The organism is Nitratidesulfovibrio sp. SRB-5 (assembly GCF_019931275.1).
GTDB lineage: Bacteria > Desulfobacterota > Desulfovibrionia > Desulfovibrionales > Desulfovibrionaceae > Cupidesulfovibrio.
Genome location: NZ_JAIOTY010000005.1, coordinates 1 through 57,671 on the forward strand (window position 1 = coordinate 1; position 57,671 = coordinate 57,671).

At 67.5% G+C, this 57,671-nt stretch carries 48 protein-coding genes and 1 tRNA gene (1 of these 49 running past the window's edge); 32 read left to right on the forward strand and 17 right to left on the reverse strand.

From position 1 onward, the window contains the following. Positions 1-89 precede the first annotated feature (89 nt). Positions 90-899: an acyl-CoA dehydratase activase gene (locus tag K6142_RS15685; RefSeq protein WP_190243687.1), complete on the reverse strand. Its 810-nt coding sequence runs from the start codon at positions 897-899 to the stop codon at positions 90-92. Positions 900-1,479: 580 nt separating this feature from the next. On the opposite strand from K6142_RS15685, the gene hcp reads away from it, so the two are divergent. From hcp to K6142_RS16690, 4 genes are all read left to right on the forward strand, one after another. After that, entirely contained in the window at positions 1,480-3,102 is a 1,623-nt protein-coding gene (gene hcp, locus K6142_RS15690; RefSeq protein WP_190243736.1) for a hydroxylamine reductase, read from the forward strand. A gap of 222 nt (positions 3,103-3,324) precedes the next feature. Beyond that, positions 3,325-4,194 (forward strand): ATP-binding protein, encoded by an 870-nt coding sequence (locus tag K6142_RS15695; protein ID WP_190243686.1) that lies wholly within the window; start codon positions 3,325-3,327, stop codon positions 4,192-4,194. A gap of 376 nt (positions 4,195-4,570) precedes the next feature. Further along, positions 4,571-5,731, forward strand: a complete 1,161-nt coding sequence (ercA, locus tag K6142_RS15700; protein WP_190243685.1) for an alcohol dehydrogenase-like regulatory protein ErcA — start codon at positions 4,571-4,573, stop codon at positions 5,729-5,731. Further along, entirely contained in the window at positions 5,715-7,529 is a 1,815-nt protein-coding gene (locus K6142_RS16690; RefSeq protein ID WP_190243684.1) for a PAS domain S-box protein, read from the forward strand. Before ercA ends, K6142_RS16690 begins: the two co-directional genes overlap by 17 nt. Before the next feature lie 89 nt (positions 7,530-7,618). On the opposite strand, the gene K6142_RS15715 is transcribed toward K6142_RS16690, so the two are convergent. Together K6142_RS15715 and K6142_RS15720 are read right to left on the reverse strand one after the other, a co-directional pair. Continuing rightward, positions 7,619-8,302 (reverse strand): hypothetical protein, encoded by a 684-nt coding sequence (locus K6142_RS15715; protein WP_190243683.1) that lies wholly within the window; start codon positions 8,300-8,302, stop codon positions 7,619-7,621. Between the two features lie 182 nt (positions 8,303-8,484). After that, positions 8,485-9,174: a Crp/Fnr family transcriptional regulator gene (locus tag K6142_RS15720; protein WP_190243682.1), complete on the reverse strand. Its 690-nt coding sequence runs from the start codon at positions 9,172-9,174 to the stop codon at positions 8,485-8,487. Between the two features lie 209 nt (positions 9,175-9,383). Between K6142_RS15720 and K6142_RS15725 the strand changes: the two genes are divergently transcribed. Next, positions 9,384-9,902, forward strand: coding sequence for a hypothetical protein (locus tag K6142_RS15725; protein ID WP_190243681.1), 519 nt, complete (start codon positions 9,384-9,386; stop codon positions 9,900-9,902). Positions 9,903-10,045: 143 nt separating this feature from the next. On the opposite strand, the gene K6142_RS15730 is transcribed toward K6142_RS15725, so the two are convergent. From K6142_RS15730 to K6142_RS15755, 6 genes are all read right to left on the reverse strand, one after another. Next, on the reverse strand, positions 10,046-11,302 hold the full coding sequence (locus tag K6142_RS15730) for an HD-GYP domain-containing protein (protein ID WP_190243680.1): 1,257 nt from the start codon (positions 11,300-11,302) through the stop codon (positions 10,046-10,048). Positions 11,303-11,779: 477 nt separating this feature from the next. Further along, the gene (gene gltX, locus K6142_RS15735) at positions 11,780-13,174 is read right to left on the reverse strand and encodes a glutamate--tRNA ligase (RefSeq protein WP_190243679.1); all 1,395 of its coding nucleotides are present in this window, start codon (positions 13,172-13,174) and stop codon (positions 11,780-11,782) included. A 308-nt stretch (positions 13,175-13,482) separates the two neighbouring features. Beyond that, positions 13,483-13,716 (reverse strand): NifU family protein, encoded by a 234-nt coding sequence (locus K6142_RS15740; RefSeq protein ID WP_012612141.1) that lies wholly within the window; start codon positions 13,714-13,716, stop codon positions 13,483-13,485. Between the two features lie 315 nt (positions 13,717-14,031). Beyond that, entirely contained in the window at positions 14,032-14,931 is a 900-nt protein-coding gene (locus K6142_RS15745) for a DUF2156 domain-containing protein (RefSeq protein WP_190243678.1), read from the reverse strand. Then, a complete protein-coding gene (locus tag K6142_RS15750; RefSeq protein WP_012612143.1) occupies positions 14,918-16,339 on the reverse strand; it encodes an MATE family efflux transporter in 1,422 nt (473 codons plus the stop codon). The genes K6142_RS15745 and K6142_RS15750 overlap by 14 nt, the downstream gene beginning before the upstream one ends. A gap of 227 nt (positions 16,340-16,566) precedes the next feature. After that, positions 16,567-17,523, reverse strand: coding sequence for a biotin--[acetyl-CoA-carboxylase] ligase (locus tag K6142_RS15755; RefSeq protein WP_223290491.1), 957 nt, complete (start codon positions 17,521-17,523; stop codon positions 16,567-16,569). 138 nt (positions 17,524-17,661) lie between these two features. Here K6142_RS15755 and bioB point away from each other — a divergent pair, with 138 nt between their 5' ends. The 9 genes from bioB (at position 17,662) to bioD (ending at position 26,171) form a co-directional block, all read left to right on the forward strand. After that, positions 17,662-18,756: a biotin synthase BioB gene (bioB, locus tag K6142_RS15760; RefSeq protein ID WP_190246048.1), complete on the forward strand. Its 1,095-nt coding sequence runs from the start codon at positions 17,662-17,664 to the stop codon at positions 18,754-18,756. Then, positions 18,753-20,246 carry an adenosylmethionine--8-amino-7-oxononanoate transaminase gene (gene bioA / locus K6142_RS15765; RefSeq protein ID WP_223290489.1) on the forward strand — a complete coding sequence of 498 codons (1,494 nt, stop codon included), beginning with the start codon at positions 18,753-18,755 and terminating at the stop codon, positions 20,244-20,246. The genes bioB and bioA overlap by 4 nt, the downstream gene beginning before the upstream one ends. Then, on the forward strand, positions 20,243-20,722 hold the full coding sequence (locus tag K6142_RS15770; protein ID WP_223380937.1) for a hypothetical protein: 480 nt from the start codon (positions 20,243-20,245) through the stop codon (positions 20,720-20,722). Before bioA ends, K6142_RS15770 begins: the two co-directional genes overlap by 4 nt. Then, positions 20,716-21,546, forward strand: coding sequence for an SDR family oxidoreductase (locus K6142_RS15775; protein ID WP_223380938.1), 831 nt, complete (start codon positions 20,716-20,718; stop codon positions 21,544-21,546). Before K6142_RS15770 ends, K6142_RS15775 begins: the two co-directional genes overlap by 7 nt. Before the next feature lie 78 nt (positions 21,547-21,624). After that, positions 21,625-22,047, forward strand: a complete 423-nt coding sequence (locus K6142_RS15780; RefSeq protein WP_190246127.1) for an acyl carrier protein — start codon at positions 21,625-21,627, stop codon at positions 22,045-22,047. A gap of 41 nt (positions 22,048-22,088) precedes the next feature. Further along, entirely contained in the window at positions 22,089-23,483 is a 1,395-nt protein-coding gene (locus K6142_RS15785; RefSeq protein WP_223380939.1) for a beta-ketoacyl-[acyl-carrier-protein] synthase family protein, read from the forward strand. Then, positions 23,480-24,019 (forward strand): hypothetical protein, encoded by a 540-nt coding sequence (locus tag K6142_RS15790; RefSeq protein ID WP_190246130.1) that lies wholly within the window; start codon positions 23,480-23,482, stop codon positions 24,017-24,019. The genes K6142_RS15785 and K6142_RS15790 overlap by 4 nt, the downstream gene beginning before the upstream one ends. After that, the gene (locus K6142_RS15795; protein WP_223380940.1) at positions 23,998-25,431 is read left to right on the forward strand and encodes an aminotransferase class I/II-fold pyridoxal phosphate-dependent enzyme; all 1,434 of its coding nucleotides are present in this window, start codon (positions 23,998-24,000) and stop codon (positions 25,429-25,431) included. The genes K6142_RS15790 and K6142_RS15795 overlap by 22 nt, the downstream gene beginning before the upstream one ends. Then, positions 25,428-26,171: a dethiobiotin synthase gene (gene bioD, locus K6142_RS15800; protein WP_223290442.1), complete on the forward strand. Its 744-nt coding sequence runs from the start codon at positions 25,428-25,430 to the stop codon at positions 26,169-26,171. The genes K6142_RS15795 and bioD overlap by 4 nt, the downstream gene beginning before the upstream one ends. A 269-nt stretch (positions 26,172-26,440) precedes the next feature. Here the strand turns inward: bioD and lysA are convergent, their stop codons facing one another. Next, a complete protein-coding gene (gene lysA / locus K6142_RS15805) occupies positions 26,441-27,706 on the reverse strand; it encodes a diaminopimelate decarboxylase (RefSeq protein WP_190245725.1) in 1,266 nt (421 codons plus the stop codon). Positions 27,707-27,767: 61 nt separating this feature from the next. Beyond that, positions 27,768-28,565, reverse strand: coding sequence for a TrmB family transcriptional regulator (locus K6142_RS15810; RefSeq protein ID WP_190245724.1), 798 nt, complete (start codon positions 28,563-28,565; stop codon positions 27,768-27,770). Between the two features lie 473 nt (positions 28,566-29,038). Here K6142_RS15810 and K6142_RS15815 point away from each other — a divergent pair, with 473 nt between their 5' ends. Both K6142_RS15815 and K6142_RS15820 read left to right on the forward strand, forming a co-directional pair. Next, positions 29,039-30,241, forward strand: coding sequence for a M20 family metallopeptidase (locus K6142_RS15815; protein WP_190245723.1), 1,203 nt, complete (start codon positions 29,039-29,041; stop codon positions 30,239-30,241). A gap of 210 nt (positions 30,242-30,451) precedes the next feature. Then, complete coding sequence (locus tag K6142_RS15820; protein WP_012612157.1) at positions 30,452-30,874, forward strand: peptidylprolyl isomerase; 423 nt, start codon at positions 30,452-30,454, stop codon at positions 30,872-30,874. A 166-nt stretch (positions 30,875-31,040) separates the two neighbouring features. Here the strand turns inward: K6142_RS15820 and K6142_RS15825 are convergent, their stop codons facing one another. The 5 genes from K6142_RS15825 to K6142_RS15845 form a co-directional block, all read right to left on the reverse strand. After that, entirely contained in the window at positions 31,041-32,699 is a 1,659-nt protein-coding gene (locus tag K6142_RS15825) for a diguanylate cyclase (RefSeq protein WP_190245722.1), read from the reverse strand. 356 nt (positions 32,700-33,055) lie between these two features. Then, entirely contained in the window at positions 33,056-35,326 is a 2,271-nt protein-coding gene (feoB, locus tag K6142_RS15830; protein WP_190245721.1) for a ferrous iron transport protein B, read from the reverse strand. A 2-nt stretch (positions 35,327-35,328) separates the two neighbouring features. Then, positions 35,329-35,586 carry a ferrous iron transport protein A gene (locus K6142_RS15835; RefSeq protein ID WP_190245720.1) on the reverse strand — a complete coding sequence of 86 codons (258 nt, stop codon included), beginning with the start codon at positions 35,584-35,586 and terminating at the stop codon, positions 35,329-35,331. 122 nt (positions 35,587-35,708) lie between these two features. Next, positions 35,709-35,933: a hypothetical protein gene (locus tag K6142_RS15840; protein ID WP_190245719.1), complete on the reverse strand. Its 225-nt coding sequence runs from the start codon at positions 35,931-35,933 to the stop codon at positions 35,709-35,711. A 37-nt stretch (positions 35,934-35,970) separates the two neighbouring features. Continuing rightward, complete coding sequence (locus K6142_RS15845) at positions 35,971-36,219, reverse strand: FeoA family protein (protein ID WP_190245718.1); 249 nt, start codon at positions 36,217-36,219, stop codon at positions 35,971-35,973. A gap of 347 nt (positions 36,220-36,566) precedes the next feature. Between K6142_RS15845 and K6142_RS15850 the strand changes: the two genes are divergently transcribed. From K6142_RS15850 to K6142_RS15860, 3 genes are all read left to right on the forward strand, one after another. Further along, on the forward strand, positions 36,567-37,802 hold the full coding sequence (locus tag K6142_RS15850; protein WP_190245717.1) for a M20 family metallopeptidase: 1,236 nt from the start codon (positions 36,567-36,569) through the stop codon (positions 37,800-37,802). 75 nt (positions 37,803-37,877) lie between these two features. Continuing rightward, positions 37,878-38,954 (forward strand): ABC transporter ATP-binding protein, encoded by a 1,077-nt coding sequence (locus K6142_RS15855; RefSeq protein ID WP_190245716.1) that lies wholly within the window; start codon positions 37,878-37,880, stop codon positions 38,952-38,954. Positions 38,955-39,278: 324 nt separating this feature from the next. Then, positions 39,279-39,929 (forward strand): response regulator, encoded by a 651-nt coding sequence (locus K6142_RS15860; RefSeq protein ID WP_012612165.1) that lies wholly within the window; start codon positions 39,279-39,281, stop codon positions 39,927-39,929. Between the two features lie 151 nt (positions 39,930-40,080). Here K6142_RS15860 and K6142_RS15865 read toward each other — a convergent pair whose 3' ends face one another. Continuing rightward, on the reverse strand, positions 40,081-41,034 hold the full coding sequence (locus tag K6142_RS15865; protein WP_223380941.1) for an Hpt domain-containing protein: 954 nt from the start codon (positions 41,032-41,034) through the stop codon (positions 40,081-40,083). 230 nt (positions 41,035-41,264) lie between these two features. Here K6142_RS15865 and K6142_RS15870 point away from each other — a divergent pair. The 13 genes from K6142_RS15870 to K6142_RS15930 form a co-directional block, all read left to right on the forward strand. Further along, positions 41,265-41,351: transfer RNA gene (locus K6142_RS15870), tRNA-Leu, on the forward strand. Positions 41,352-41,602: 251 nt separating this feature from the next. After that, a complete protein-coding gene (locus K6142_RS15875; protein ID WP_190245052.1) occupies positions 41,603-43,756 on the forward strand; it encodes a helix-turn-helix transcriptional regulator in 2,154 nt (717 codons plus the stop codon). Between the two features lie 749 nt (positions 43,757-44,505). Then, positions 44,506-46,350 carry a hypothetical protein gene (locus K6142_RS15880; protein WP_223290362.1) on the forward strand — a complete coding sequence of 615 codons (1,845 nt, stop codon included), beginning with the start codon at positions 44,506-44,508 and terminating at the stop codon, positions 46,348-46,350. Positions 46,351-46,361: 11 nt separating this feature from the next. Continuing rightward, on the forward strand, positions 46,362-46,910 hold the full coding sequence (locus tag K6142_RS15885; protein ID WP_190245054.1) for a hypothetical protein: 549 nt from the start codon (positions 46,362-46,364) through the stop codon (positions 46,908-46,910). 4 nt (positions 46,911-46,914) lie between these two features. Beyond that, positions 46,915-47,520, forward strand: a complete 606-nt coding sequence (locus tag K6142_RS15890; protein WP_190245055.1) for a hypothetical protein — start codon at positions 46,915-46,917, stop codon at positions 47,518-47,520. 26 nt (positions 47,521-47,546) lie between these two features. Further along, positions 47,547-49,205: a type IV pilus secretin PilQ gene (pilQ, locus tag K6142_RS15895; RefSeq protein WP_190245056.1), complete on the forward strand. Its 1,659-nt coding sequence runs from the start codon at positions 47,547-47,549 to the stop codon at positions 49,203-49,205. A 58-nt stretch (positions 49,206-49,263) separates the two neighbouring features. Further along, the gene (locus K6142_RS15900; protein WP_190245057.1) at positions 49,264-50,970 is read left to right on the forward strand and encodes a GspE/PulE family protein; all 1,707 of its coding nucleotides are present in this window, start codon (positions 49,264-49,266) and stop codon (positions 50,968-50,970) included. 216 nt (positions 50,971-51,186) lie between these two features. Continuing rightward, on the forward strand, positions 51,187-52,407 hold the full coding sequence (locus K6142_RS15905) for a type II secretion system F family protein (RefSeq protein ID WP_190245058.1): 1,221 nt from the start codon (positions 51,187-51,189) through the stop codon (positions 52,405-52,407). Between the two features lie 163 nt (positions 52,408-52,570). Continuing rightward, positions 52,571-52,993, forward strand: a complete 423-nt coding sequence (locus K6142_RS15910) for a type IV pilin protein (RefSeq protein WP_190245059.1) — start codon at positions 52,571-52,573, stop codon at positions 52,991-52,993. 63 nt (positions 52,994-53,056) lie between these two features. Next, a complete protein-coding gene (locus K6142_RS15915) occupies positions 53,057-54,340 on the forward strand; it encodes a type IV pilus twitching motility protein PilT (protein ID WP_190245060.1) in 1,284 nt (427 codons plus the stop codon). 154 nt (positions 54,341-54,494) lie between these two features. Next, the gene (locus tag K6142_RS15920; protein ID WP_190245061.1) at positions 54,495-55,094 is read left to right on the forward strand and encodes a Tfp pilus assembly protein FimT/FimU; all 600 of its coding nucleotides are present in this window, start codon (positions 54,495-54,497) and stop codon (positions 55,092-55,094) included. Next, positions 55,091-55,561 (forward strand): prepilin-type N-terminal cleavage/methylation domain-containing protein, encoded by a 471-nt coding sequence (locus K6142_RS15925; protein ID WP_190245062.1) that lies wholly within the window; start codon positions 55,091-55,093, stop codon positions 55,559-55,561. The genes K6142_RS15920 and K6142_RS15925 overlap by 4 nt, the downstream gene beginning before the upstream one ends. 12 nt (positions 55,562-55,573) lie before the next feature. Next, positions 55,574-57,671: the 5' portion of a type II secretion system protein J gene (locus tag K6142_RS15930; protein WP_190245063.1), read on the forward strand. Its footprint extends 1,178 nt past the window's final position; 2,098 of the gene's 3,276 nt are visible here — the first part of the coding sequence; it begins with the start codon at positions 55,574-55,576; its stop codon lies off the right edge, out of view.

Below are 57,671 nucleotides of genomic sequence, written 5' to 3' on the forward strand. Positions count from 1 at the left end.
CCCCCCCCCCCCCCCCCCCCCCCCCCCCCCCCCCCCCCCCCCCCCCCCCCCCCCCCCCCCCCCCCCCCCCCCCCCCGTAAACGTTCCCATTACACTCCCCCTCCCCCGCCAACCGTCACATCATGCGCCGCGATGAGGGCGGCGCCGAGGGCGCCTGTGGCCTGCGGCATGTCGGACACGGTGACGGCAAGGCCGAGGGTATCGGAAAAGATGCGGGCAAAGGCGGAATTGGTGGCAAGGCCGCCGGTAAAGGCGCAGCCGGGCACCAGGGGCACGCGGCCTGTCAGTGCTTTCAGGCGGCGGGCCACGGAGGCCACGATGGAGGCGGCCAGGTCGTCCTTGGAAACCCCCTGTGCGATGAGCCCGATGACTTCAGTTTCGGCAAACACGGCGCACATGCTGTTGAGGGGCATGGGACTGCCGCGCAGGGCGGCGTCGCCCAGCTCGTCCAGAGTCATGTCGAGCACGCCGGTCATGACCTGGAGAAAACGCCCGGTACCGGCGGCGCACTTGTCGTTCATGACGAAGTCGCGCACGTTGCCGCGCTCGTCCACGGCCACCACCTTGCTGTCCTGCCCGCCCACGTCGAGCACGGTGCGGGTATCGGGCGCAAGGTGATGCGCGCCGCGCGCGTGGCAGGTGATTTCGGTTACGGTGCGATGCAGGAAGGGCAGGGAGATGCGGCCATAGCCGGTGCCCACGACACGGGCCACCCGGTCGATGCCGGTTCCGGCCTCGCGCAGGGCGGCGTCCAGCACTGCCTGGCCGGTTTCGCGGGGGTTCCAGCCGGTGGGCGTGACGGCCACCCCCAGCACGGCGCGCGAGGCGGTGTCGAGCACCACGGCCTTGGCGGCGGTGGAGCCCACGTCCACTCCGGCAACCAGACGGGCAACGGGCATGGGGCCTCCTGCGGAAAAACTCGGGCCACACGCGGTGCCCTGCCACTGGATAGCCCACCTGCCAAGTTCCGGTAAAATCGATACTTTCTATCGCACATCAGGCAATGCATAGACTGTCGCGCCACTGCCTTCGCCGCGGGGCGCGGCATGTGCCATGGCGTGCCCACCCCGGACAGGCCACGCCAGAAGCAACGGTGCGTCCACTTCCTGCTCCGCCACCAATGAAAAATATACTCCTGTTTCTCGCGTTCGGTGATATCATGAAGGAGATGCCCGCTTCGTTCCGTCGGCGCGCTGCGGAATGTCGGGTCCGTATCCTCGTCCCCACGAAAAAAAACGCATTTCGCGCAAATTTCCCCGTGGTTTTGATGTCCGTCACATCGCGCGTTCGCCCCCCGGACTATTGTGCACTCAACGACGGGGCGAAAGGCCACGACGGGACGGGCGCGGAAACGTTTCCGCCCCGACGACGCCGCCCCGACGAACCACAACCACAACGGAGCGCGCCATGGTCCTTTCGAAGATTTTAGGCCTCTTCGGCCACAAGAATGAACCCCAGAAAAAGGAGAGCCCCATGTCCATGTTCTGCAACCAGTGTGAACAGACCGCCAAGGGTACCGGCTGCACCACCATCGGCGTGTGCGGCAAGCAGCCCGAAGTTTCCGCCCTTCAGGATCTGACGGTCTACGCCCTGCGCGGCCTGGCCCTGGTGGCCCTGGAAGCCCGCAAGAAGGGCATCGTCGATCCCGCCATCGACCACTACGGGGCCAAGGCCCTGTTCACCACCCTTACCAACGTCAACTTCGACCCGGCCCGCTTCCAGGCGTACATCAACGAGATCGTCAAGCACCGCACCGCCCTGGCCGCCCGCGCCGGCGTGTCCTTTGGCACCGGCAGCTCCGGCCCCGCCTCCTTCCAGCCCGCCGCCACCCTGGAAGCGCTGGGCGCCCAGGCCGACGTTGCCGCGCTGACCGCCGACAAGAGCGACCCGGACATCGTCTCGCTGAAGCAGACCCTGCTCTACGGCATGAAGGGCCTGGCCGCCTACGCCGACCACGCCGCCGTGCTGGGCCAGACCGACCCCGAAGTGTTCGCCTTCCTGTTCAAGGGCCTGGCCGCCGGGTACGACGGCGTGCAGCGAGACCTTGGCCAGTGGGTGGAGCTTGCACTCGAATGCGGCAAGACCAACCTGCGCGCCATGGAACTGCTGGACGCGGGCAACACCGGCACCTACGGCCACCCCGTGCCCACCCAGGTGCCGCTGGGCCACCGCAAGAACAAGTGCATCCTCGTTTCCGGCCACGACCTGCGCGACCTGCACGAACTGCTGAAGCAGACCGAAGGCAAGGGCATCGACATTTACACCCACGGTGAAATGCTGCCGACGCACGGCTACCCGGAACTGAAGAAGTACCCCCACTTCTATGGCCACTTCGGCACCGCCTGGCAGAACCAGCACAAGGAATTCCCGGCCTTCCCCGGCGCCATCCTGTTCACCACCAACTGCATCCAGAAGCCCCAGGATTCGTACAAGGACCGCGTGTTCACCACCGGCCTCGTGGGCTGGCCCGGCCTGGTGCACTGCGAGAACTACGACTTCTCCGCAGTGGTCAAGAAGGCGCTGGAAATGCCCGGCTTCACCGATGACGCGCCCGGCAAGAACGTGCTGGTGGGCTTTGGCCGCAACACCGTCATGAGCGTGGCCGGCCAGGTCATCGACGCGGTGAAGTCCGGCGCCATCCGCCACTTCTTCCTGGTGGGCGGCTGCGACGGCGCCAAGCCGGGCCGCAACTACTACACCGAGTTCGTGGAAAAGACCCCCAAGGACACCGTGGTGCTCACGCTGGCCTGCGGCAAGTTCCGCTTCTTCGACAAGGAACTGGGCGACATCGGCGGCATTCCGCGCCTGCTGGACGTGGGCCAGTGCAACGACGCCTACTCGGCCATCCAAATCGCCGTGGCCCTTGCCGGCGCCTTCGAGTGCGGCGTGAACGACCTGCCCCTGTCGCTGGTGCTCTCGTGGTACGAGCAGAAGGCCGTGGTCATCCTGCTCACCCTGCTGGCCCTGGGTATCAAGGACATCCGCCTCGGACCGTCACTGCCCGCGTTCATCACCCCCAACGTGCTGAACTTCCTGGTGCAGAACTACAACATCAAGCCCATCACCACTCCGGATGAAGACCTGAAGGCCATTCTGGGGTAGGACGACCACACGCTGAACGACGGGATTCGGGGGGCGGCACCGGCCGCCCCCCTCCCGCCCCGCCCGAATACGGGTTGCACACCACCGCCGACGCATCACGAGTCCATCAGCCACGGCCACCGCACCCACAGCCGCGCCACCCGACATCACCGACATCACCGATATGGCCCCCAACCGACACGGGGCCGCCCGCGCTCCAACCCGCGGGCAAGGATCACAGACATGAAGACCACCCGGAACATCCTCGAAATCGACGAAGAACGCTGCGACGGCTGCGGCGCCTGCGTGCTGGACTGCGCCGAAGGCGCCATCGCCATCGTGGACGGCAAGGCCAAGATCGTGTCCGACAGCTTTTGCGACGGCCTTGGCGCGTGCCTTGGCAGCTGCCCGCAGGGCGCGCTGCGCATCATCCAGCGCGATGCCGTGCCCTTCGACGAGGACGCGGCCATGGAACACGTGCGCAAGCGCGACGGCGCGCAGCCCCGCACCGGCGACCATCATTCAGCTCAGGGCAGGCCCGACGGACACGGCGTGCACGGCCACTACGGCCTGGCGCGTCAGGCCGGACAGGGGGCCGGACAGGGGGCCGGGCACGGGCCGGGACACGGCCACGGTGGTGGGCATGGCGGCGGCCACGGCGGCTGCCCCGGCTCCATGATCCGCAGCTTCGCCAAGTCCGAGGCTCCCATGTTCGGAGTGGCGGAAGGCCCGGTTTCCGGCCCCGGCCACTGGCCGCTGAAGATCCGCCTGGTGCCGCCCACGGCCCCCTACCTGAAGGACGCCGACGTGCTGGTGGCGGCGGACTGCGCGGCGGCGGCATCGCCCCTGTTCCACAGCCACTTCGCCCGGGGCAAGGTGGTGCTCATCGGCTGCCCCAAGTTCGACGACACCGACGCCTACGCCCAGCGGCTGGCCGAAATACTGGCCACCAGCGGCATCCGGTCCATGACCGTGCTGCGCATGGAAGTGCCCTGCTGCCGCGGCCTTACCGCCGCGCTGGCCAAGGCCCGCGAATTGTCCGGCACCAACGTGCCGCTGAACGAAATGGTCATGACGTGCCAAGGCGCGCCAGCGCCTACTCCGCTCGCCTGACGCGCCAGCGCCTACCCCGCTTGCCTGATGCGCCAGCGCCTACTCCGCTCGCCTGAAGCGCCAGCGCCTACCCCGCTTGCCTGATGCGCCAGCGCCTACTCCGCTCGCCTGACGCCCCAGCGTCTACATATCTCGCCTGACGCCCCGGCGTCTGCAACGCCCTCCCGGCACGGCCACCTGTTCCGCAAGCCAGCCTCCGCAATCACATGACGTACGGTCCGTATCCGCGGGCCGTACGTCATTCCGCATTTGGTAAACCCTGCACACAAAAAGGGTGACGAAACAGCCCCGGCTTGCATACAGTAGGGATACGGGGAAACACTCGCGGTGCTTTTTGGGAAAAAGGCGCCGCACAGGGCGGCATCAAGGGCGTTCCATGAACGACTACGAACTGCGCAAATTCGTCGCGCCGGAATTCGTCTTCGGGTACGGCGCGGCAGGTCTGGCCGGGCGGCATGCCCGCAACCTTGGCGCATCGCGCTGCCTCGTGGTGTCCGACCAGGGCGTGGCGGCGGCGGGGCACACGGATGCGGTGGCCCGCACCCTGCGCGATGAAGGCATTGCCTGCGCGACCTTTCTGGGAGTTTCGGAAAACCCCCGCGATACCGAAGTGATGCAGGGCAGCGAGGTGTTCCGCGCCGAAGGGTGCGACGCCATCGTGGCCGTGGGCGGCGGCAGCCCCATGGACTGCGCCAAGGGCATCGGCATCGTGGTGGCCAACGGCGGGCACATCCTGGACTACGAAGGGGTGGACGCCATCCCCAAGCCCATGCCGCCGCTGGTCTGCGTGCCCACCACGGCGGGCAGTTCCGCCGACGTCTCGCAGTTCGCCATCATCCGCGACACGCCGCGCAGGGTGAAGATCGCCATCGTCAGCAAGGCCAACGTGCCAGACGTGGCCCTGGTGGACCCGCTGACCACCCTGACCAAGCCGCGCGAACTCACCGCCGCCACCGGGCTGGACGCCCTGACCCACGCCGTGGAGGCCTACGCCTCCAACGCGCACTCCCCCGTCACCGACATGTTCGCCCTGGAGGCCGTCCGGGGCATCGGCTCCGCCCTGTTCGACGCGCTGGACGACCTTGGCAACCGCGATGCCAGGGCCCGCATGGCCCTTGGCAGCATGAACGCGGGGCTGGCCTTTTCCAACGCCATCCTGGGGGCGGTACACGCCCTGTCGCACAGCCTGGGCGGCCTGCTGGACCTGCCCCACGGCGAATGCAACGCCCTGCTGCTGCCCTTCGTGGTGCGCCGCAACTATGTGGCTGCGCCGCAGCGCTACCGCCGCGTGGCCGAGGCGCTGGGCGTGGCGGATGCCCTTGCCGCCCCGGACGACGAGGTGCGTGACGCCCTGTTCGCCCGTCTTGGCGCCATGCGCCGCAGGGCCGGGTTCGACAAGGGCCTTTCCCAGTACGGGGTTACCCGTGACCAGTTGGCGGAACTGGCGCGCCTGGCCCAGGAAGACCCCTGCCTTTCCACCAACCCGGTCCCGCTCGACGCGCGCGAACTGGAACAACTGTATGCCGAAGCGTTCTGACGACCTGCGGGCAAAGCTCATCGGGCTCGGGCAGGCCTCCACGCGCAAGAGCTACTACCCGGAGCTGAAAGAGCGTCTCCAGCAACTGGAACTGTTCCGCGCCCTGCTGGAAAGCGCAGGCGACGGCGTGCTGCTGCTGGCCGCGGAAACCCTGCTGGTGCTGGACGCCAACGGCGCTGCCTGCCGCTTCGCGGGGCTGCCGTGGGAAGCGCTGACCGGTCGCCCGCTGGCGACGGCGTTTCCCGAACTGGCCGGGTGGAAGCCGCATCTCGCAGGCAACGCGGAAGGCTTTGTGCCGCAAGACGGCCCGCGCACCGTCGGCTGGCACATGGCCGATGCCGCCCCCCCCGCCGGGGGCGAGGAACGCCGCCTGATCCGCCAACCCGCGCACGGGGCCGACCTGTGGCTGGAACTGGCCCTGAAGCGCCACGACATCGGCGGCATGCAGTATGTCTCGTGCATCGCGCGCGACGTGTCGGAACGGCTGCGCGCCGAAGAAGAACTGCGCGAAAGCGAGCGCAAGTACCGCGCGCTGTTCGAGGCGGCCAACGACGCCATTTTCCTGATCCGCGACGGCCTTGTGCGCGACGCCAACCGCAGGGCCTGCGAGCTGTTCGGCAGGTCCCTGGACCAGTTGACCTCCATGGCCCCGCGCGACCTTTCGCCGCCAGAGCAGCCCCGCTCCGGGGCCACCCACCTTGCCGAGGACATCCGCCTGGCCAAGGCCCAGGCCGGAGAGCCGCAGTTCTTCGAATGGACGCACCTGCGCGCGGACGGCACCCCCTTCGACTGCGAAATCTCCCTCAGCCGCTTCACCCTGCGGGGTGAGCCATGGCTCATCGCCATCATTCGCGACGTGACCGAGCAGAAGAAGCTGCGCGAAATCATGGTCCAGACGGAAAAGATGATGTCCGTGGGGGGTGTGGCCGCCGGCATGGCCCACGAGATCAACAACCCCCTCTCGGCCATCGCCCAGTCCGCCCAGAACCTGCAACGCCGCCTGGCGCCCGGCGTGCCGGACAACGAAGCCGCCGCCCTGATGTCCGAAGTGGACCTGGAACGGGTGCAGCACTACTTCGAGTTGCGCGGGCTGGCCAAGCTGGTGAGCAACATCCGCGAGGCCTGCGCCCGCGCGGCCGACATAGTGCGGCACATGCTGGACTTTGCCCGGCGCAGCGACGCAGAACGCGCCGCATGCGACCTTGCGGTACTGCTGGACCGGGCAGTGGAACTGGCGGAGAACGATTACAACCTCAAGAAGCGCCACGATTTCCGTAACATCCGCATCGTCCGCGACTACGCGCCCGGCGCTCCCATGGCGGAATGCGCTCCCACCGAAATCGAGCAGGTGTTGTTCAACCTGCTGAAAAACGCCTCGCAGGCCATTTCGCAAAAGGCCTACCCGCAGGGCGAGGCACCGTGCATCACCTTGCGCGTCGGCACGCGGTGCGGTGCGCCGGGCCTGCCCGGCGGCCTCGGCGGCGCGGACGGTGTCATGGGGATGGGGGAAACAGAAGACCTCGGCGAACCCGGGGCGGCGGACGCCGACCCGGCCAACACGGAATACGTCTGCGTCCAGGTGGAGGACAACGGCCCGGGCATGGACGAGCGCACGCGGGTGCGGGTGTTCGAGCCGTTCTACACCACCAAGCCGCCGGGCGAAGGCACGGGGCTGGGCCTTTCGGTGTCGTACTTCATCATCAGCCGCAACCATGGCGGGCACATCATGGTGGAATCGCAGCCGGGGCAGTGGTGTCGCTTCACGGTGCTGCTGCCCGCCGTACGGCGTGCGGCGTAAGGCTTCACTGCCGGGCCTTGCTCCGGACATACGCAACGCGGCTGAAAATGCCCGGGGAGGCATCGGGGGGGGGGACGTCAGAGTGACGTTCAGTCGGCCCTGCCCGGCCTCATTTCCCGCGTGCTGCGGTAGCCCGCCAACAGCAGGAACCCGACCGTGTGCACCACCACGGCGGGCGGCCCCACCACGAACGCGCCGTACGCCGCGAACTCCCAGATGAACACCGACGGCACGGCGTCCAGCCCGCCGGACATGGCCACCACCCCGCGCGCCACGGCAAACACCGCGGACATCACGTTGCTGCCTGCTATCAGCAGGGCGGGCCATGGGCTGTCCGTGCGGAACGCCCGCCAGGCCACCCGCACCAGATCGGCGTAGACCGGCAGCATGTGCAGGCTGAACACCAGCACCCGCGCGGGCACGCTGAACCGCACCCAGGTGAACCACGAGGCAAGGCAGGCCAGCGAGGCCAGCAACACGGCAACGGCGCGCCACGGCACCCGCCTGCCCAAAAACTGGCGCAAACCCGCCGCGGTCAGCACGCCGCCGCCAACGAGGCACAGGTTGGCCCCAAGGATGGAAGCGACCCAGGGCCAGGAACCTTGCGTAAGCATCAGGAAGATACCCGTGGACAGCACCCCGCCGCCAGCGGCCCAGGTGAGCATGCCCGGATACCGGCGCATGCCCAGGGCAAACACCAGCACGGCAAGGGTGCACAGCACCATCGCCACCATGAGCACCAGCGCCCAGGCGTAGGCCTGAGGGTGTTGCATCGTTCCTCCGCAACGGGTTCGCCGCGCATGGGTAGGAAAATCGCCGGACGCCCGTGTCCGTCCGTAACGTCTGCCGGGCCACCTGCCAGGACACGAACGGATGTGACAGGCGCGTACCGCGTGCCGGATCACGCGGATCGGGACATCATGCCGACCGCGTGCGGAAACACGCGGTCGGGGCATCAGAGAGTCTCGTCCCCGTCGGCCAGGGCCTGCAAGTAGTCACGATCAACGATGGTCACCTCGCGCCCCTCCACGGAAACAGCCCCGCGTTCGGCCAGCTTTCCGAGGCAGCGCGATAGCGTCTCGCGCGCGGTGCCCAGCATGCCCGCCAGCACCCCCTTGGCCATGTCCAGCCGAAAGGTGTCGGCATCGCCCTTCAGTTCGCTGGCATGCAGCAGGTAGGCGGCAAGGCGTTGCGGGGTTTCGTGCAGGGTCAGGGATTCCACCTTGGTGGTGAACACGCGCAGCTTGCGCGACAACGCGGCCAGCATGTTCATGGCCAGTGTGGGATCGCGGGTGATGCGGTCCACCAGCCCCTTGCGGGGCAGAAACAGCACGCGCGCGTTCTCCACGGCCATGGCGTGGGCGGGAAAGGTGCCGCCCTGGAACACCGCCACCTCGCCAAAGGTTTCGCCGGGGCCCATCACGTGCATCACGGCCTCGCGCCCGTCGGGCGCGGTCTTGAATATCTTCACGCGGCCCTCGGCCACCACGTAGAAGCCCTCTGCCGGAGAGGACTCGAAAAAAATCATCTGCCCCTTGTCCACGCGACGGTCCACGACGATGCCCGCCAGACCTTCCAGCTGGGGGTCGGAAAGTCCGTCGAAAAGGGGCAGCCGTTCGATGATGCGGCGATTCTGCTGGGTCACTGGCGTTCCTCTGGGTATGGCCGGGCTATGGTTGCCCTGTAGGCGACAGCATAGGGCACGTCGGCCCCGGGAGCAAGAACGGGCGGCATCCACGGCCAGCGGCCACATACGGAAAACCACCCCGCGCATCCCTGTTGCGACTGGCGGCGGGGTGCGGTAAGCGGTGGATGACCACGGGCGCCCGCGCCCCATCCACAGGAGACGAATCCATGAAATACGGCAGCAAGGTGGCGGCGCGCGTAGAGGAACTGTTGCGCGAGCAGTTGGAGGAACTGGGGGAAAACCCCAGCGCCATCGACGCCCACGAAATCGCGGCGCACATGCGTTGCGAGATATGGGCCGACGACACCATGATCTACATCTGGAAGGAAACCCCCATCCTGCGCGTGTCCTCGGAGCAGCACGACGACGGCAGCGTGACCTGGCGCATGTTCACCCGCGACGACGAAGGCGACGGCTTTGCCGCCGACCCGGCGGGCAGCCTGACCCGCGACGACGGCCCGCTGCTGGACATGGATCTGGCCTATCGCCCCGCCCGGGGGGCGGATGACGACGATGCGGACGACGAGGACGATGACGACCTCGACGAAGACATCCTGTCCGCCCTGCTGGACGACGAGGATTCCGGCAACGACGACCTCGGCGACGATGACGACGATGACGACGGGGACGACGGGGACGACGGGGGCGGGGACGACCGCCGCAACGGCGGCTACCCGGTGCAGTAGCCCACGGGCAGGAAGGACCGGAAACGGAAAGGGCCTGCCGGAATCGGAAAAACGGTCGGAATCGGAAGGCAATGAAAAGGGGACGCCACATGGCGTCCCCTTTCGCGTGCGGACTCGCGCCCCGCGTTGCGGCATGGCCGCGCTCAGCGCCGGATATGGCGCGTGAACTTGCTGTGCGCCTTGTCTTGCGCGGCGGCGGCGGTGTCGATGATCTCGTCCCGCCGCGACTCCAGCGTGGCCACCACGGCCCTGTCCAGCAGCCCGCGGCGCACCCCGTCTCGCAGCACGTCGACGATCTCGTCGCGGCGCATGCCCGCCCGGTAGGGCCGGTCTTCGGCCAGGGCGGTGCACATGTCGGCCACGGCCATGATTCGCGAGCCGATGCTGAGGCCGCCCGCACCGATGCGGAACGGGTAGCCCGAACCATCGAGCTTCTCGTGGTGAAAGGCCGCCCATTCGGCAATGCCGCCCAGCCCCTTCATGGAATTGAGCACCAGATAGGTGTGATAGGTATGCTGGCGCATGATGGCGAATTCCTCGTCGGTGAGGGGCCCCGCCTTTTCCAGAATGGCGTTGGGCACCACCATCTTGCCCAGGTCGTGCAGGTTGCCCGCGATCTCCATCAGCCTCGCCTCGGGCTCGGGCAGGCCGAAAGCCCGCGCCAGCGCCCCGGCGGACGCGGAAACCCCGGCGGAATGGGTGGCGGTGAACGGCGAACGAAAGTCGATGATCTCGCGCACCAGCAGCGACCACGTGCGCACGCCGTCCAGGTCCAGTTGCAGGCGGCGGCAGGGATTGCGCTCGCTCAGAAAGGTGAACAGGCGGGGCGAGACAAGGTTCAGCCAGAATTCGTCCCGGCCGGAAACCAGCAGAAAGGCCTCCACCACCCGGCGGTCGATGGCGCAGCCGGACATGCGGCGAATTTCCGCGGTGAGGTCGTCGTGCTGGTGCAGCACGTAGATGCGCCGGTCCATGGACCGTTCCAGGGTGTCGGCCAGCAGGACGATCTGAGCCAGCAGGCCCACGCGCGGATCGGGGCCGTGCGTGTCCAGTTCCGGCAGCGTGGCGTGGTGCAGGCGGACCACCTCCGCCGCCTCGGCCAGGCCCGGCCCCTGCGCCAGCAGACCCGCGCCCACGACGCAGTGCTCGTCCATGCTTTCCACGCGCGATGCGCGCACGTCCAGCTTGTCTTCCGGCGAAAGCGCGCCCACATCGTGCAGCAGTGACGCGATGAACAGCGTCTCCTTGTCCTTCTGCGGAAGGTCCAGCGCCTCGGCCAGTTCCCACGCCACGAAGGCGACCCGCAACTGGTGCTGTGACAGCGAAGGGCTCGCAAGGTCGAGCGCCTCCGAAATGGACAACAGCATGTCCGACAGGTCGACCGAAATCCCCGAATACATGGCCCCCCCGGCACTGTCCCGGCAACCCGGCACCACTCCGGGTCCGCATTGCGCGTCCGGCCACCGCACCACGTTCCCCGGCGGCGTCCGACAACATTGATGGTCCTACACTTTATCGACGAGCAAATGGCGGTGTCAACAAGCAAATGACGCTTTACCGGATTCCCTGTCCGCCGGAATGGGGCGCAGCCGTTGCATACCCCTTGCGTCAGCAGGGGTGGAATGCCGCGAGGCGGTTTGATGACGGTACGTTGCGGCGCACGGAACAGGCCCCGCGAACGCGCCGGAAAACGCGGACGCCCCCCGGCGGTGCAACAATGCAGAAGGCCGGAAGCAGTGCTTCCGGCCTTCGGTTCGGCGTCAATGCGTGCGCAGCACGGATACGGAGGGGATACGGAGGGGACACGGCGCGGACACGGCACGGACACGCCCTGCCATCGCCGCATCGTCACGGCGACAGTGCCGTGGATGGCGGACCTAGGCCAGGGCAGCCGCCCGGTCAAGACGGGCCAGGGTTTCGGCCCGGCCCAGCACTTCCATGATCTCGGGCAGGCCGGGGCCGCCCAGCGATCCCGCCAGGGCCACGCGCAGCGGCGGGCCAACCTGCTTGAACTTCAGGCCGCCCTGCTCCACGTAATCGTGCACCACCTTTTCCAGCGTGGCCTTGTCGAAGGGGTCGGCCTGTTCCAGCAGCCCGCGCAGGGCCGCCACATGGGCCTTGCCCTCGGCGGTCAGGGCCTTGGCCACGGCGGCGGGGTCATGCTCCAGCGCGGCGGCGTCCACCAGCATGAAGCGCATCACCTTGGCCAGGTCGGCCAGGTTCGAGGCACGCTCGCGAAACAGGGGCACCAGCGCGGCCAGCCGTTCGGGGGCCACGTCGAAGCCTTCCGCCTTCACGAAGGGCGCGGCCAGTCGGGCCAGTTCGTCCACCGGGGTTTCGCGCAGGTAATGGGCGTTCAGCCACTGCAACTTGTCCGGGTCGAAGGCGGCGGGGGCGCTGTTCAGGTTGTCGGTGGTGAACTTTTCCACCAGTTCCTGCAACGCGAAGATTTCCTGGTCGCCAAACGACCAGCCAAGGCGCACCAGATAGTTCACCAGCGCCTGGGGCAGCAGGCCGTCCTGCTCGTACTCGATGACCGCGCGGGCGCCATGGCGCTTGGACAGCTTTTTCTTGTCCGGGCCAAGGATCATGGGCACGTGGCCGAATACGGGCAGGGGCAGGCCCAGCGCCTGGTAGATCAGCACCTGCTTGGGCGTGTTGGACACGTGGTCGTCGCCGCGCAGCACGTGGGTGACGCCCATGGTGGCGTCGTCCACCACCACGGCCATGTTGTAGGTGGGCGTGCCATCGGAGCGGCGCAGCACCATGTCGTCCAGTTCTGCCGCGTCAAAGGCCAGAGTGCCCTTTACCACATCCTCGAACACCACGCGGCCGGTCAAAGGGGCCTTCAGGCGCACCACCCGACCGGGACCGGGGCCAAGGCCGCGCTCGCGGCAGCGACCGTCGTACTTGGGCTTCAGGCCGCGTTCGCGCGCCGTTTCGCGCATCTGCTCCACTTCTTCCGGCGTGCATTCGCACCAGTAGGCGTGGCCGGTTTCCAGCATGCGGTCGATGTAGCCGTTGTAGATGTCGAAACGCCTGCTCTGGTAGATGAGGTCGCCGTCCCAGTCCAGGCCCAGCCAGCGCATGGAGGCCAGGATGGAGTCGGTGTACTCTTGCAGCGAGCGTTCCTGGTCGGTGTCTTCGATGCGCAGCAGAAAGGTGCCGCCAAAGTGGCGGGCCAGCAGCCAGTTGAAGATGGCGGTGCGCGCGCCGCCGATGTGCAGGTGCCCGGTGGGGCTCGGCGCGAAGCGCGTGACGACCTTGGTCATGATGTTCTCCCCGTTCTTCGGGTGTCGGTATGGCGTGGAAAACGTGGTGGCGCCCGTCTGGATGTCTGGATCTATCCGGACCTGTCGGGCCCAGTCTGACCTGTCCGGCAGCCTGCCGGATGGTGGGCGCATGCCCCGGACAGCGTGGCCCGGACAGCGTGGCCCGGACGGCGTGGTCCGGACAGCGTGGCCCGAACGGTGTGACCCGGACTGTGTGCCGAAAGATTGCGGCGCGTACCCGGAACGCGGATGCGCCCGGCGCGGAAACGATGCGAAAAAGATGCAGTAAACGCCGCGCGGCGCGGAGGCTACACGGCCTCGACGCGCTTCACCTCGGCCACTTCCTTCAGCACCATGCGCTCCACGCCGCCCTTCAGGGTCTGCTGCGACATGGGGCAGCCCTTGCAGGCGCCGGTCAGGCGCACGCGGACCACGCCGTCGGCGGTGATTTCCACCAGTTCGACATCGCCGCCGTCGCCCTGCAAATAGGGGCGGACCTTGTCGAGGGCGGCCTGCACCCTTTCATGAATGGCATCGGACATGGAAACCTCCTGAAGTTCCCCCACCAGCAAAAGGGAGAGGGCGACGAATGGCGCGCCGGGCAATGACATGTCCGGCAGGGGCCGCGAACGCCGCGCCCTTCTACTGCCTTCGGCGGCGGGGTGTCAAACCATGGGGGGAATGGCAAAGATGCGGGGGCGCAGGGGACGGCAGCCGTTATGCGAATCTTGGAGCATTGCCCTAACCGTTAGGTGAGCGAAGCAAACCTTACGGATAGGGACCGCAAAGCGCGGATGGCGATCGCAACGCGCTACAGCCCCCTGCCCGCCGGAGGCAAGCAAAAAACCGCCCGCCCCCTACACCGGGGCCACGTCCACCGCAAACTTCTTCAAAAATCCCAATGGATTGTAGCTTTCCTTGGCCTGCCGCAGGCCCAGGTCGTCCAGATCCTGCTCGCGGTTGATGTACCGGAAGCTCATGGCGTGCTCGCGCGCGTACAGGTTGTTGATGGCCTGATACACGCCGCGATACTCCGGCTTGGCCTTCTCGAAGTGCACCACCAGCGTCTCGTCGTCCAGCCGCTCGCCCACGGTATAGGCGATCATCTTGCCGTCCACGTACAGCGACCCGCCGGAAAGCCCGGGAATCCTGTCCCAGTGCTCCAGCACCCTGCGCACGGCGGTATTCTCCGCCACCAGCGCGTGGGATTCGTCGCACTCGCGCCACTTGCACCACTCCTCCTGCATGTCCAGCACCGCCTCCATGCAGTCGGAGGTCAAGGGATGGTACTCGTGCGGGTAGGCCTTCAGAAAACCGTTCACGTGGTTCTTCTTCTTGTGGAACCTGTTGCCCTTCAGCTCCGCCAGATCCTGCGCGGCGTACAGGTAATCCCACTGGCCACGCGCCTCGGTCAGCGTCACCCGGTCGCCCAGGACCTGTTGCCAGTGCACGGCCAGCGACTCCGGCACGCGGATGAACCTTGCCCCCCCGCCCAGCAGCGCGCACTGGCGCCAGTCGGCATCCAGCCACGGCCCCACGGGCGCCCACCACACCGGTTCGGGCCGCGTCTGGCGCAGCCAGCACAGCCCGTGCGCAAAGGTCCATTCCAGACCGTAGTATTCGGCCCAGCCCCAGACGTTGGTGAAACTGAAGTCCGACGCGTGCTGCGGCGTGCGGGCGAAAAGGTCGAGATACTCGGCCATGCGGTCGAGCGAGACAGGCCGGAACTCTCCGGGGGTCAACTCACTGTCGGTCATGCGAGGCTGCTCCTTGTGGCGCGGCCTTGCGGCCATTGCGCCGGATCATGCTGAACCGGCTCCAGTCGTGCGTGTGGAACAACCACAGCATGACCAGAGACTGGAACACCTGGGAAACGAACATGGCAAGAAATATCCCCGCCGCATCGCGCCACACCACATGGCCCATGCCCCATGCCAGCGGCAGCCGCACGAACCACGTGGCCGAACCGTACACCAGAAAGGAGTACAGGGTGGCGCCCGCGCCGGTCATGACCCCGCCCAGGGTCATGCTGGCCACGGTGAAGGGAATGGAAACAAGATTGTAGCGCAGATAGCTGACCACCTGCACGGCCACGGCGGGTTCCGGGGCCAGCCAGGCGGCGATGTCCGCCGTCCACGGCCACAGCAGCACGGCAAACACGCTCATGGATGCGCAGCCGATGCCCAGCAGGCGCAGGCTTACCCGCACCGCCTCGGGCTTGCGGCCCGCGCCCAGCAGATGGCCCACCAGCACCGAGGCGGTCATGTTGAAGGCCAGCGCGGGCAGGAAGATGAACGACTCGACGCGCATGCCCGCCGTCATGCCCGCAAGGGCCGCCACGCTGTCCACGGGCAACGACGCGGTGATGGAAAACAGCACCAGATAGCCGAGGTTCCACATGATTTGCAGCCCGGCGGCAGGCGCGGCCACGCGGAACAGGTAGGGCGCGCCGCGCCGCATCCAGCGCAAGGGAGGAAACGAGGCGCGTTGCAACAGCTCGTGGTCGCGGGCCAGCATGCCAAGGTTCAGCAAGGCCCCGACGACGATGGCCACGAACGTGGCCCAGGCCACCCCGGCGTAGCCGTAGGCGGGCAGGCCCCACAACCCCAGGCCGAACCCCAGGGTGCCCCCGGCGTTGACGACGCACACCGCCACCATGGACAGCAGCGGCGCGATCATGCGCTTGCGGGCGCGGAACACCGCCCCGGTGATGGTGAACAGATAGTTGGCGGGCAGGCCCAGCAGGTACACCTTCCAGAAATACGAGGCCACCGGCATGACCGGTTCCGGCACCTGCAACAGCCGCAGGAAGGGCTCTATGGTGCCCAGCCCCAGCAGCATGATGCCCACGCCCACCGTGCAGCCCCCGGCCAGCACCATGCCCGCGTAGCGCCGGGCACGCGGCAGCAGCCCCGCGCCCAGCGCCTGGCTGATGGCCGCCACCCCGGCGTTGGCCCCGGCCACGGCAACCACCAGCAGAAAGAACAGGCACTGCGAGACAAGACCGATGGCGGCCTGCACCTCTGGCTGGATGCGGCCCGCCACCCACACGTCGGTGAACCCGATGAGGAAGTGGAAGAGCATCATCAGCATCTGGGGCCATGTCAGCCGCCAGATGCCGCGATAGGAAGCGTCGTCGCCCTGCGGGCGCGCGTGCTGCGACATCTCGTGCCGTCCGTTGGGTTCGGTGGTGGGCGTCGCACCCGCCCGCAGGCATGATCCGGCGCAGGGCACGGGGCGTCGCCGCCCGCATGTGCGGGTGGCCGCCGCGTGGCCGGGCGCGCAAAAACCCGCGGCCGTGCCGGAAACCGGCAGGGCCGAAGGAAAGGCGCGCCGCGCGCCCGGCACCGGTGGATCACACCGGCAGGGCGCGGCCCCGAAGAGATAGGTGCTTACAGCCTGCTGTCAATGACGTCGCCCGCATGCAGGCGATGTTCGCGCCCATCGGCATCCACCAGGCGCAGCAGGCCGTCGGGATCGACGTCGGCCACCAGCCCTTCCACCACGCCGTGCGGCGTGCCCACCCGCAGGGGGGTGCCGATGATGGCGGAAAGCTCCTTCCAGCGGGCGATGACCGGGCCGGGGTCGCCCTCGCGCAGGGCGGCGTACCAGTGCTCGGCCCGTTCCAGAAAGGCGCGCAGCACGTCCACCCGCGACACGGGGCGGCCCAGTTCCGCCGCCAGCGATGTGGCCTTGCCGCGCAGGTCTTCGGGCAGGTCCTCGACGCGGGTGTTCACGTTGATGCCCGCGCCGGTGACCACGTGGGACACGGCATCGGCCACCAGGGCCACCTCGGTCAGGTTGCCCGACACCTTGCGGCCATGCAGCAGCACGTCGTTGGGCCATTTGGCGCGCGGGGCAAGACCGGTGACCTCGGCCACCGCCTCGGCCACGGCCACGGCGGTCATCAGGGTGACCAGCGGCGCGGCCTGCGGGGCAAGACGAGGCCGCAGCACCAGCGAAACGTACACCCCCACCCCGGCGGGCGACGCCCAGACGCGACCGGCGCGTCCGCGTCCGGCGGTCTGCGCCGATGCCGCCACCACGGTGCCTTCGGGGGCACCGCCCAGGGCCAGCAGCGCGGCCTCGCGGTTGGTGGATTCGGTGGATTCGTGCAGGACAAAATCTCCCTGCCCGAAACAGCGGGTGCGCAGCCCCCGGCGGACCCCGTCAACGGTCAGCACGTCGGCTTCGGCCAGCATCCGGTATCCCCGGCGGGTCATGGCCTCGATCTGGTGCCCTTCGCCGCGCAGCGTCCGCACGTGCTTGGCCACGGCGGCCCGGCTTACGCCAAGCAACCGTGAAAGTTCCTCTCCCGATCGCCAGTTGCCGCCCGCTTCGCGCAACATGGCGAACACACGACCCTTCGTGGGCGTCCTGTCTGTGTCCACGGCGATTGTAAACCATCAGGCAATTGCTTGGTTGACAAAAAGGAACACGCCCGCTACTCGCCCTGAACTGCCATTCAACAGGAGCGATACCGAGACATGAACCCCCTGCTGGAACGTCTGTGCGCGCGCCTTTCGGACACCATTCCCCCCGGAACGGAAACTCCGTACGCATCGCCAAGCCACGCCCGCACGGAGGAAGCCCCCTGGTCCGGCATCACCGGAGAAGAGGCGCTCGCCGTGGCGCGGCTGCCCGCGTCCGACATCCTGGACATCCTGGCCGTGGCGCAGGCCGTGCGTTCGGCCCACAAGGGGCCGTTGGCGACCACTTGCGGCATCGTCAACGCCAAGTCGGGCCGGTGCGGCGAGGATTGCGCCTTTTGCGCCCAATCGTCGCACCACGACACGGGTGCCCCGGTGCATGCGCTGCTCGGCCCCGACGCGTTGCTGCGCCATGCGGAAGAACTGGCCCGCGCGGGGGTGCGCCGCTTCGGCATCGTGACCAGCGGCAACGCCCTTTCGGAACGGGAGTTCGACGCGGTCTGCCATGCGGCGCGCCTGCTGCGCGACCGTGTGGACATCGGCCTGTGCGCCTCCCTGGGGCAACTCGCCACCGGGTCCGCCGAGAGCGGAAACCGGGGAGAACGAGCGCGCCGCCTGAAGGACGCAGGCATCTCCAGCTACCACCACAATCTTGAAACGGCCAGAAGTTTTTTCCCGCAGGTATGTACCACACACCCTTACGACGACGACATGGCCACCGTGCGCGAGGCCGCGCGGGCGGGTCTGCGCACCTGTTGCGGCGGCATCCTGGGCCTTGGCGAAACGTGGGAACACCGCGTGGAACTGGCCCTGACCCTGCGTGAACTGGACGTGGACTCCATCCCGCTGAACTTCCTGCATCCCGTTCCGGGCACACGGCTGGGCCACCGCAGTCCGCTGCCCCCCATGGAGGCCCTGCGGGCCATTGCCGTGTTCCGGCTGCTTCACCCGCAGCGGGACATACTGGTGTGCGGCGGGCGCGAGACGACCCTTGGCCAGTGGCAGTCGTGGGTATTCGCCGCCGGGGCCAACGGGCTGATGGTGGGCAACTACCTGACCACGGCGGGCCGCGCCCTTGCCGACGACATGGAGATGCTGGCCGCGCTGGGCGTGGGCGAAATTTCCCGCAAAGGCGAGGGGGCACGGGCATGAGCGGACGGACCATGGATACCGGCATGCCCGGAGCGGCCCCCACTCCCCCCGCCGCAACGGACGCCACCCTGCGCCTGCGCGCGCTGGACAAGGCCCACGTGTGGCACCCCTTCACCCAGATGCGCGACTGGCTGGCGGCGGACCCGCTGGTCATCGCCGCCGCCGAAGGCAACCGGCTCACGGACACCGACGGCGTGTCCTATCTGGACGGAGTTTCCTCGCTGTGGACCAACGTGCACGGACATCGCCACCCCCGGCTGGACGCGGCCATCCGCGCGCAACTGGACAAGGTGGCCCACACCACCTTGCTGGGGCTGGGCAGCGAACCATCCATAGAACTGGCGGCGCGCCTTGCCGCCATCGCCCCGCAGGGGCTGACGCGGGCATTCTATTCCGACAGCGGGTCCACGTCGGTGGAGGTGGCGCTGAAGATCGCCTTCCAGTTTCACCGTCAGGCCCCGGCGCATCTGGGTGGAGACGCCCGGCGCACCCGCTTTCTCAGCCTGCGCAACGCCTACCATGGCGACACGGTGGGCGCCGTGGCCCTGGGCGGCATGGCCCTGTTCCATTCCATCTATGCGCCGCTGCTGTTCGACACGGTGAAGGCGGAAAGCCCGTACTGCTACCGCTGCCCCTTCGGGCGGCAGGCCGAGGCGTGCGAGCGGGAATGCATCACCCACATGGAAACGCTGTTCGCCCGGCACGGCCACGAACTGTGCGCCGCCGTGGTGGAACCGCTGGTGCAGGGCGCGGCGGGCATGCTGTTGCAGCCCCCCGGCTGGCTGCGTCGGGTGCGCGAACTGTGCGACGAGCACGGGGTTTTCCTGGTGGCGGACGAGGTGGCCGTGGGCTTCGGCAAGACCGGCACCCTGTTCGCCTGCGAGCAGGAAGGGGTGGCGCCCGACTTCCTGTGCCTGGCCAAGGGCATTTCCGGCGGCTACCTGCCGCTGGCCGCCACCCTGACCACCGAGCGGGTGCACGACGGCTTTCTGGCCCGCCACGAGGAACTGCGCACCTTCTTCCACGGCCACACCTACACCGGCAACCCGCTGGCCTGCGCGGCGGCCATCGCCTCGCTGGACGTGTTCGAGGAAGAGCGGGTGATGGAACGGCTGCAACCGAAGATCGCCCGGCTGGCCGCGCGGCTGGATACGCTGCGCGACCTGCCCCACGTGGGGGACATTCGCCAGCGCGGCGTGATGACCGGCATCGAGATGGTGCGGAACCGCGCAACGAAGGACCCCTACGATCTGGCCCAACGCATGGGCCACCGGGTGACCCTGGAGGCGCGGCGGCGCGGGGTGATCGTCCGACCGCTGGGCGACGTGATGGTGCTCATGCCGCCCCTGTCCATCACCGACGAGGAGATCGACCTGCTGGTGGACGCCACGGGCGAGGCCATCCGCGCGGTGACCGAGCGCGGGGCCACCGGCGGATTGGACATGCCGAACGGATTTGGCGGCCTGCCGCCCGCGCCGGGGGTGGCATGACCGCCACGGCAGACACGCACCCCACCGTACGGAGCGGGGTGTTCCGGTTCGACCCGGCCCACCCGCTGTTCGTGGATCATTTCCCCGGCGCCCCCGTGGTGCCGGGGTCGTGCATCGTGCAGGCCTTTGCGGACGAAGCGTCGCGCTGGGCCCGCGAGCACGCTCGGGGCGACGGTCCGGATGGCCGCCTGCCCGAAGAGACGCCGCACGAGGCATGCGCGGCGCCCGCACTACACCCCGTACGCCCCGTACGTGAAATGCGCGGGTTCCGCTTCCGGCGCTTCGTGACCCCGGGGGACTACGGCTTTCGCATGGAATGCACACGCGACGGCCTGCGCTGCTCGCTGCACGCGCTGCCGCACGGGCACGCCGGTGCGGCGGGGCACGGGACGAACGGGCCGGAAGCATCAGGCGGACCGGACGCCACGGCAGGCCCCGCCCTTGCCCCCCTGGTCACCGGGGTGCTGGCGTGGTAGCCGCCGCCGGATCGCCCTCCCGCCTGCGCGGCCCCGTGCTCATCGCCGGGGGCACGTGCGAACTGGGGCTGGCCCTGGGGGCGACGCTGGCCGCCGACGGCATGGGCGTGGCCCTGACCGCGCGCGATGCGGCGGGCGCGGCGCGCATCCACGCGGCCCTGCCGGAAGCGACGGTACTGCGCCTGCACGCGCGCGGGCCGGAACGGAACACCGCCGGACAGGATTTCACCACGCCGCCTGCAATCGACGGAGCGGACGCCGAAAACGACACCCCGGAAACCCTGCCCGAACGCGCCCGCGCGGCACTGGGCGAGGCGCCCCGGCTGTTCGTGGACCTGCTGCATTCGCGCTTCGAATGCCTGCTGGCCGGGGCGGACCCCGCCGACATCGACCTGTGGGCCGCGCGCGACATCGCCTTTCGCGCCCGGCTGCTGCGGGCCGTCAGCCGATCCATGCTGGCCGCGCGCGACGGGCGGTGCGTGTTCGTCTCGTCCTCCGCCGCAGAGCGGGCCGCGCCGGGGCAGGGCTACTACGCCGCCGCCAAGCTGGCCGGAGAAGCCCTGTACCGCGCCGTGGGCGTGGAACTGGCCCCGCGCGGGGTCACCGCCTGTTCGCTGCGGCTGGGCTGGCTGGATGCGGGCCGGGGCGCGCCGTTCCTGCAATCCCGTGCCGCAGACGCCCCCCTGCCGCCCACCGGGCGTACCGTGACCGTTGCCGAGGCCGTACAGACCCTGCGCTTTCTGCTGACCGCCCCGGCCACGGCCATCAACGCCACCACCCTGACCTGCGACGGCGGCTTCGGCGCGCTGAAACCGGCCAGCTGACGCCAACGCCCGCACGCCCACGCACCGGCAAGGCCCCCTTCACCCTCCCTTTGCATCAAACCCCACAGGCAGAACACCATGCCCTCACATATCCGACACCAACCGCACGACTCGCACGACATTGTAGCGGCCATAGCCGCGCTGGTGGCCCCCATCTTCGACGTGGACGCAGCCACCCTGTCGCCCGCCACCCGGCTTATGGCCGACCTGCCCTGCGAATCCATCGACCTGCTGGAAATCGGCGCGGGGCTGAACCGCCGCTTCGCCATTCCCGTGCGCGATGCCGCCGCCTTTCTCACCGACCTGCGCATCCACGTGCTGGAGGCGGAACGCACCGGCGAAGCGCCCGCAGCCCGGCTGGCGCGGGAATATCCGCACCTGTCCGCCGCCCGCGTGGCGGAGGTGCTGGCGGCGGTGCGCGTGCCCGGCGCGCCCCCGGTGCTGACCATCGGTGATGTGGCGGCGTACGTGGCGTGGTCCCTGACGCGAAACAACGGATAGCCGGTCCGGACGGCACCGCCGCGCCGAGGCCCGACAAACACATGCAGCCGCCCTCTTCTCCCTTCCATCCCCCCCGCCGCGTGGTCATCACCGGCGCGGGCGCGGTAACCCCGCTGGGGCACACCCCGCAGGACATGGCGCGCGCCATCCGCGAGGGGCGCAGCCCGTTCCGCCATGCCCCGGCCCTGCCCGGCGCGGCCTGCGCCCCGGTGCCGGACTTCGACGCCGCAACGGCCACCGGACGCTGGCGGCACCGCCGCTATCTTTCGCGCGGGGGGCAACTGGCCCTTGCCGCCGCCCTGACCGCCACCCGGCAGGCCGGATACGCCTGTGACAATGGGACCGGGGGGACCGGGGGCACAGGGGGAATCAGGGGAATGGGGAGAGCGGGCGACACCGGCTCCGCAACGGGCGACGGCGGCACGCCCCTCCTGCCCCGCCTTCCGGACGACACCGCGCTGGTGGCCGCCAGCGGCCCCAACATGGACGTGGGGGCGGACTTTCCCGCCGCGTGCGCACCGCGCACAGGGGACTACGCCGCACTATCCGGTCTGGAACACCCCGATCTGGACGCCCTGTGGATGCTGCGCTGGCTGCCCAACACCGCCGCCTCCGCCGTGGCCATGCGCTGCGGCGTCCGGGGCGAAGGGCTGGTGCTGGGCACGGCCTGCGCCGCCTCGTTGCAGGCCGTGGGCGAGGCCGCCCGGCGGGTGCGCTGGGGCCTTGCCCCGGCGGCGCTGGCCGTGGGGGGCGATTCGCGCCTGTCGGAAGGGGGATTGCTGGGCTACGCCCGCGCCGGGGCCATCCAGCGCGACATGGACCCCGCCGACGCCGACGCACCGCACCGCGCCTGCCGCCCCTTCGACGCCGCGCGGCGCGGCTTCGTGCCCGGCGAGGGAGGCGCCGCCTTCGTGCTGGAGCCGCTGGACACGGCGCTGGCCCGCAGGGCCACGCCACTGGCCGAAGTGCTGGGCATGGGGGCCACGCTGGACGGCCATGCCCTGACCGCCCCGGAACCCGACGCCCGCCGGGCCGAGGCCGCCGTGCGCGGCGCGCTGGCCGAAGCGGGGCTTGCCCCCGGCGACGTGCACTGGGTGGCGGCCCACGGCACCGGCACCGCCCTCAACGACGCGGCGGAAATCCGCCTGCTGGAACGGCTGTTCGCCGACGCGGGCCACGCCCCCGCCGTCACCGCCGTGAAGTCGTGGACCGGGCACTGCGCCTCGGCCTGCGGCGCGGTGGAACTGGCCGTCCTGCTGGCCTGCGCGGCGGACGGCTTTCTGCCGCCGGTGCGCAACCTGACCACGCCGGAGAGCGCGCGGCTGGATTTCGTGCGTCAACCACGCCCATTGCCCGCTTCCGGCAAGGGTTCCATCGGCTTGCTGCTCAATTTCGGCTTCGGCGGGCAGAACGCCGCGCTGGTGGTGCGGCTGTGACCCTTTTCCGCCACGCCCTTCCGGAGGAAACTCCGGACCGCTTCCTGCTGCTGGACCGACTGGACAGTTGCGACGAAACCGGAGCCACGGCCCGCCGCGCCTTCACCGCCGCGCCCCCGTGGCAGGGGCTGGAAGCCATGGCCCAATTGGCCGCGCTGCACGCCCGATGGACAGCCGACTTCAAGCTGCACGCCTTTCTGCTGACGGTGGAGGAATGCACCTGGCCGGACCACGTACCGGCAGCCGACATGCGCCCTGACATGCGCCCCGGCATGCCACGCCTCACACCGGGCGGCGCACTGCGCGGCACCCTGCGCATTGGGGCCTGCCTGCTGGCCGAAAGCGACCGCGCGGCCACCTACGCGACCACCATCACACCCCTGCCAGCATTCTCCGACGCGGCCCTCGCGCCTGCGCCCCCCTGCATGGCCGCCACCCTGACCATTGGCCGCACGGCCTACGACACCCGCTTCAACGGCGACACACTCACCGCCCGTTATCGAGAGACCTTCGCATGGCTGACCAGAACCGCCTGACCGACCCCCAACTGTCCGGCCCTGACTCGTCTGGCCCTGACATGTCTGCCCCTGACATGTCTGCCCCTGACATGTCCGGCGCAACGCCCGCCGCCGCGCCGCCCCCGGCGTCTCCCGGCCTGCTGGCCGCGCGCCTGGCCCTGCGGGTGGAGGAACTGCACGCAGCAGGCCTTGGCCGCAACGCGCTGCCGCTGGACGGGCTGCCCGCGCCCACGCCGCGCAGCGCCGCCGGGCAGTCTCCCTCCCCGGCGCTGGTGCGCATGGAGGGGCGTCCGCTGCTCCATTTCGCGGGCAACGATTATCTGGGCCTTGCCGCCGACGGGGAATGGCGGGCCACGGTGGCCGCCTGCTTCGCCCGCCACGCCCCCTCGGGCACGGCCTCGCGTCTGGCCGCCGGGCACACCGCCCTGACGGCAGAGGCAGAGGCGGCCTGGGCCGACTACTTCGGCTATGCCGAGTGCCTGTTCCTGCCCAGCGGGTATCAGGCCAACCTGGCCCTGTTGTGGGGGCTGCTGGGGCACGGCGATGCCGTGTTCCTGGACCGCCGGGTGCACGCCAGCATGGCCCACGCCCTGCCCCCCACCGGGGCGCGCCTGCACACCCACCGCCACGCGGACATGGACGACCTGTCGCGCCGTCTGGCCGCGTGGCGGCACAACAGCGACAACGACAGCTGCGGCAACGACGGCCCACCCGCCTGCGGGACGGCCTGCGCGCCACAGCCCGTGGTCCTGGCCGAATCGCTGTACAGCATGGACGGCACCCTGCCGGACATGGCCCGCCTGGGCGCGGTGACCCGCGAACACGGGGCCTTCGTCATCGTGGACGAGGCCCACGCCTTCGGCGCGCTGGGCGCGGGCGGACGCGGGCGGGCGCACGGCGTGGCCGACGTGGCCGTGGGCACGCTGGGCAAGGCGCTGGGGCTGTTCGGTGCCTTCCTGCTGCTGCCGCGCGGCACCCGGAACGCACTGGAAAACCTGGCCTCGCCGCTGATCCACTCCACCGCCCTGCCGGAAGCGCACGCAGCCTGCTGCCTGGCCCTGCTGGACCTGCTGCCCCGTCTGGATGACCGCCGCCACCACCTTGCCGCGCTGGGCGCGGCCCTGCGCACCGGGCTGCGCGCCGAAGGGGTGCCCGCCCGCGAGGGCGCCCACGTGGTGTGCGTGGACGTGGGCGACGAGGACCGCTGCACCCGCCTTGCGGCAAGGCTGCGCACCCCCGCGGATGGCGGCCCCGGCGTGCTGGCCCTGGCCGCGCGCCACCCCACCGTGCCGCGCGGCGCGGCAACGCTGCGCCTTGGCCTTACCGCCCTGCACCGGGTGGACGACGTGGCCCGCTGCGTGGACCTGCTGGCCCGCGCCTGGAAAGAAGAGGAAGAGAAGCGGGGCGATACGCCCGGAGATCAATCATGAACGCAATGAACCAGCCCCCCTCCCGAGCCCTGTTCGTGGTGGGCACGGACACGGGCGTGGGCAAGACGGTGGTTTCGATGCTGCTGCTGCGCGAACTGTTTGCGCGGGGGGAGCGGCCCTTCTACGCCAAGCCCATGCAGACCGGGTGCAAGACCCCGTACGACGCGGACAGCGACGCGGCCTTCGTGTACCGGCACGTTCCGGAACTGGCCGGGCGCGACCCGGCGGAAGCGGTGGGGTGGTGCTTTGCGGCGCCTAAGGCTCCGCTCCACGCCGCGCGGGACGAAATGCGCGGCGTGGAGACGGAAGACCTGGTGCGCAGTCTGGCATGTCTGCGCAGTGAACACGCCTCTCTGGTCCTCGAAGGCGCGGGCGGCCTGATGGTGCCGTTCACGCCGGAGGCCCTGTGCATCGACTGCATCCGGGCCGCCGACGCCCGTCCCGTGCTGGTGGCGCGGGCGGGACTGGGCACCGTGAACCACACGCTCCTCTCGGTGGAGGCGCTGGTCCGGAGAGGGATGGAACCGGCAGGGATCGTTTTCGTTCACACCAAGGAACGTTCCGCATCCCCGGACCTTGTGCGGGACAACATGGAGGCGGTAGCCATGCTGTCCGGTTTTCCGGTGAGCGGCGTGGTGCCGCCCATCGAAAATCTGCTGCATCCGCCCGACGCCGCCTTCGCGCCCTTGCGGCGCATGCTCGACGTGCCGGACGGGGCGGACGCAGTGGTAACCGGCTAACTCCCGAGGGGGTCAGCCTCAGAGTTCAACACCCTATCTAAATTCCCGTTGTCCCCGCTTTCTTCTTTATACGCCGCGCCGGCTTTGCGGCGCGGCTGGCTAGTGCGGGCTTGATGCAAGGAATTACGGGTTTTTTCGCCGGACAAGGAAGATTTGGATTTTTGCGCGGAGCGTACTGATGTACGTGAGCACAAAAAGACAAATCTGACGCAGTCCGGCGGAAAAATACGGATTCCGACAGCAACGAGTCCGCGCATCCCCACCAGGGCCTACGCATCCGGGAACAGCGCCATCAGATCGGCCAACTCTTCCCGGCGGCGAATCAGGCGGGGCTCACCATCAAGGCCGATGAGCACCTCGGCGGGGCGCAACCGCTGGTTGTACGTGGAGCTCATGGCGTAGCCATAGGCTCCGGCGTCCAGCACGCCCAGAATGTCGCCCTCCTGGATGGCGGGCAGTTGCCGTTCCCTGGCCATGATGTCGCCGCTCTCGCAGATGTTGCCCACCACGGTCTGGGGGTGCAGGGCCGCGTCGGGCGTTCCGTTCTTGCGGTACACCTCGATGTCGTGGTGCGCGTCGTACATCACCGGACGGGCCAGCACGTTGAAGCCAAGGTCGGTGCCCACGTAGCGGGTGGGGCCGTTGTTCTTGGTGGCGTGCACGGTGCCCAGCAGCAGGCCGCATTCGGCCACCACGTAGCGGCCCGGCTCGATGTAGAAGCGGCCCTTGTAGCCGGTGCGTTCCGACCAGCCGGAAATGAGCGCGTGCAGGCGTTCCGCCGTGGCGGCCAGATCCAGCCGGGACTGGTCCTCGTACTTGCGGTAGGGAATGCCGAAGCCGCCGCCGAAGTCGATGACCTCCACGGTGTCGAACTTTTCCGCCACGGACAGCAGGAAGTCCGCCGCCGCCACATAACCTTCCGGCTCCAGGAACAGCGAGCCGATGTGCTGGTTGATGCCCGCCAGGGTCATGTCGTGCCTGGCCAGGATGGCCCGCAACTCGGCCAGCGTGGCATCGGACGGGTCCACGCCGAACTTGGTGGCCTTGCCCGCCGTGACCACCTTCTGGTGGTGCCCCGCGCCGATGCCGGGGTTGAAGCGCACCATCACCTTGCCGCCCCGGTTCACCCTGCCCAGGGTTTCGAGCTGCGACAGCGAATCCACGCTCACCAGAAGGCCGTGCGACACGGCGTTGGCCAGTTCCGCCTCGGACACGTTGTTGCACACGTACAGGATCTGGTCCGGGGTGAACCCGGCGGCCTTGTTGACGTGGATTTCGCCGGGCGACATGGCGTCCACCACCAGCCCTTCCTCGCGCACGATGCGCAGCAGGGAAAGGTTGGTGTTGGCCTTGGCCGAATAGTTCACGAAAAAGCCGGGGTGCGACGACAACCCCTTCATGTCGCGGCAGCGCTTGCGCAGCAGGGCCTCGCTGTAGACGTACAGGGGGCTGCCGAAGGCGGCCACCAGTTCTTCGGGCGTGGTCCGGCCAAAGAAGCCGACCGCATCGGTGTACGTGGAACGAACGTTGGGCATGAAGGTCTCCGTCAAGTTTCCGTGGCGGGCCGCGTTGCGCGCGGCGTCCGTCCGGTGTGCGTCAGTTGTCAGAAACGGGGTCCGTCCCGGTGTCATTCATCGAGCCCGGCATCGAGCCTGGCATCGAGCCCGGCATCGAGCCCGGCATCGAGCCCGGCATGGCGGCCCGGATACGGATCAGCTCCATTTCATGAAGTATGGCCTCGCGCATCAGGTACACCAGGTGCTCGTTGCGCGAATACAGGCAGCGCCCGCTCACGCCCGGCTCCAGCAGGCCCGCGATGACCTCGCTGGTATCGGCTATGAGCTTCACGTGGCCGGTGCCCGCCTGATTCTTCAGAAAGGTGGCCCCGGCGATGCCCGGCTCCGCATTGGACAGCAGCACCACCTTCAGCCCCCGCGCCACGCAGTCGTCGAACTCGCGCCGGAACAGCGCCACGTTGTCCGCGTGCATGGATGCGTACACCCGCAGCCGCGCCAGGTGCAGCATGTTGCGGATCTTGTCCTCGGTGTTGCGCAGGCCCGCCACGGTCAGATAGGGCGTCTCGTCCGGCTCGGTGTCCGGCAGGTTGGCTTCAAGGAAGGCCAGCGTGCCCTCGGCATCGCGCCGCAGGTTCAGCAGCAGTTCCTCTCGCGGGACGGCCATGTAGCGACTGGTGTCGCCGCTGGCCACAACGGCCCCGCCTTTCTCCACCAGGCTCGACAGCGCCGCGTAAGCGTTGGAGCGCGAAATTCCGGCGGCCTTGGCCGCCTCGTACCCGGTCATGGGATTCTGGCCCGCATGCCGCAGCAGGGTGAGGTACATCAACGATTCCTGCTGGGTGAAACCGAACTTGCGCAAAGCCTGAATGAGTTCCATGTGCTTCCTTCCAAAGGCCCGCCGGGATGGCGAGGTACCGGTGCATGAGGGCCGGATGGCCGGATGAACGGATACCGGATGGCCGGGCTGCGGGGCTGACGACAGCTCCGCCTTGCGCTACACTGGCCACGGTGCCGTCCCGGCATCCGCCCGGGTTTCTCCGCCCCGCTCCGTGCGCCTGGCCAGTTGCTGGTCATGGCGGCACCGGGTCCCATGCGCGGCGGGAGAAACTCATGCGTGGTACTGATTGGTACTACTATCGCCGCGTCTGCGGCTTGTCAACGCCCGAAACGCGGAATCCGGCCATCCGGGGCCTTGCGCGGCTACTGGCCCATGGCCCGTTGCCGGGCAATCCGGCGGTGGCCACTGCGCCCGCGCCGTGCCCCACGAGCCACGCGCCTCCGGGGCTCCGGTCGCTGCACGCACATCGCCGCGCCCCGCCAAGGACTGTGGCCGCGCAGGCAGGAGAACCCATGGAATCCCTTTCCGACCGTGTCCGCGCCGCCGCACCGCATATCGTCGACCTGCGCCGCCGCCTGCACCGCATCCCCGAAACCGGCTTCAACGAAGTGCGCACCGCCGCCCTGGTGGCCGAAGAACTGGCCGCGCTGGGCCTGCCCGTGCGTACCGGCATCGCGGGCACCGGGGTCACCGCCCTGCTTGATTCCGGACGGCCCGGCCCCACGGTGATGCTGCGCGCCGACATGGACGCCCTGCCCATCACCGAGGCCACGGGGCTCCCCTACGCCTCGGAGCACCCCGGCTGCATGCACGCCTGCGGGCACGATATGCACATGGCCATGCTGCTGGGCGCGGCGCGGGTGCTTGCCGGGCTGGCGGAGCAGAACCCCGGCGCGCTGCGCGGGCGCATCCTGTTCCTGTTCCAGCCTGCGGAGGAAGGCCCCGGCGGGGCCGCGCCCATGATCGAGGCGGGCGTGCTGGACGACCCCGGGGTGGACGTATGCATCGGCGCGCACGTCTGGCCGGAGATTCCTGCCGGTTTCGTGGGGGTGAAGCCCGGCCCGCTCATGGCGGCCATGGACCGCTTCGAGCTGACCGTGCTGGGCAAGGGCGGCCACGCAGCCAACCCGCACCTGTGCGTGGACGCGCTGGAAACCGCCACCCAGGTGGTGGGCGCGCTGCAACGGGTGGTCAGCCGCATGACCAGCCCGCTGGAGCCGGTCATCCTGACCATAGGCGAACTGCACGCGGGCACGGCCTACAACGTCATTCCCGGCGAGGCGCGCATGGCCGGCACGGTGCGGGCCTTTGCGCCCGAGGTGCGCAACCGGTGGGAACAGCGCATCAACCAGGTGGCGGGCGGGGTATGCGCGGCCATGGGCGCCACGCATCGGCTGGATTTCCAGTGGTGCCACCCGGCGGTGATCAACGACCCGCGCGCGGCGGCCGAGGTGCGCCGGGCCGCGCTGGACGCCGTGGGTGCGGACAGGGTGATGGAGCCCGTGCCCACCATGGGCGGAGAGGACTTTTCCATGTTCCTGCAACGGGTGCCGGGGTGCTTCTTTTTCGTGGGCTGCGGCGGGCCGGGCGTGGCCCCGGTGCACAACCCGTGCTTTGCCCCGGATGAATCGTGCCTGCCCGTGGGCGCCGAGGTGCTCTGCCGGGCCGCCGTGCAGCTCTGCGCGCGGTGGGATGCGCCGCAGGCCGGGGTGTAGCCCGCAACCGGGGCACCGCCCTTTCCGTTGCCCCGGCAACACCGCCACGCGGCATGCCCTGCCCCTCATCCCCGCGCAGGGAATAATCTTTGACATTCCCCACGGGGCGGGCGATGGTCCACGGGTCCGCCCGGTCGCCGCGGCTGTTGCCGCCCCATTCATTCCGGCCGACGGGTACCCACTACAAGATTCTCCCCCAAGGAGCCCCACATGGCACTCAAGAACGGCGATACCGTCCGCGTTCACTACACCGGCACGCTGGACGATGGCACCGAATTCGATTCCTCGCGCGACCGCGAACCCCTGGAATTCACCCTGGGTGAAGGCATGCTGATTCCCGGCTTCGAAAAGGCCGTGCTGGGCCTTGGCAAGGGCCAGTCGGTGAAGATCACCATTCCCGCCGACGAAGCCTACGGCGAGCACGTGGAAGAAATGATCATCACCGTGCCCCGCGACCAGGTGCCCCCGCACATCGAGCCCGAAGTGGGCCTGATGCTGCAACTCATGACCGACGACGGCGAGCTTGACGTCACCGTCACCGACGTCACCGAAGAGCACGTCACCCTCGACGCCAACCACCCCCTGGCGGGCGAAGACCTGACGTTCGACATCGAACTGGTCGAAATCTGCTAGACGGTTTCCGGCCAGTTCTGGCCCGTTCCGGCCATCTGCCGATAGAACCGGCCAGCCAGAAGCCTTGCAGGACAGCGATGCCGCTGCCCGACCATCGATACGCCAACGGCGCCTCCCTCACGGGGGGCGCCGTTTTCACATCCGAAGGCCCATGGTCCCGCCGCCGTCAGGAACCGCTCAGCGGTCCGCGCAACCGGGCAACTCCCTGTTCCTGCCCTTCGTCGTCCGGGGTGCCCCGCTCCTCTACCCCGGCACGCTCGGCATCGTCCCACAGCACCACCCGGTTGCGGCCCGCCTGCTTGGCCCGGTACAGCGCGTGGTCGGCCCGTGCCAGAAGGTCTTCCAGCGGTCCGGCACCGTAGCGCGGCGTAACGGTCATGCCTGCCACCCCCACGCTGATGGCCACTGGCACGGGCATGTCCGCCTGGCGCAGGTCGATGCGCTCCACGTTGCGGCGCAGTCGCTCGGCCAGGGCCATGGCGTGCGTGGCATCGGTATTGGGCGCGATGATGGCGAATTCCTCGCCGCCCATGCGCACCGCGAAGTCGGACGAACGCACCGTGGTCATGATGGCGGCGGCCAGCCTGCGCAGCACCTCGTCACCGGTGGCATGCCCGTGCACGTCGTTGATGTGCTTGAAGTGGTCCAGGTCCAGCATCAGGCAGGCGCACGGTTGCCCGGCCCGGCGGCAGATGCTGACGATGCGCGCGCCCGCGTCGGCCAGCAGGCGGCGGTTGGCCAGCCCGGTCAGTTCGTCGGTGCCGGACAGGCGCTCCAGCTCGCCCACGTGGGTGCCGATGCGCTCGGCCATGCGGCAGAAATTGCGGTACAGCCGTTCCAGTTCCGGGGGCATGGCCGCCACGTCGAGACCGGGGCAGGCATTCCCGTATTCCCCGGCCATGATGCGCTCGGACATGGCCGAAATGCGCTCGATGGGTCCGGTGACCCGCCGCGCAAGGCGCAGCAGAAAGGGAGTACACACCGCAATGGTCAGGCCCGACACCGCCAGCAGGAGCAGCAGCAACCGGTGCATGTCGCCCAGTATGTCACCCACGGCGCGCTCCTGAACAAGCAGCCATTCGCCGTTCTTGAGCGGCAGCCCCACCCCCAGCACCTCGGCATCGTCACGATTGCGGTAGATGGCCGGGCCGTCGATGGGCGCGTCCAGCGAGGGCAACGGGATGGGACGGGCGTCTTCCGGGGCCAGCAGGGGGACCCCGGTGGAGGCGACCACCAGGAAGGAGGGATCCACCGGTGTGCGCCGCAGGCTGCTGACCATTTCCAGCAGTTCGTTGATGCGCACCACGCCGAAGACCAGCCCCGCAAAGTCGCCCTGCGGATTCAGCACCGGGGATGAAAAAATCACGATGGACTTGCCCGATGTGCGCCCCGTCAGCACGCGCGAAATGAACGGCTGCCCCTGCCGCCCCCGCAGGAAGTATTCGCGGTCGGAAATGTCCACGCCGCCTTCCGGCATGTCGAAGTCGAGCACGGTGCGCCCTTCGGCATTCACGTAGACCAGGGAGCGAAAGTCGCCGTGGGAGTCGAGAAAGGCATGAAAGTCGCGCGCCATGGCGGGCAGATCCACGGTGCGCACCGCATCGGTGCGCGACACGTGCACCACGTCGGCCAGGCGGTAGCCCAGCCAGCGTTCCACGTCGAAGCGGTGGTGCCGCAGTTCCGCCTGCATCTCGCCCTGGGCCTTGCGCAGCCCTTCGGTGCGCAGCACGCCGTAGAACGCCGCCAGCGACAGGGCCAGCGGCAGCAGGATGAGCAGCAACGAATGAAACCGGAGTTCCGCCTTGATGGTACGGCCAGGCCGCATGGCGTCAGTCCCCCCCAAAAAATGGCTTTCGGCCTGTCTCCGCAACCCTTCCGCCCCACCTTCAACACGGCGTCTTCCATGCACCGTGGCATGTGCGGCGTGCCCCCCGGCAGGCCGTGCATGGCATCGGCACGGACCAGTGTAAACGGCGCGAACCCCGCGCGCAAGCGGATGAAGGCTGCGGCGGGGCGGGCATCGCAGGGCCGCGAAGATGCCGGAAGCCGCGCGGATGCCGGTCCTTCGGGACGTCCCAACGGAAACGGGGCGTCCCGAAGGACGCCCCGTTGTGGTTGCGCATGTTGTGCTGATGACGCGCTGATGTTGCGCTGATGACGCGCGGGCCCTGCCCGGCGGGGTTAGCCCCCACCCAGCATGGCGGTGCCGATCTGGTAAACGGCCACGGCCAGGCCGAAGGCCATGATGGTGCTGAACACCGTGCTGAAGATGGCCCAGCGCCACGACCCCGATTCCTGCTTGATGGCCACCACGGTGACGAAGCAGGGGGCGTACAGCAGCACGAAGACCATCAGCGCGGCGGCAGCGGCGGGGGTCCAGTGCGGGTCGGCCTTGATGCGTTCGGCCAGCGACCCGGCGTCTTCGGCGTCCACCTCGCCCAGCGAGTAGGCCGTGCCCAGGGTGGAGACGATGACTTCCTTGGCCGCGAAGCCGCCCACCAGGGCGATGTTGGTGCGCCAGTCGAACCCGGCAGCGCCGGTCACCGATTCCAGGGCGATGCCCACGCGGCCCGCGATGGAGTGTTCCAGCCCGGCGGCGGCTTCCTCGGCGTCGATGGCGGCAAGCTGTTCCTCGAACGGATCGGTCTTTTCGCCTTCGGCGGCGGCTTCGGCGCCTTCCTCCGCAGCGGTGGCAGCGGTGGCTTCCGCTGCGTCGCCCTTTTCAGCGGCGGCTTCCGCCGCTTCCTTCTGGGCGGTGACGGCGGCGCGCTGCGTCTCGAACGCGGCGGTGCGGTCCTCGGGCAGTTGCGGGAAGGTCATGGCCGCCCACAGCAGGATGGAGATGGCCAGAATGACGGTACCGGCCTTCTTGATGTACTGCCAGGTGCGCTCCCAGGTATGGATGAGAATGCCGCGCAGGGTGGGCAGGCGGTACGGGGGCAGTTCCATGACGAAGGGGGTGGATTCGCCCTTGATCACCGTGGAGCGCAGGATGCGCGCGACGATGAGCGCCATGCCCCAGCCCAGCAGGGTAAGGGCGAACATGGCCTGGGCTTGCTGCTCGGCAAAGAACACGCCCACGAACAGGATGAACACCGGCAGCTTTGCGCCGCAGGTCATGAACGGCGCGGTAAGGATGGTGGCCAGCCGTTCGCGCGGGCTGCGCAGGGTGCGCGCGGCCATGACGCCGGGCACGGCGCAGCCGCCCGCGATGCCGCCGGACACGATGTAGGGCATCACCGAGCAGCCGTGCAGGCCGAACAGGCGGAATACCCGGTCCAGCATGTAGGCCACGCGGGCCATGTAGCCGGAGTCTTCAAGGAAGGCGATCATCATGAACATGAGCATGATCAGCGGCACGAAGCCCATGACCCCGCCCACGCCGTCGATGATGCCCGAAACCACCAGCGACTTCAGCAGCCCGTCGGGCAGCGCGGCCGATGCCGTTTCGTTCAGCCAGCCAAAGAAGGCTTCCACCCATCCCATGGGGTATTCACCGATGGCGAAGGTGATTTCGTAGATGCCGTACAGCACGGCCAGCATGATCACCGGGCCGAGCAGGCGGTGGGTGAGCACGCGGTCCATGCGGTCGGAGGCGGCAAGGCGCTGCGAAAGCTCGTCGTGGCGGGTCAGCACGCCCTGGCGCAGCACGCCGGAAATGTAGCCGTAGCGGTAGTCGGCGATGACGGCTTCGGGGTAGCTGTTCAGGGTGGCTTCCAGGTGGCGGGCCACTTCCGCGGCCATGGCTTCAAGCTCTGCCGCCAGCGGACCGGCGGCGCGGCCCAGGGCGCGGATGTCGTCGTCGCTTTCCAGATACTTCAGGGCCACCCAGCGGGCCGGATACTTGTCGGTAAGGAACCGTGCGGCCTCGATGCGTTCGACCATGCGGGCCAGCACGGGGTCGAGGTCGGGACCGTAGGAGATTTCCAGCGGCTTCCAGGGGGCGCCGCGCTTGGCGTCGCCGTGGGCCACGGCGGCGGACATCAGGGCCTTCAGGCCTTCGCCGGTGCGGGCCACGGTTTCCACCACGGGCAGGTCCAGCAGCTGCGACAGGCGTGCGGCGTCGATGCGCAGGCCCTGCTTGCGGGCCTCGTCGATCATGTTCAGGCCGAGGGCCACGGGAATGCCCAGTTCCATCAACTGCACGGCCAGGTACAGGTTGCGCTCCAGCGCGCCCGCGTTGATGACGTCGATGACCACGTCGGGGCGGTCTTCCACCAGCACGCGGCGGGCCACCACTTCTTCCTGGGTGTAGGCGGTAAGCGAATAGGTGCCGGGCAGGTCCACCACGCGCACTTCACGCCCGTCCACGCGGGCGATGCCTTCCTTCTTTTCCACCGTGATGCCGGGGTAGTTGCCCACGTGCTGGCGCGAACCGGTGTACTCGTTGAACGCGGTGGTCTTGCCGGAGTTGGGGTTGCCCGCAAGGGCGACGATGACGTTGGCGGACATGGCTACTCCTGCGGACGGGGCTGGGCGTCGATCTCGACGGCGATGAAGTCGGCCTCGTTGTTGCGCAACGAGAGGGTGAACCCCTTCAGGCGCAGGGCCACCGGATCCATCAGGGGCGCACGCCCCATGACCTCCACTTCCGCACCGGGGATCAGCCCCATGTCGCGGATGCGCCGCCCCAGTTCGCCATGCGCGTCAACCTTGGCGATGCGCGCCCGCTGGCCCACGGCCAGTTGCCGCAGGGGAATGGTTTTGCCCATCTTCGTGTCTCCTCCTCGCTGTGCGCGGGCTGGCTGCCCCCGCGAAATTGAAAATCTTTCTCATTGAGTCGCGTTAAAAAAAGGCACGGCCCTCGGGCCGGCCATCACCAGCGTGTCGCGTGCTACTTGCCGCAGCCGCAGGATGTGCCCGGCTTTGAGGCAATGTGCCCTCCGCCGCCGCAGCAGCCCGAGCCGCCGGAACTGCCGGAACTGCTGGAACTGGCGGAACTGGCGGAGCAGTCGCAACCGCATCCGCACCCGCCCGACTTGCGGAACAGGTACCGCCGCGCGACATACCCCGCCGCCGCCACCACGATGGCGACGACCAAGAGAGTGTCCCAAGTCATACTGCTTCTCCTTGTCGATGGCCGTGGCCGGACCCCGTCAGTCGTGCATCTGCCGACCGGAATGCACCGGCTCGCAGAAGACGCCGCAGGCCAGGGTGTCGCCCAGGACCAGCGAGGCTTCACGCACCCGGACGCAACAGGCGCCCCCCTGCGAACAGACTTCCAGCTCCGTGCCGGGCGTTATGCCCAGCGCGCACAGCCTTCCCCGCTCGCCCTGCTTGTCGCAGAGACGACGCACCCGAACCCGGCATCCGGCGGGAACATCACTCAACTTGCAACAAGGCATACGCGTCTCCTTGGTCCGGTCGACACCGACCGTCTGCCCGCCCCACCGCTGCCGCGCGGGGCGCGGGCAACAGGTGCGGGGCCGGGAATGCACGCCCGACGCCCTATCAGTGCACCTCCTGAAAATGATTGTCAAGTTCCTTCTCGACAAAAACCACCACTCCCGGTCCGGCAAGCGGCCACTCACGACATGCCGGAACATTATCGGGACATGGCCGGGAACTGGACGCGCCCGGCCCGCTGCGGTAGCCTTTCGGTCCGCCGCCGCAACCCGGTCAACGTCCCATGCGGGCAACGAACGGAGCGCCGGTCGCACCACCCACAGCTTTCGCAGGAGCCTTCGCCGCAATGCCCCAATCCACAGACACCTTCGCCCGCTTCGCGGAACAGGCCCGCGCCTGCCTGCCCTCCGGGCTGGACGAGGCTACCGCCTCGGACATCGCCGACATGGTGGCGCTGACCGCCCGTCTCATGGCCATCCGCTCCACGGCCTCGCGCCCGGAAGAACTGGCCCGCTGCGCCGACGTCATCGCCGCCTGGCTGGCCGACAACAACATTCCCTGCACCCGCATGGAGCACGAGGGAGTGCCATCCCTTGTGGCGGGCAACCCGGCTCACGCCGCGCCGCTGGCCCTGCTGGTGCACTTCGACGTGGTGGACGGCGCGGACGCCATGTTCGCCCCGCGCCTGGACCTGGCGGCGGGCGTGCTGCACGGGCGCGGCAGCATCGACGACAAGTACGCCGTGGCGCTGGCCCTGATGCTGTGCCGCCGCTGCCTGCGCGAGCTTGCGGCACGGGGCCTTGGCCCGGATGCCCTGCCCCTGGTGCTGGTGATCACCGGCGACGAGGAAACCGGCGGCCGCAATGGCGCCTTCCGCGTGCTGCCGCACATCCGGGCCGACTTCTGCGTGGCGCTGGACGGCGGTTCGCCGGGCTCGGTCATCACCAAGGAAAAGGGCGTCATCGACCTGGTGCTCACGGCGCGGGGCAAAAGCGCCCACGGCGCCCGGCCCTGGCTGGGCGAAAACGCCGTGGATGCGCTGGTGCGCGACTACGAGGCCCTGAAGCCCCTCTTTCCCGGCCTGTATCCGGAACGGGCGGGGCTGGCAGCGCCTGATGCGCCGTCCCTCTCCGCCGTGTTGCCGCAGGCGGAGGCCCACTGGCACCGCACCCTCAACCTGGGCCTGCTGCACGCGGGCACGGCGGTGAACCAGGTGCCCGGCGAAGCTGTGGCCCATCTGGACGTGCGCTACACGGAGCACGACGATCCCCACCAACTGGTGGCCGCCATGCGCGCCGCCGTGCGAGGCGAACTGGCCGTCACCCGCATGGAGCCGCTGTTCGTCACCGGCGACACCCCGTGGCTGGACAGGCTGTTGCGCCACGCCCCCGGCGCGGCCACCGGCTGCGCCCACGGGGCCAGCGATGCCCGGTTCCTGACCGATCTTTCCATGGCCGGGGTGGTCTGGGGCGCGGAAGGCGAAACCAGCCAGCACACCGACCACGAACACCTGCTGATCCCCAGCTTGGTGCCGGTGTACCAGGCCCTGCTGGCCCTGGCGCGTGACGCGGCCAACGGATAGCCCTTGCGAACAGCCTTCTTTCGGACGGCCCTCCGCCCACTGGCACCATCACCTGGAAACAACTACAGGCCAGACATGACCGACGACAACAGAACACCCCGGACGGTGACCGACGCGGCACACCTGCTGGACGTGCGCGACCTGAGCGTGGAATTTCCGGGGCGGCCCGAGGCGGACGGCACGCCGGGCGCTCCCCTGCGCGCTGTGGCGGGGATATCCTTTTCCATAGCGCCGGGGGGCACGCTGTGCCTGGTGGGCGAATCGGGCTGCGGCAAGAGCATGACCGCGCTGGCCCTGCTGCGCCTGGTGCCCGAGCCGGGACGCGTTGCCTCCGGGTCGGTGCGGCTGGAGGGGCGGGAACTGCTGACCCTGCCGGAACCGGACATGCGCGGGGTGCGCGGGCGCAGCATTTCGATGATCTTTCAGGAACCCATGACCTCGCTGAACCCGGTGTTCCGGGTGGGCGAGCAGATCGCCGAGGGGTTGCGGCTGCATCTGGGCCTTTCCCGGTCCGATGCCGCCGCGCGCGCCGTGGACCTGCTGCGACAGGTGGGCATTCCCTCGCCGGAACTGCGCGCCCGCGACTTTCCGCACCAGATGAGCGGCGGCATGCGCCAGCGGGTGATGATCGCCATGGCGCTGGCCTGCGACCCGCGCCTGCTCATCGCCGATGAACCCACCACCGCGCTGGACGTGACCATCCAGCGCCAGATACTGCGCCTGATGCGTGACCTTGCCGCCCACCGGGGGGCATCGGTGCTGCTGATCACCCACGACCTCGGCGTGGTGGCGGAAACCGCCGACCACGTGGCCGTGATGTATGCCGGCAGGATCATGGAACATGCGTCGGTGGGCGATTTTTTCGCGCGCCCGCTGCATCCCTATGCCCAGGGGCTGATGCGCTCGGTGCCGCAGGCGGTTTCCGGCCCGAGGGCCGAACGGCTGTCGGCCATTCCAGGCACGGTGCCGCCGCTATGGGCGCTGCCATCCGGCTGCACCTTCCGCGACCGTTGCCCGCACGCCTTCGCCCGGTGCGCCGAACAGGAACCGCCCCTGCTGGCCATGCCGCCGCAGGCACCCACCGCCGCTCCCACGGACAACGCGGCCCAGGAGCACGGCGTGCGCTGCTGGCTGCACGCCCCCAAGGAATGACCGGCGACAGGTGACCGGCCGGGCTTCGCCCCGTCATGCCTGCACGAAGCGCCCCGCAGTGCGCCCCCCGCATCTCCGCATCGCGCCGGAACGCACCACGCAGACGGCCCATGCTGCATGCGCAGGCACAGCGGCGCACAGGCGTACCGCATCATCGCCGCCCGCGTTGCGGCGACACGCCATGCACGCCCCCCACACCCACCCCTACGTCGCAATGGGGAATAACCCTACTACGGCGAAAGCAGGTTTACAATTCCACCGGGGGCACATATAACGTACCGTGTTATTTTCAGACCAGCCACATCATAGTCAAAGGCTGCCGACATGTCGAAAACCGTTGTGCTCGTCGAAGACCTCGATATCGTCCGGGAAGGGCTTAAGGCCCTGCTCGGGGCATATCCCGCTTTCTCCATCGTGGGAGAGGCCCCGGACGGCATCCAGGCCTTGAAAATCGTTGAAAAGCACATGCCGGATATAGTGCTCATGGACCTGACGCTGCCGCTCATGGACGGCACGGAAGCCATCCGCGAAATCAAGCGGCGCTGCGAGCGCACCAAGGTGCTGGCGCTGACCGCCCACAAGAAGGATAGCCTGATCTACCGCACTCTCAGCGCGGGGGCCGACGGCTACGTGCTGAAGAACGTTTCCAGCGACATTCTGGTGCAAGCCATGGAAACGGTGCTGTCCGGGCGCCGGTACATCAGCCCCGAAATTTCCGAACTGCTCATCGAAGACTTTCTGCGCCACGGCCGCCGCGAAAGCGGGTCGCTGCTGGATCTTTTGAGCGACCGCGAAAAGCAGGTGCTGAAGCTGGTGGCCGAAGGCCACGGCAACAAGATGATCGCCGACAAGCTGTGCATAAGCCACAAGACCGTGGAAAAGCACAAGGCCAACCTGAAGCGCAAACTGGGTGCCGACAGCACGGCGGAACTGGTCAGCTTTGCCATCGAGCACGGGCTGACCGTCACACCGTAGCCGCAAGACACCCTGCCCCGCCAGCCCCGAACGGATGCAAAACGACGGGCCGGACTCCACTGCGAGTCCGGCCCGTCGATGCATTTCACGGGGCACACAATACGGCGGAACGGCTGTTGCCGATACGGCGGTGCCGCGTGTCCGGCAGGGGCTAATCGTGCGGATCGGGCTCCGCGCCCACAGGAGACGGAACAGATTGGCCGGATTGACCGGGCAGGCCGGGCAGGCCAGACAGGTCGGGCAGGCCAGACAGGGCCGTCAGCGCGGCACGCAGCCACGCCAGGGAGTCGGAGGCGGCGTCCATGTCGGCGCAGTTGGCGGCACATTCCAGCGCCGCCGCGCAGGCGGCCCATTCCGGCATGGCGTAGTTGGCCGCCATGCCGCGCATGGTGTGGCCCACACGGGCCAGCAACACCATGTCCCGCGCATGCAGCGCATCGCCCGCCTGGCCGACGAGCGCCTCTGCAGTGCGCCACACGCCGGGCAGCAACGGGCGCAGCACCTCCGGCATGGCCGCTATCAGGGCCGCCCCGGAAAGCCGCTGGCCGGACGGCACGCCGGTGTCGGCCACCCGGCGCAGTTGGCCGCACCGGGCCAGCGCCAGCGCCACGTCGGCAAGGTCCGCATATCCGGATGCATGGGCCGGGGCGCGCTCTCCATCCACGTCGCGGGGGCGCACCTCCGCCAGTGGGGCATCCTCCCAGCCGGGGGGCACGGCGGGGGCATCCCCCGCAAGCCGCACCACCAAGAGCGGAGGCGCAGCAGGCATGGCCGAGGTGTTGCACCTGCCCCGGCACGGCGTTGCACCAGTCTCATCCTTCGGGCCTGCGGCGTGCACGCGCGCGCCAGGCTCATCTTTCGGGCTTGCGGCGTGTACGCGCGCGCCAGTCTCATCCTTCGGGCTTGCGGCATGCGCGCGCGCGCCCGGCAGCAGCAGTACCACCTGCGCCGACAGGGCCTCGCGCACCGCTGCACGCGCGCCGCTCACCAGCACGAGGAGATGCCCCGTGTCCGTTCCCGGCGCGGCTGCATCGGCATGCGCCTGGTCCGGCTGTCCTCTTCGATTCGGGGACGGCGTGGTGCCGCCTTCCCTGTCCTTGGGCATCGTGTCTCCTCTCCCCCGGTGGACGGAAGCCGCTGCGCTCCTGCCCGATGTTCGCTCCGGTGCTATCGGCAGGCATGAGCCTTTGCCTTAGCCCCGGCCCGCCACGCAAGTATTTTTCCGCGCCCGCCAACGCCATTCGGGGCGGGAAAAGGCGACACGACCAGCATTCGCAAGGTTTTTGAAAAAAACGCTTGCCAACCACTCGGCGTTTGGCTAGAAGACCCTCCTGCGCCGAAGTGGTGGAATTGGTAGACACGCTAGGTTCAGGGTCTAGTGGGGGTTCCCCCGTGGGAGTTCGACTCTCCCCTTCGGCACCATCGACGGTAAAGGTCCCGGCATTCGCCGGGACCTTTCTGCGTTTTCAGGCCCTCACGTCCCGTTGTCCCACAGTCTTTCCGCTCTCCTTCCCCGGCCAGCCCCGCCAGCCATCTTCATACCTGCCCTGCTCACTCCATATTCAACCTCACGTACGGTTCGTTTTCTCTAACATCGTTGCTGCAAACGAAAAAATCGTGCATGACTTGAGGTAATTCATTCCTGATGGTGCAGCCTTTGGGGGGGGAGTGCCATGCCGTTTCCATCGGTTCGCCAGCCATTGCGTTCCGTCGCCTGGCTGTTGCGCGGCGGCGTGGGGCTGGGGGTTTCCATAGCCTGCCTATGGTATCTCCTGCGGGCAGGCCTGCTGCGCGCGCACCTGCCGCAGGCGCTGGCCCTGCCGGAAAGCTCCGGCGAATGGGTGATGCCCATCGCCATTGTCACCATGCTGGCGTGTGCCCGCTGCGTGGCACTGCTGCCGCACGCCACGCGCCTTTCGCGCGTGCATGACGCCGCGCTGGCAGCCCTGCTGCTGCCGCTGCTGGGGCTGGTGCCGGGGGTCGACATGCACCGCGCGGCGCTGGAGGTGGTTACCGGCCCCCTGGCCGTGGCCGGTGCCGTCCTGCTTTTCCATGGCTGGGGCGTGCGGCTGGCGGCCTTGTCCGGCCTCGACATCGCGTTGTGTTTCGCCATGGCCACCTTTGTGGCGGAATCGGTGTTGGCCGTGTCCGCTTCAGGTCTTGGCGGCGAGACCGCCTGGCTTGCCCTGGGTGCGGGACTGCCCGTGCTTTCACGGTTGCTGCTCGGCAACATCACCCTGCCGGAAACCGACGACGACAAGGACCCCGCCCCCCTGCGGCCCCTGCCCGCCACGCTGCTGGCGGCGCTGTTTCTGGCCAGCGCGGCCTGCGGCCTGTTCTACCAGTTGCTGGATCAACTGCCCCCGGAAAGCGACGCCACGGTCATTGCCTCCAGTGCGGTGTTCTGCGGGGTGGCCCTGTGCGCGGCCATCCTGTTGCGCGTCTTTCCCTCCTTGGCTCCGCGCCACCTGTTCCGGCTGGCCCTGCCTCTGCTGGGGCTGGGCTTTGCCACGCTGATGCTGCTGGGCCAGCGCATGCCCCGCGTGCCCATGTTCATCCAGCTTTCGGGCAGCGCCCTGCTGGACGTGTTCATGTACTCGTCGCTGCTGCACAGCGCGGGCCTGCACGCCGGGCGCAACCGCGCCCGCATCCTGGCCCTGTACTGGGCGCTGCTGTTCGGTTCGCAGTGGGCGGGCAGCCTGCTGTTCATGGTGCTGGGCCTGCTGCTGCCGCCGGACATCGCCCACATCCAGGTGCTTTCGCTGGCGGCGGTGTGCGCCATCATATCCATCATGCTGGTGGTACGGCCCGACCCGGCCACCTACATGGGCTGGCGACTGCCGGGACACGTGCCCGATAACGACACGGACGAACCGGTCTGCGACGACGGCGACACCGAATGTGACGACGATGCCGCCCTGCGGACCATCCTGTCTGCCATGCCCGGCTGTTCCGGCCCCTTCGGCGTGTCTGGCATGTCGGGCAGCAGGGCTGACCGGGCATCGCAATGTTCACCGGACGTGGCTCTGGGCACCGCCCCAGACATCCCCCCGGACGCGGCACCATCCGTGGCAACCGCAGCCAGCCCCATTGCGCATGACGCGGCCATTGAACCAGACGCATCGCGCGGGCATGCCATGCCCTCGCCCCCTGCCGCTCCGGCTGCCCAGACATCCCCGCCGCCCCGCATGCCCACCAGCACCTGGCGTACCCCCGCCCCTATCGGCGCGGACGGCGCGGAACTGCCGGTACCCGCACATTTCAGCCTGCATGACGCTGGGGCCCCCGGCATGACGCGCACACCTGCTCCCTCTGCCCTCTCCGCCCCATCCGGCACATCCAGTACATCCCGCACATCCGGCGCACCTGATGCACCCGGCACGCCGGGCGAACCGCACGCGTCGCATGCACCCCACTCCGCGCCCCTTGCGGATCAGCCCTGCGCAGTCCCCCCGGCCGCGCCACCAGACACGATGGCGGACACCGTATCGACCGCCGCAGCAGGCAGCGCCCCCAATGCCGCCCCCGTTCCCCCTGCCCGCCCCGTCCTGCCCAGCGAAGCGGCCCCGAGCTCCTATCCGTCGGCACCGCCCGCTGCCTGCCTTGCCGATTCGCTGCGCCGCATGGGCCTCACCCGTCAGCAGGTGGCGGTCACCCTGCTGCTGGCGGACCGGCACAGCGGCCCGGAAATCTGCGACAGGCTTAACATTTCGTACAACACCCTCAAGACGCACGTGCGCAACATTTACCGGCAGCTCGGCGTGACCAACCAGCAGGAATTGCGCAACGCGGTCACCCTGTTCGATCCCGCCCGCCCGACAGCATGACAGCAAGCCCGCATGGTTGCCGTACTCTTGCAGATCATGGTGCCGCGGATTTCGCCATCCCCGTGCCGTGCATCACTTCGCCAACGTGTACGGCATGTTGCACCATGGGATGCGGGTAGCAACACCGCATCCCCGCACAAAATCACCCCAAATATCACCCGCCCCTTCGCTATAAGGTGATTGTTTTTTTTCTTTCTCCGGTTATTGTGGCGCCACCGTTGCCTTTCCTTCATGCAGCGCACCTCGGAATGCCGTGCGGCAAACCGAACAGATTTCGCTGCGAACCGTGTGTTGATGAGTGGTCTTTTTTCTAGAAAAGTTATAACACGCTTGCACGACAACAAATTATCGTTGCAAGGTCAGAGCCGCTAGAGGGGGGAAACGCCGGGCCGCAGGGGGGGGCCTTTCGACCCGGCGCATTCCATGCATCCACAACGAGCAGAACCGGACGGACACCTCACCGTCATAACCCACCGCTACCATTCTCGGTATGGCGGGTCATGGCGAGCGGCCGGGCTTGATCTCGCGGTATGCCTTCATCGTCACGGCGGTGGGCATCCGTGCGGTACGACCTGGCCTTGCGATACGGCACGACAACAACGGGTGGCCCCGGCCCCCCGCGAAACCGTAATCGGGATGGTGGTTCCATGGGTCTGCACGCCAATGCGTCCTCCACCGGGCGACTGCTCGAACTCATTCGCAAGGGCGATGCAGCGCGCCCCGCTCCCCGGCAAGAACCCGTCCAATCAATGCATACGGGCCCCGGCAAGTGGAACATCCCGCTGCTGCGCCCGCTGAAGGAACGCCGCGTGCTGGGCGTGGAGTGGCGTGGCCGCTGCCTGTACCTGGCGGAAAGCCGCCATGGCCGCACCGGCCTGCCGGTATTGCAGGGGGTGCAGGCCCTCCGCATTCCCGCCGGCATCCGGCCCGGCGACGACGCCTTTTCCTCCTTCCTGCGCCAGCAGATCCTGGACTTCTGCGGCCCCGCCCCGGACCTTGAGGTATGGGTCGCCCTGCCCGACGAACACGCCGAACACTGGCACTTCCGCATTCCCAAGGTTTCGGCCAAGGAACGCGACGACGTGGCCTTCTGGACCGCCCGCAAGGAACGCGAGTTCGACGAGCGGCAATCGGTGTTCGACTGCACCATCGGCAACGAAATCATCGAAAAGGGCGTGCCCAAGCTGCCCGTCACCGCCACGCTGGCCGTGCGCGCCGCACTTGGCGAGGTGCGCAACATCGTGCAACGCGCGGGGTTTGCCCTTGCAGGCGCGGCCACGCGGGTCATCGCCTCGCACAACCTGTTCACCACCGGATGGCTGGACCCGGCGGCGGAACAGTTCGCGGTGCTGCACATCGACGAGGAATCGACCCGCATCGACATCTATTCCTCGTCGCAGGTGGTGCTGAGCCGCATGGTCAAGACCGGCTTCGCCAGCCTGGCCCGCGCCCTGGTGGAATCCACCGCCGGTACCGCCGCCCCCCTTTCCGATGCCGAAGCCCGCACCGTGCTACTGCGCGACAGCTCCTGCACCCTGCCAGCCCCGGTCAGACAGGGCTCCACGGGGCAGGGCACTGATCGGGGCACCACCGGCCAGCCCATGCCGGTGCCCGCCGAGCCCGGCATGCCGGTATCCCCCGTGACCCTGCCCGTACCGGACATCGGCGCCAGCATCGCCCCCGCCGTCGAGCGCCTGGTGCGCCAGCTCGAACGCACCATGGACCACTTCGCCAACACCCTCGGCTACCCCGCCGTATCGCGCATGTTCCTTTCCACCCCCGGCGGCTGCCTGCAACCGCTGGTGGACGAGTTCGGGCGGCAGGTGGGCATTCCGTGCACGGCGCTGAACAGCCAGCGCGGTCCGGCCACACCCGGGGCCGAACTGGACATGGCCAAGCTGCCGACGGACTGCGCCGAGGCCCAGTGGGCCGTCGGCCTTTCGCTGTCCAGCGACGAGCGCACCCAGAACTGCGTCAACACCTTTCGCGAACGCAAGCAGGCCCGCCAGCGCGAACGCATCCGCCTGGCCGTGGCCGTGGGCAGCATGGTGGTGGTGCTGTGCACCTCCGTCTTCGCCAGCATCCAGGGTGCGGCGCTGCTGTCAGCCCGGAACGAACGCGACGGACTGCGCCAGCAGCTGACCGCCTATGGCGAAACCACCGACAAGTCCAAACTGCTGGCCGCTTCCGCCAAGGGCAGGGCCCTGCGCCTGGCCGTGCAATCCATGAGCCGCCGCCAGATGCCCGTGGCCCTGCTGTCGGAACTGGCCGCCGTCACGCCTTCGGGGGTGCGGCTTTCCGGCCTGCGCCTGACGCAGCTGGACCACGGCCAGATACCCGGCGCAAAGGATGCCAAGGCCAGGTCGGCGCAGCCGCAGGGCAAGGCCGACGCCGCCGCCGAGGCAACGGCCATGGCCGTGGTCACCGGGGTGGTCGCGGGCGACATGCTGCAACGCGAAGCCTTGCTGGCGGACTTTCTGTACCGGCTGGAACGCTCGCCCATGGTGCTTTCCGTCACGGTGGAGAAAAAGGCCCCTGAAACGGGCACCACCACGGAATCATTGCAGTTCATAGCCACCCTCAAACTGGTGTGACGGGCACAGCCATGCAAGCATCCAAAAGCACCTCGCCCTTTCTCGTTCCCGTGCTGTCCCTTGTGGCCATCGTGGGCATGACGCTGCTGCTCATCGTGCCCGCCATGCGAGAGACGGCCCGCGTGCGCGAAGAAGCGGCGCAGATTCGCGCCATGCTGCACATGCAGCAGACCTTCGCCCCGGTCATTGCCGAAATGAAGGCCGACGCCGCCCGCTTCGACACCACCCTGGCCCGGCGCACGGCGCTGGCCGCGCCCAACCCGCCCGCCCTGACCGAGGCCATCGGCACCTTGCAGGACATGGGCAACCACGCCTCGCTCAAGGGAGTGCGCTTTGTCCCCCTGGCGGAATCGGTGCTGGGCGGCAGCAACATGGTGCGGCTGGACGGGGTCATGGACGGACCGCTGGAATCGTTTCGCGCCTTTCTGATGCAGGTCACGGCACAACCGTGGCTGGACCGCGTGGAATCCATGGAAGTGACGGCAGGCACCCAGTGGCCGGGCTACAAGGTGTCCATCTGGGTGAAGGTAAACGGCAACACAACGCGCATTGGTGGGTGACGGCATGACCCGCAGGGAACAGATACTGATCGGCATGGCGGGCGTTGCGGCCATTGCGGCGGCGGTCATCCTGCTGCTGCCGTCGGGCACGCCGCGGCCCGTACCGGCGGCCAGCGCCCCTGGAGTTTCGTCCAGCCTGTCGGCACCGGCAGACGGCGGCACCGCGTCTGCCTCACCAGGCGCCCCCTCCCCTCTGGCGGGGCTGCTGCCACCCGGCGCCGATGCGACAGGCGCCCCGCAGGCCATCGTGGACCAGGCCCGCAAGACCCTGGCCGAAGCGGTCATCACCCCCAGCCAGTTGTACGTGCTGGATGCGGCGGTGCGCCAGGCCGCGCCAAACCCCTTCCACCCGGTGCCGGGCAAGGGCGACGGCACGGGCGGATCAGGCGAAAAGGACGGCAAGTCCGCCGCGCACGACATCGCCTACACAGGTTACGTGGCCATCGGCAACAGCGTGCTGGCCATTCTGGACGGGCTTGAATACCGCGTGGGTGAAACCGTGGCGGATACCGGATACGTGGTGAAGTCGATAACGCCGGGCAAGGTCGTCCTGGCATCGCCGGGTGATGTGACCGACAGGGAAATTCCCTACTCGGGCGACGACCTGTAACCTGCGAGCAGTACGGGAGAATTCTGATGCGCTCCATGAGAAGACACGTTCCCTTGGCCCTCGTCGTCCTGCTTGCGGCGGCATTCATCCTTGGCACCCTGGGCTGCGCCAAACGCAAGGAAGAAGCCGACCCGTTCTTCGACAAATGGAAGACCATGGCCACCAACTCCACGGGCTACTCCCCCTCGCGCGAAACACGCGACATCAAGCCCCGCGCCGTGCTGAAGCAGGACAAGGTGGCGGAAGAACAGGTGGAGCAGGCCCGGCCCCTGCCCAGCGTGCCGGTAACGCTGAAGCTGCACAACGTGGACGTGGGCGTGGCCCTGCGCAGCCTGGCCGCCGCCGCGGGCAAGAACATCATCCTCAGCCCCGGCGTGAAGGGCTCGGTCAACGTCAACGTCAACCGGGTGCCGTGGTCCGACGTGTTCAAGGGCATGCTGGACAGCAACGGGCTGGACTACGCGTGGCAGGGCGAACTGATCAAGGTCATGACCATGGCCGACAAGAAGGTGGAGCTTGAACGCACCACGCTGGAAAACCAGCGCATGGCCCAGAAGCTGAAGGGCCGCAAGGTGGGCCCGCTGATCACCACCGTGCTCGACGTGCGCTACGCCGAAGCTGCGGAACTGAAGAAGAACCTGGAAGGCTTTCTTTCCAAGGACGAACAGAACAAGCCCGTGGGTTCGGTGGTGGTAGACACCTTCACCAACTCGCTGATCATCCAGGCCGTGGAAGACGACCAGCACAAGCTGATGACCCTGGTTTCCAACCTCGACAAGCCCCGCGCGCAAATCCAGCTCAAGGCGCACATCGTGGAAGCCACCAAGGAAACCGCGCGTGAACTGGGCATCCAGTGGGGCGGCGTGAATCGGGTAGGCAACATGGCGGGCAGCAACGACCTGTGGGTCACCCCCGGCGGCACCGGCGGCACGGCGGGCACCAGCCCGTACAACGGCAGCTACACGCCCATCTTCGGGTCTCCCGGCATCAGCGGGCAAGGCAACGGCATCAACTTCCCCATCGACACCACGGGCAAGTCGGGCGCGGGCTCGCTGGGCCTCATGTTCGGCACCATTGGCGGCAACATGCTGGAAATGCAGCTTTCCGCCTTGCAGGAAAACAGCAAGATCAACATCCTTTCATCGCCGTCCATCTCCACGCTGGATAACCAGATGGCCTACACCGAAAACGGCGAAAAGGTGCCCTACGTCTCCACCAACGCCCAGGGCGACCGCGAAGTGAAATTTGAAGACGCCGTGCTGCGCCTTGAAATCACTCCCCATGTCATCGACGACAAGAACCTGAAGCTGAAGGTGCTGGTAAAGAAGGACGAAGTGGACCTTACCCGCACGGTGGAAGGCAACCCCTTCATCATCAAGAAGCAGACGGAAACCACCCTTATCGTGCAGGACGGCGAAACCATTGTCATTTCCGGCCTGACCAAGGACCGCAAGAGCACGGGCCGCAGCGGCGTGCCCGGCCTGCACGACGTGGAAGGGCTGGGCTGGCTGTTCGGCAGCGATTCCAAGGCCAGCAAGCTTGAAGAAGTGCTGATCTTCATCACTCCGGCGGTGCTGCCCTACCGCGAAATGGCGGAGCAGGGCGCCACGCAGCAGATCACGGTGCAGCCCGGCCAGTTGGGCCAGGCCCCCACGGTCGATCAGCAGCTGCTGCCCCGCCAGTAGCCGCACGGGCCGCAACCCATGACGCAACACCATCACCCCGAAGCAAGGTAGGACCACCGTGCGTCAGCGTGTACGATTGGGCGAACTGCTGGTGCAGGCCGGGCTGCTTACCGACGAGCAGCTGAAGGCCGCCCTGCGCGAACACAAGAAAAGCGGGCTGCGTCTTGGCCAGTACCTGACCAAGACCAACCTGTGCCGCGAAGCCGACGTGGTGGAAGTGATAAGCCGCCAGCTGAAGATAGAACGGTACACCCCGCAGCAGCACCCGCTCAGCCTGAACATGGCGGAACGCCTGCCGCTGGACGTTGCCCAGAAGTGCAGCGCGGCGCCCCTGCAACAGTACGGCCATGTGCTGGTGGTGGCCATGGTAGACCCGCTGGACATCGACGCGCTGGACACGCTGGAATTTGCCACCAACAGCGAGGTGGAACCGCTGATCTGCACGGAACAGGAGTACAACCAGCTGTTCAGTGCCATCTACGGCATGTTCACCAACCTTGACGGCGTCATCGAAAGCCTGGGCGACCTGCAAACCGCCGCCACCAGCGCCACCGACGCCGCCGAGCGCGATGTGGCCGTGGACGAACTGGCCAACCAGGCCGACCTTGCACCCGTCGTGCGGCTGGTCAACTCCATTCTGGCGCAGGCCGTGCGCGAAGGCGCCAGCGACGTGCACATCAGCCCGGAAAAGGACAGCGTGCAGGTGCGTTTTCGCATAGACGGCAAGCTGCGCGAGGCCCCGGCCCCGCCGCGCAGCGTGGCACCTGCCGTTGTTTCGCGCATCAAGATATTGGGCAACATGGACATTGCCGTCACCCGCGTGCCGCAGGATGGCCGCTTTACCATGCACCTGGACAACCGCGAGATAAACGTGCGTGTTTCCAGCATACCCACCATCTACGGCGAAAACATGGTGCTGCGCCTGCTGGACATGAGCGGGCGCGACTACACGCTGGACATGCTGGGCATGCAGCAGAGCGACCACGTGACCATCGAAGGGGCCATCCACAAGCCCTACGGCATGATCCTGTCCACCGGCCCCACGGGCAGCGGCAAGTCCACCAGCCTGTACGCCATCCTCAAAAGCATCAACAGGCCGGACATCAACATCATCACCCTGGAAGATCCGGTGGAATACCGCATCCGGGGCATCCGACAGGTACAGCTCAACCGCAAGGCGGGCATGACCTTTGCCAGCGGCCTGCGCTCCATCCTGCGGCAGGACCCGGACGTGGTGATGGTGGGTGAAATACGCGACGCGGAAACCGCCGCCATTGCCGTGCAGGCCGCCCTTACCGGCCACCTTGTGCTGTCCACCCTGCACACCAACGATGCAGCGGGCGCGGTGACACGGCTCATCGACATGGGCATAGAGCCGTTTCTTGTTTCTTCCGTGCTGCTGGTTTCGTTCGCGCAGCGGCTGGTGCGCCGGGTGTGCACCAACTGCGCGGAACCGTACGAGCCGCTGCCCGCCGCGCTGGCCGCCTTCGGCCTTGCGCCGGACACGCCGGGGGCCACCTACCTGAGGGGGCGTGGCTGCCACCACTGCGCGCACACCGGCTACCGGGGGCGCACCGGGGTATTCGAGATACTGCCCATGACGCAGATGATTCAGGATCTGGTGATACGGCGCAGTTCCACGCAGGCCATCGCGGATGCGGCCATAGAGACGAACCTGATGCGCAACCTGAAGCAGGACGCGGCCATGAAGATTCTGCGCGGCACCACTACTGTTGAGGAGGCGGCCACATCGGTCATGCTGTAGCACTCCAAAGCGTCCTTTTGCCCGTTGGCTTCGTCAACCTTCGTCCGCCGCTTCGGTCGAATACCACAAAAGTATACTCCCTCACGGTGGACTCGGTTTCCTCGCCAACGAACAAAAATCCTGCTTTGGAGAAAGGCATCCGAAGAAGCTAGAAGAGAATTTACGGCCACGGGGCACATTCACAGCTAACCGACAACGCACTTAACAGGCACGTACATGCCCACCTACGTCTACACCGCGCTGAACGAACACGGCGTGAACATGCAAGGCACCATCGACGCCGAATCTCCGGACACGGCCCGTGCCCTGCTGCTGTCGCGCGGCTACGTGCCCATGAAGGTCAAGGCGCAGGGGGCCAGTTTCGAGTTCGGCGCGCTGGGCGACATCCTGAACCCGGTGAAGCCCAAGGAACTCATCCTGTTCACCAAGCAGTTCCGCACCCTGTTCCAGGCGGGCATACCCATTACCCAGCTGTTGCAGGTGTTGCAGAACCAGACCGAGAGTCCAAAACTCAAACGCGTTGCTGCGGACATGACCCAGGCCATCATGGGCGGCAGTACCCTGTACGACGCCTTCAAGGCGCACCCCCGCGTGTTCAGTGAGTTGTACTGCTCCATGATGCGCGCCGGGGAGGCCAGCGGCGCTCTGGGCGACGTGATGGAACGGCTTGTGTACCTGCTGGAGCACGAGCACAAGATACGTTCCGACATCAAGTCCGCCATGCGCTACCCCAAGATGGTGCTGGGGGCGCTGACCATCGCCTTCTTCGTGCTGTTGAACATGGTCATTCCCAAATTCGTCACTATTTTTGCCAAAGCTCGAATTGAGTTACCCTTACCAACAAAGATTGCCATCGGCATGCACCATGCCATCACTGATTATTGGCCCTTGCTACTGGTCGTGCTGACTGCACTGATCGTAGTTTACAAATGGTGGAGTCGCACCCCCATCGGCAAATTCTGGCGGGACAATCTGCTGCTGCGTATGCCCATTACCGGGCCAGTACTCCAGAAGTCAGTCATGGCACGGTTCGCCTCCATCTTTTCCATCATGCAGTCAAGCGGCGTTTCCGTACTGGACGCTTTGGACGTGCTGACCAACACCATTGGCAACGAAGCCATAGCGCGGGAATTCCGCAAGATACAGGACAAGCTGAAGGAAGGCCGGGGCATTGCAGACCCGTTGAAATCCGCAAAATTCTTCACACCCTTGGTCATCAACATGGTAGCCATTGGTGAGGAATCGGGCAGCCTCGATTCCATGCTGAAAGACGTGGCCGCCCACTATGACGAGGAAGTGGAATACGCCGTGGCAGGTATGGCCGAAGCCATCGGGCCGGTGCTTATCGTGGTGCTGGCGGCGGTGGTGGGTTTTTTCGCCCTCGCCATCTTCATGCCCATGTGGGACCTGACCCAGATGGCAGGCAAGCGTGGATAACATCAACAAAGCCCAGGCATGCCGATACAGGGCGCGTATACCCGGGGGGGGGCAGCGCGTGCCCGCAGCGGCACCAGATAGGGAGGGGGACGGAAGGTCCGGAACCCGGATGGATTTGAGCACCGCAGTACAACGTAACACCATGCATCAGGAGGAACATCCCATGACCCAGAACAAGAAGGATCGGCAGAAGGAAGCGGGCTTCACCCTCATCGAAATCATCGCTGTGCTGGTCATCCTCGGCATTCTCGCCGCTGTAGCTGTGCCCAAATACTTTGAGTTGACTGCGAATGCGGCTAACCGTGCAACAGACGCCGCTGCTGCAGAAGTTCAGGCTCGGGTTAATCAGCTCTTCGCAGATTCGCTTCTCAATGCCAACGGCGCATGCACTGCTGCCCTCACCGCGATGGGGACGAACAACGCACAAATCTTTGACTCTGGCACTCTCATCGGTGGCTGGACTGTAACGGGTGTGCCTACAACCTTCACCTCGGCTGCAACAGCAACAATAACCCTTATCAACGACGCAGCCAACGTTCCTTCACCTGGCCAAACGCGCACGCTGCGTGTCCCGAGCTGCCAATAGCATATCTGGCGGCGGCGCACTCGCGCCGCCGCCCTCCCCTCCCTCTACGCACAGGTGCCCGCCATGAACGAAACGTTCCACCGCATCATTTCCCAGGCCGTAGCCATGGGCTGGTCTGACGTGCACCTTACCGGCGGTCATGCCGTGGTGTACCGCAAGGACGGGGACATCGGCATGCTGCGCGACACCGTGCTTTCCCCTGCCGATGTGGACGACCTGGCGCGCAGCCTGCTGAACCCGCACCGGGCAGACATTTTGCGCCGCCGCTGGTCCGTGGACTTCGCCCATTCCGTGGCAGGCATCCGGGTGCGGGTGAACATATTCAACACCACGCGGGGCCTCAGCCTGGCCGTACGGCTGCTGGCCGGGCGCATCCCCACCCTGGCCCACCTGAACCTGCACCCATCCCTGGAAGAATTCACCCGCCTGCGGGCCGGGCTGATACTGGTGTGCGGGGCCACGGGCAGCGGCAAGACCACCACCATGGCCGCCATGCTGGACGAGATAAACCGCAACCGCCCGGCGCACATCATCACCCTGGAAGACCCCATCGAATACCGCTTTGCCTCCAAAAAGGGCTTTGTGGAACAGCGGGAACTGGGGGCGCATTTTCCCAGCTTCGAGCGCGGCCTGCTGGACGTGCTGCGCGAAGACCCGGACGTGATTCTGGTGGGCGAACTGCGAGAGGCGGAAACCATCCGCCTTGCCCTTTCCGCCGCCGAATCGGGCCATCTGGTCATTGCCTCGCTGCATTCCGCCACGCCGGAAGAAGCCCTGTACCGGCTTTGCAACGCCTTTCCGCTGGAGGCGCAAGACTTGGTGCGGCACCAGTTGTCGTCCACCCTGCACGCCATCATGGTGCAGCAGTTGCGCATGCACCCCGTGGCGCGGTTCCGCGTGCCGGTGCTGTCCATGCTCATCGGCACCCACCCGGTGCGCATGCTGGTGCGCGAAGGCAAGTTTGCCCAGTTGCACAGCATCATGGAAATGGGGCGCGGCGACGGCATGTTCACCATGGACGCCTACTACGACGACTACCTGAACAGGCCACAGCGTTTTTCCGCCCCGTCCAACGTGTTTCGCCCCGCCCCGGAGGAAGAAACGTTGCCGGACCACGAATCGCCGCTGGTGGATCGCGGCCTTGGCACTACCCACTACACCCCGGAAGCAGCCCGGCATCTGGCCCGGTCGGATGCCCATCCGGCGGATGTCCCCCTTGGGAATGCCACGCGGCTTGATCTCGGCCCCTCCGGCACGGCACGGACGGACGAACACGGCGAGACGGTGTACACCCTTACCGACGAGGGCAGGCTGGAAGACGTGCTGCGGGAGTTTGCCAGCCGGTAGCGCGCGCACTTTCAGGGTGCCAATACATGGACGGCATCGTTCAGGCGGTTATATTCCGGGGGGCACGGCGGGCACGGGGGCACGCCGCAGCGGCACGGATGACCACAAATTTTCCACGCCTTACGGGCGGGCTCCAACCCGCCGGGCACGCACAATGACGACGCACACCACACAGCACCCAGCCACGCCCCCCCAAGGCGACCACGGCACCTACCGCGCTGCCGATGGCCGACACGCGGCACAACTGGCTGCCCTCTTTTCCCCTGCTCTGCTTCCTGCACACTACAAAACCGGGCAGCGCGGCTTCACCATCATCGAAGTGGTGGCCGTGCTGGTAATCATGGCCGTCATCACCGCCGTGGCCACAGAGCGTTTCTTCAACCAGACCCCCATGGAACTAGGCGGCATCGAGGCCAGCGTGCGCAGCCACCTGCGCTATGCCCGCACCCGATCCATGAACAGCGATCAGGTGTTCGGTGTGCAGATACTCTCCACCACCACCTATGCCATCTTCCGCAACGGCAATACCGGCACTCGCGTGATCCTGCCCGGTCAGCCGGCCACCGGCATCATCACCCTGGAAGACGGGGCCACCTTCACCACCGGGGCCACCACCTTCAGCTTCGACCAGTGGGGCAGGCCCTGCCCCAACGCAACGGGCACCCTGCCGAGTTCGAGTATTACCATCTCTCTGAGCTATCTTGGCCAGACCGCAAGCATCGTGGTGGTGCGCAACACGGGGTACCTGCAATGAATCCGCACACCCACCGCACGGATGCAAGGCACCCAGCACGCGCCGACCTGCGCGCAGGATTCACGCTTATCGAAATCATCATCACGGTTGTGCTGGCGGCCCTCATGGGGCTCATGATGCTGTCCGTATCCGGCACGGCCCTGCGCGGCAGCACGGAAAGTTACGGTCTAGCGGTAACGCAGGCACAACTGACCGACATCATCGAATCCATGACCGCAGACTACCGGGCGCTGTACTCCACGGAAAGCGACCCCATCGCCACCATCACGGGGCGCATCGGTACGGCGGGCAGCACACAGACCAACAATCGCTACACCACCGGCTCGTACACCGTGGTCGTGAACCGGCGCATCCGCTTTGCGGGCAGTGCCCCCAACTTCACGGAACAGTCCGACAGCAACGGCGACATGCTGCGCGTGACCATAGCGGTAGGCGACTCGACCGCCACCACCCTGTTCTCGCGCTAGGGGGGACATGCCATGAACGCCAAGGGCTTTACCCTCATTGAAATCATTGTGGTATTGATGCTTGTGGGGATGCTGGCCGCCGTGGCCGGGGTGGGCATTGCCACCGGGGCGCGCAGCTTCGTGACAGCGCGCGAGGCCAGTGACCTGGCGCAGGAAGCGCAACTGGCCATGGACCGCCTGACCCGCGAGATTGTTGAACTGGTGGACATACCGGCCAACAGTTCCTCCACGCTGCTGGTGCTGCGCAACGTGGGCGCAAGAGGCGCAGCGCAGTTCGACCGGTCCATCCAGTACGTGTCCAACGCCCGGGCGATACGCATTGCGGATGGCCGTGGTGGCGCGGCCAACGGTGACACGCTCATCGACAACGTGACCGCCTTCAGCCTGACCTACTGGCAAGAGGACGCCTCCTCCACCTCGTGGGCCGCCAACACCGATGCCCGATTGCTGTCCGCCATCGATGTCGATTTCACCCTAACCGCGCCGGGCGGCACCACGCGCCAGTTCGTCAACCGTATCGTGCCCCGCAACAACGAAAACCGGGGCGGGGCCAGCCCCAACTCCGCGCCGCCATCGCTGGCCCGGTACGACGTGTGCTTCGTTGCAACGGCGGCGGCTGGCAATGGCGACCACCCCGTGGTAGTGCAACTGCGCCAGTTCCGCGACAGGCTGCTGCTGCCATGGTCCGGTGGGCGGGCACTGGTGCGAGCTTATTACGCCGTGGGGCCGGACATGGCCCGCGTGGTTGCCGCGCACGAGCCTTTGCGTGCCGCCACCCTGGCCGCCCTGACGCCGGTTGCCGCGCTGGCGGGGCTGGCCGTACATGCGCCAGGGTGGCTGGTGGCCTGTGTGGTGCTTTCCGCCCTGCTGGTGGCGGTGGCGGGCCGTGCCCTGCGCAGAGGACGCGCCGCCGCGCAGGCGACCATCGGCGCTAGCATGGATGTTGCCCGTAACGCTGGTCAGCGTGGGGCGGTGCTCCTTAGCACCATCGTGACCATCCTGGCCTTTTCGGTACTGGCGGCCACCATGGTGCCCATGATGACCGGATCCATGATGGGCGAAATTTCAGCCGTGCAGGGCGACCAAGCCTACTACCTTGCGGAATCGGGCTTTGGCGCTGCGGGCAGCATGTTTCTTGCGGCGGGCGACGAGCAGGCCCGCAAGGACTTACTGGAAACCATGGACGGGTCCACCTACACCCTGCTGAACAACGCGGGTTCGTTCACTCTGGGGGTGGAACCCTATTGGTATGAAGTCGTCAGCAGTTCCGGAAATACACTGACCACCAAGGCCTATGGCACCCCGCCACCTTTGCCCGCCAACACAACAGGGCGTATTCGCGTAGGGACTGCGGCCAATTTTTACACTTACAGCAACATTGCGGTTTCTGGCAGCAACGTAGTTTTCACTCTGAGCGCCACACCTAATCCGGCCATCGCAACCGGGGCCGATGTATTCCTGAGCGCCCACCCAGCCACCGCCACCTCGATATCTGAACGTGGCAACCTGAGCCTTACTACGACGCATGCCGCTGCCTTTCCCGACGTGAATGGCATGTTCACTATTCGCGACGGCTCAGTGCATACCGGTTCCGTGGCGTATGTATACCGCCGCAAGACCACGCAAGATAATACCGTACAACTCGAAGACATTCGACTTGTGGACGAAACAGCCAACTGGCCCAGCAACAGTTCGCTCTCCGCCAACGCCAACATCACGCTGGAAGCGTACCTGCGCCTGCACTCAACGGGTACGCCTCCCGGTGGCCTACCGCGTGAGGTCATCTACAACGTACCCATCGGATGGGTTCTGGGAGGCGGCAGTTTCAACAAGGAACGCTTTCAAGACACCTTCGAAGACCTGAGCAAGTGGTTCTCAGCACAAGGTGACGCAGAGCACGGCCACCTTGGCAGGCATCAGGCTGTCGAAGTGGATGGCACCAACAAGGCGCTTGATGTGACGCAAATGGAAACGGCGGCCACCAATATCGTGGGGGCCATCGTCTCGTGGCTGACGGGCCGCAACCAGTGGAGTACGATTTTTTTCAACTGGGGCCAGACAAGCACCAACCTGTACCGTGGCTGGCTGGATTCACAAGGTTTCTTGAGCT

Coding starts and splice junctions, on each gene's coding strand:
- K6142_RS15685 (WP_190243687.1), bottom strand. CDS start 899: ATGCCCGTTGCCCGTCTGGTTGCCGGAGTGGACGTGGGCTCCACCGCC.
- hcp (WP_190243736.1), top strand. CDS start 1,480: ATGTTCTGCAACCAGTGTGAACAGACCGCCAAGGGTACCGGCTGCACC.
- K6142_RS15695 (WP_190243686.1), top strand. CDS start 3,325: ATGAAGACCACCCGGAACATCCTCGAAATCGACGAAGAACGCTGCGAC.
- ercA (WP_190243685.1), top strand. CDS start 4,571: ATGAACGACTACGAACTGCGCAAATTCGTCGCGCCGGAATTCGTCTTC.
- K6142_RS16690 (WP_190243684.1), top strand. CDS start 5,715: ATGCCGAAGCGTTCTGACGACCTGCGGGCAAAGCTCATCGGGCTCGGG.
- K6142_RS15715 (WP_190243683.1), bottom strand. CDS start 8,302: ATGCAACACCCTCAGGCCTACGCCTGGGCGCTGGTGCTCATGGTGGCG.
- K6142_RS15725 (WP_190243681.1), top strand. CDS start 9,384: ATGAAATACGGCAGCAAGGTGGCGGCGCGCGTAGAGGAACTGTTGCGC.
- K6142_RS15730 (WP_190243680.1), bottom strand. CDS start 11,302: ATGTATTCGGGGATTTCGGTCGACCTGTCGGACATGCTGTTGTCCATT.
- gltX (WP_190243679.1), bottom strand. CDS start 13,174: ATGACCAAGGTCGTCACGCGCTTCGCGCCGAGCCCCACCGGGCACCTG.
- K6142_RS15740 (WP_012612141.1), bottom strand. CDS start 13,716: ATGTCCGATGCCATTCATGAAAGGGTGCAGGCCGCCCTCGACAAGGTC.
- K6142_RS15745 (WP_190243678.1), bottom strand. CDS start 14,931: ATGACCGACAGTGAGTTGACCCCCGGAGAGTTCCGGCCTGTCTCGCTC.
- K6142_RS15750 (WP_012612143.1), bottom strand. CDS start 16,339: ATGTCGCAGCACGCGCGCCCGCAGGGCGACGACGCTTCCTATCGCGGC.
- K6142_RS15755 (WP_223290491.1), bottom strand. CDS start 17,523: ATGTTGCGCGAAGCGGGCGGCAACTGGCGATCGGGAGAGGAACTTTCA.
- bioB (WP_190246048.1), top strand. CDS start 17,662: ATGAACCCCCTGCTGGAACGTCTGTGCGCGCGCCTTTCGGACACCATT.
- bioA (WP_223290489.1), top strand. CDS start 18,753: ATGAGCGGACGGACCATGGATACCGGCATGCCCGGAGCGGCCCCCACT.
- K6142_RS15770 (WP_223380937.1), top strand. CDS start 20,243: ATGACCGCCACGGCAGACACGCACCCCACCGTACGGAGCGGGGTGTTC.
- K6142_RS15780 (WP_190246127.1), top strand. CDS start 21,625: ATGCCCTCACATATCCGACACCAACCGCACGACTCGCACGACATTGTA.
- K6142_RS15785 (WP_223380939.1), top strand. CDS start 22,089: ATGCAGCCGCCCTCTTCTCCCTTCCATCCCCCCCGCCGCGTGGTCATC.
- K6142_RS15795 (WP_223380940.1), top strand. CDS start 23,998: ATGGCTGACCAGAACCGCCTGACCGACCCCCAACTGTCCGGCCCTGAC.
- bioD (WP_223290442.1), top strand. CDS start 25,428: ATGAACGCAATGAACCAGCCCCCCTCCCGAGCCCTGTTCGTGGTGGGC.
- lysA (WP_190245725.1), bottom strand. CDS start 27,706: ATGCCCAACGTTCGTTCCACGTACACCGATGCGGTCGGCTTCTTTGGC.
- K6142_RS15810 (WP_190245724.1), bottom strand. CDS start 28,565: ATGGAACTCATTCAGGCTTTGCGCAAGTTCGGTTTCACCCAGCAGGAA.
- K6142_RS15815 (WP_190245723.1), top strand. CDS start 29,039: ATGGAATCCCTTTCCGACCGTGTCCGCGCCGCCGCACCGCATATCGTC.
- K6142_RS15820 (WP_012612157.1), top strand. CDS start 30,452: ATGGCACTCAAGAACGGCGATACCGTCCGCGTTCACTACACCGGCACG.
- K6142_RS15825 (WP_190245722.1), bottom strand. CDS start 32,699: ATGCGGCCTGGCCGTACCATCAAGGCGGAACTCCGGTTTCATTCGTTG.
- feoB (WP_190245721.1), bottom strand. CDS start 35,326: ATGTCCGCCAACGTCATCGTCGCCCTTGCGGGCAACCCCAACTCCGGC.
- K6142_RS15835 (WP_190245720.1), bottom strand. CDS start 35,586: ATGGGCAAAACCATTCCCCTGCGGCAACTGGCCGTGGGCCAGCGGGCG.
- K6142_RS15840 (WP_190245719.1), bottom strand. CDS start 35,933: ATGACTTGGGACACTCTCTTGGTCGTCGCCATCGTGGTGGCGGCGGCG.
- K6142_RS15845 (WP_190245718.1), bottom strand. CDS start 36,219: ATGCCTTGTTGCAAGTTGAGTGATGTTCCCGCCGGATGCCGGGTTCGG.
- K6142_RS15850 (WP_190245717.1), top strand. CDS start 36,567: ATGCCCCAATCCACAGACACCTTCGCCCGCTTCGCGGAACAGGCCCGC.
- K6142_RS15855 (WP_190245716.1), top strand. CDS start 37,878: ATGACCGACGACAACAGAACACCCCGGACGGTGACCGACGCGGCACAC.
- K6142_RS15860 (WP_012612165.1), top strand. CDS start 39,279: ATGTCGAAAACCGTTGTGCTCGTCGAAGACCTCGATATCGTCCGGGAA.
- K6142_RS15865 (WP_223380941.1), bottom strand. CDS start 41,034: ATGCCCAAGGACAGGGAAGGCGGCACCACGCCGTCCCCGAATCGAAGA.
- K6142_RS15875 (WP_190245052.1), top strand. CDS start 41,603: ATGCCGTTTCCATCGGTTCGCCAGCCATTGCGTTCCGTCGCCTGGCTG.
- K6142_RS15880 (WP_223290362.1), top strand. CDS start 44,506: ATGCATACGGGCCCCGGCAAGTGGAACATCCCGCTGCTGCGCCCGCTG.
- K6142_RS15885 (WP_190245054.1), top strand. CDS start 46,362: ATGCAAGCATCCAAAAGCACCTCGCCCTTTCTCGTTCCCGTGCTGTCC.
- K6142_RS15890 (WP_190245055.1), top strand. CDS start 46,915: ATGACCCGCAGGGAACAGATACTGATCGGCATGGCGGGCGTTGCGGCC.
- pilQ (WP_190245056.1), top strand. CDS start 47,547: ATGCGCTCCATGAGAAGACACGTTCCCTTGGCCCTCGTCGTCCTGCTT.
- K6142_RS15905 (WP_190245058.1), top strand. CDS start 51,187: ATGCCCACCTACGTCTACACCGCGCTGAACGAACACGGCGTGAACATG.
- K6142_RS15910 (WP_190245059.1), top strand. CDS start 52,571: ATGACCCAGAACAAGAAGGATCGGCAGAAGGAAGCGGGCTTCACCCTC.
- K6142_RS15915 (WP_190245060.1), top strand. CDS start 53,057: ATGAACGAAACGTTCCACCGCATCATTTCCCAGGCCGTAGCCATGGGC.
- K6142_RS15920 (WP_190245061.1), top strand. CDS start 54,495: ATGACGACGCACACCACACAGCACCCAGCCACGCCCCCCCAAGGCGAC.
- K6142_RS15925 (WP_190245062.1), top strand. CDS start 55,091: ATGAATCCGCACACCCACCGCACGGATGCAAGGCACCCAGCACGCGCC.